This is a genomic window from Streptomyces prunicolor (assembly GCF_045162825.1).
GTDB classification, from domain to species: Bacteria; Actinomycetota; Actinomycetes; order Streptomycetales; family Streptomycetaceae; genus Streptomyces; species Streptomyces prunicolor.
Map to the genome: position 1 here is coordinate 7,922,548 of NZ_CP108676.1, position 57,671 is coordinate 7,980,218.

Annotated in this window: 36 protein-coding genes, 1 tRNA gene and 3 rRNA genes (2 of these 40 only partly in view); 28 read left to right on the plus strand and 12 right to left on the minus strand. The window is 67.7% G+C overall.

The window, feature by feature from the left end; all coding sequences use genetic code 11:
* The 3 genes from OG588_RS36510 to eccE form a co-directional block, all read right to left on the minus strand.
* On the minus strand, window positions 1-3,121 hold the 5' portion of the coding sequence (locus OG588_RS36510) for an SCO5717 family growth-regulating ATPase (RefSeq protein ID WP_405950949.1). The gene continues 32 nt to the left of window position 1, outside the view; only the first 3,121 of its 3,153 coding nucleotides appear in the window; the start codon lies at window positions 3,119-3,121; the stop codon falls past the left edge of the window.
* 380 nt (window positions 3,122-3,501) lie between these two features.
* The gene (locus tag OG588_RS36515; RefSeq protein WP_019064771.1) at window positions 3,502-4,218 is read right to left on the minus strand and encodes a hypothetical protein; all 717 of its coding nucleotides are present in this window, start codon (window positions 4,216-4,218) and stop codon (window positions 3,502-3,504) included.
* Window positions 4,215-5,549 (minus strand): type VII secretion protein EccE, encoded by a 1,335-nt coding sequence (eccE, locus tag OG588_RS36520; RefSeq protein WP_405950950.1) that lies wholly within the window; start codon window positions 5,547-5,549, stop codon window positions 4,215-4,217. The genes OG588_RS36515 and eccE overlap by 4 nt, the downstream gene beginning before the upstream one ends.
* A 198-nt stretch (window positions 5,550-5,747) precedes the next feature.
* On the opposite strand from eccE, the gene eccB reads away from it, so the two are divergent.
* From eccB to OG588_RS36555, 7 genes are all read left to right on the plus strand, one after another.
* Window positions 5,748-7,268 carry a type VII secretion protein EccB gene (eccB, locus tag OG588_RS36525; protein WP_405950951.1) on the plus strand — a complete coding sequence of 507 codons (1,521 nt, stop codon included), beginning with the start codon at window positions 5,748-5,750 and terminating at the stop codon, window positions 7,266-7,268.
* Between the two features lie 12 nt (window positions 7,269-7,280).
* Window positions 7,281-8,555 carry a type VII secretion-associated serine protease mycosin gene (gene mycP, locus OG588_RS36530; protein WP_405950952.1) on the plus strand — a complete coding sequence of 425 codons (1,275 nt, stop codon included), beginning with the start codon at window positions 7,281-7,283 and terminating at the stop codon, window positions 8,553-8,555.
* 403 nt (window positions 8,556-8,958) lie between these two features.
* On the plus strand, window positions 8,959-9,420 hold the full coding sequence (locus tag OG588_RS36535) for a hypothetical protein (protein ID WP_399196045.1): 462 nt from the start codon (window positions 8,959-8,961) through the stop codon (window positions 9,418-9,420).
* Window positions 9,420-11,102 (plus strand): hypothetical protein, encoded by a 1,683-nt coding sequence (locus OG588_RS36540; protein WP_405950953.1) that lies wholly within the window; start codon window positions 9,420-9,422, stop codon window positions 11,100-11,102. Before OG588_RS36535 ends, OG588_RS36540 begins: the two co-directional genes overlap by 1 nt.
* A 97-nt stretch (window positions 11,103-11,199) precedes the next feature.
* Window positions 11,200-12,384 carry a S8 family serine peptidase gene (locus OG588_RS36545; RefSeq protein WP_405950954.1) on the plus strand — a complete coding sequence of 395 codons (1,185 nt, stop codon included), beginning with the start codon at window positions 11,200-11,202 and terminating at the stop codon, window positions 12,382-12,384.
* Window positions 12,385-12,480: 96 nt separating this feature from the next.
* A complete protein-coding gene (locus OG588_RS36550; RefSeq protein WP_019064778.1) occupies window positions 12,481-12,819 on the plus strand; it encodes a WXG100 family type VII secretion target in 339 nt (112 codons plus the stop codon).
* Between the two features lie 64 nt (window positions 12,820-12,883).
* On the plus strand, window positions 12,884-13,189 hold the full coding sequence (locus tag OG588_RS36555; protein ID WP_366098952.1) for a WXG100 family type VII secretion target: 306 nt from the start codon (window positions 12,884-12,886) through the stop codon (window positions 13,187-13,189).
* Window positions 13,190-14,437: 1,248 nt separating this feature from the next.
* Here OG588_RS36555 and OG588_RS36560 read toward each other — a convergent pair.
* The 3 genes from OG588_RS36560 to OG588_RS36570 are packed head-to-tail and all read right to left on the minus strand — an operon-like array spanning window position 14,438 to window position 17,735.
* The gene (locus OG588_RS36560; protein ID WP_405950955.1) at window positions 14,438-15,100 is read right to left on the minus strand and encodes a hypothetical protein; all 663 of its coding nucleotides are present in this window, start codon (window positions 15,098-15,100) and stop codon (window positions 14,438-14,440) included.
* The gene (locus tag OG588_RS36565) at window positions 15,100-17,277 is read right to left on the minus strand and encodes a hypothetical protein (RefSeq protein WP_405950956.1); all 2,178 of its coding nucleotides are present in this window, start codon (window positions 17,275-17,277) and stop codon (window positions 15,100-15,102) included. The genes OG588_RS36560 and OG588_RS36565 overlap by 1 nt, the downstream gene beginning before the upstream one ends.
* Complete coding sequence (locus OG588_RS36570) at window positions 17,277-17,735, minus strand: hypothetical protein (RefSeq protein ID WP_405950957.1); 459 nt, start codon at window positions 17,733-17,735, stop codon at window positions 17,277-17,279. Before OG588_RS36570 ends, OG588_RS36565 begins: the two co-directional genes overlap by 1 nt.
* A gap of 570 nt (window positions 17,736-18,305) precedes the next feature.
* Here OG588_RS36570 and OG588_RS36575 point away from each other — a divergent pair.
* Both OG588_RS36575 and OG588_RS36580 read left to right on the plus strand, forming a co-directional pair.
* Entirely contained in the window at window positions 18,306-18,473 is a 168-nt protein-coding gene (locus tag OG588_RS36575; RefSeq protein ID WP_405950958.1) for a hypothetical protein, read from the plus strand.
* 15 nt (window positions 18,474-18,488) lie between these two features.
* On the plus strand, window positions 18,489-18,953 hold the full coding sequence (locus OG588_RS36580) for a hypothetical protein (protein WP_405950959.1): 465 nt from the start codon (window positions 18,489-18,491) through the stop codon (window positions 18,951-18,953).
* 104 nt (window positions 18,954-19,057) lie between these two features.
* Here the strand turns inward: OG588_RS36580 and OG588_RS36585 are convergent, their stop codons facing one another.
* Complete coding sequence (locus tag OG588_RS36585) at window positions 19,058-19,567, minus strand: hypothetical protein (RefSeq protein WP_405950960.1); 510 nt, start codon at window positions 19,565-19,567, stop codon at window positions 19,058-19,060.
* Window positions 19,568-19,831: 264 nt separating this feature from the next.
* On the minus strand, window positions 19,832-23,797 hold the full coding sequence (gene eccCa / locus OG588_RS36590) for a type VII secretion protein EccCa (RefSeq protein ID WP_405950961.1): 3,966 nt from the start codon (window positions 23,795-23,797) through the stop codon (window positions 19,832-19,834).
* 250 nt (window positions 23,798-24,047) lie between these two features.
* Between eccCa and eccD the strand changes: the two genes are divergently transcribed.
* Together eccD and OG588_RS36600 are read left to right on the plus strand one after the other, a co-directional pair.
* A complete protein-coding gene (gene eccD / locus OG588_RS36595; protein WP_405950962.1) occupies window positions 24,048-25,550 on the plus strand; it encodes a type VII secretion integral membrane protein EccD in 1,503 nt (500 codons plus the stop codon).
* Between the two features lie 116 nt (window positions 25,551-25,666).
* Window positions 25,667-27,190 carry a PQQ-binding-like beta-propeller repeat protein gene (locus OG588_RS36600; RefSeq protein ID WP_405950963.1) on the plus strand — a complete coding sequence of 508 codons (1,524 nt, stop codon included), beginning with the start codon at window positions 25,667-25,669 and terminating at the stop codon, window positions 27,188-27,190.
* Window positions 27,191-27,272: 82 nt separating this feature from the next.
* On the opposite strand, the gene OG588_RS36605 is transcribed toward OG588_RS36600, so the two are convergent.
* A complete protein-coding gene (locus OG588_RS36605; RefSeq protein WP_398854360.1) occupies window positions 27,273-27,569 on the minus strand; it encodes a DUF397 domain-containing protein in 297 nt (98 codons plus the stop codon).
* A gap of 303 nt (window positions 27,570-27,872) precedes the next feature.
* On the opposite strand from OG588_RS36605, the gene rpsO reads away from it, so the two are divergent.
* From rpsO to OG588_RS36630, 5 genes are all read left to right on the plus strand, one after another.
* Window positions 27,873-28,160, plus strand: coding sequence for a 30S ribosomal protein S15 (gene rpsO / locus OG588_RS36610; RefSeq protein WP_019075416.1), 288 nt, complete (start codon window positions 27,873-27,875; stop codon window positions 28,158-28,160).
* A gap of 358 nt (window positions 28,161-28,518) precedes the next feature.
* The gene (locus OG588_RS36615) at window positions 28,519-30,738 is read left to right on the plus strand and encodes a polyribonucleotide nucleotidyltransferase (protein WP_405950964.1); all 2,220 of its coding nucleotides are present in this window, start codon (window positions 28,519-28,521) and stop codon (window positions 30,736-30,738) included.
* The gene (locus OG588_RS36620) at window positions 30,735-32,114 is read left to right on the plus strand and encodes a M16 family metallopeptidase (RefSeq protein ID WP_405950965.1); all 1,380 of its coding nucleotides are present in this window, start codon (window positions 30,735-30,737) and stop codon (window positions 32,112-32,114) included. The genes OG588_RS36615 and OG588_RS36620 overlap by 4 nt, the downstream gene beginning before the upstream one ends.
* 61 nt (window positions 32,115-32,175) lie before the next feature.
* Entirely contained in the window at window positions 32,176-32,928 is a 753-nt protein-coding gene (dapB, locus tag OG588_RS36625) for a 4-hydroxy-tetrahydrodipicolinate reductase (protein WP_405950966.1), read from the plus strand.
* Window positions 32,929-32,938: 10 nt separating this feature from the next.
* Entirely contained in the window at window positions 32,939-33,391 is a 453-nt protein-coding gene (locus tag OG588_RS36630; RefSeq protein ID WP_405950967.1) for a hypothetical protein, read from the plus strand.
* 99 nt (window positions 33,392-33,490) lie between these two features.
* Here the strand turns inward: OG588_RS36630 and OG588_RS36635 are convergent, their stop codons facing one another.
* On the minus strand, window positions 33,491-34,045 hold the full coding sequence (locus OG588_RS36635) for a hypothetical protein (protein ID WP_405950968.1): 555 nt from the start codon (window positions 34,043-34,045) through the stop codon (window positions 33,491-33,493).
* A gap of 122 nt (window positions 34,046-34,167) precedes the next feature.
* The gene (locus OG588_RS36640) at window positions 34,168-34,407 is read right to left on the minus strand and encodes a hypothetical protein (RefSeq protein ID WP_393764770.1); all 240 of its coding nucleotides are present in this window, start codon (window positions 34,405-34,407) and stop codon (window positions 34,168-34,170) included.
* Window positions 34,408-34,620: 213 nt separating this feature from the next.
* On the opposite strand from OG588_RS36640, the gene thyX reads away from it, so the two are divergent.
* The 8 genes from thyX to OG588_RS36680 all read left to right on the plus strand — a co-directional run bounded on the left by thyX (window position 34,621) and on the right by OG588_RS36680 (window position 44,923).
* The gene (gene thyX / locus OG588_RS36645) at window positions 34,621-35,361 is read left to right on the plus strand and encodes an FAD-dependent thymidylate synthase (protein WP_405950969.1); all 741 of its coding nucleotides are present in this window, start codon (window positions 34,621-34,623) and stop codon (window positions 35,359-35,361) included.
* Between the two features lie 211 nt (window positions 35,362-35,572).
* Window positions 35,573-36,472, plus strand: coding sequence for a 4-hydroxy-tetrahydrodipicolinate synthase (gene dapA, locus OG588_RS36650; protein WP_405950970.1), 900 nt, complete (start codon window positions 35,573-35,575; stop codon window positions 36,470-36,472).
* Between the two features lie 128 nt (window positions 36,473-36,600).
* A complete protein-coding gene (locus OG588_RS36655; protein WP_405950971.1) occupies window positions 36,601-38,286 on the plus strand; it encodes a ribonuclease J in 1,686 nt (561 codons plus the stop codon).
* Between the two features lie 515 nt (window positions 38,287-38,801).
* Window positions 38,802-40,329, plus strand: a 16S ribosomal RNA gene (locus OG588_RS36660).
* Between the two features lie 315 nt (window positions 40,330-40,644).
* Window positions 40,645-43,767: ribosomal RNA gene (locus OG588_RS36665) — 23S ribosomal RNA — on the plus strand.
* Between the two features lie 92 nt (window positions 43,768-43,859).
* Window positions 43,860-43,976 (plus strand): 5S ribosomal RNA (gene rrf / locus OG588_RS36670).
* Together the 16S, 23S and 5S rRNA genes form the textbook arrangement of a ribosomal RNA operon.
* Window positions 43,977-44,089: 113 nt before the next feature.
* A complete protein-coding gene (locus tag OG588_RS36675; protein ID WP_019060934.1) occupies window positions 44,090-44,752 on the plus strand; it encodes a DegT/DnrJ/EryC1/StrS family aminotransferase in 663 nt (220 codons plus the stop codon).
* A 95-nt stretch (window positions 44,753-44,847) separates the two neighbouring features.
* A tRNA-Thr gene (locus OG588_RS36680) sits at window positions 44,848-44,923 on the plus strand.
* Between the two features lie 50 nt (window positions 44,924-44,973).
* On the opposite strand, the gene OG588_RS36685 is transcribed toward OG588_RS36680, so the two are convergent.
* A complete protein-coding gene (locus OG588_RS36685; protein WP_405950972.1) occupies window positions 44,974-47,724 on the minus strand; it encodes a SpoIIE family protein phosphatase in 2,751 nt (916 codons plus the stop codon).
* Window positions 47,725-48,102: 378 nt separating this feature from the next.
* Between OG588_RS36685 and OG588_RS36690 the strand changes: the two genes are divergently transcribed.
* The 4 genes from OG588_RS36690 to OG588_RS36705 form a co-directional block, all read left to right on the plus strand.
* On the plus strand, window positions 48,103-53,565 hold the full coding sequence (locus tag OG588_RS36690; RefSeq protein ID WP_405950973.1) for a HAMP domain-containing protein: 5,463 nt from the start codon (window positions 48,103-48,105) through the stop codon (window positions 53,563-53,565).
* A 286-nt stretch (window positions 53,566-53,851) separates the two neighbouring features.
* Window positions 53,852-54,529 (plus strand): response regulator, encoded by a 678-nt coding sequence (locus tag OG588_RS36695; protein ID WP_363101542.1) that lies wholly within the window; start codon window positions 53,852-53,854, stop codon window positions 54,527-54,529.
* A gap of 123 nt (window positions 54,530-54,652) precedes the next feature.
* Window positions 54,653-57,373, plus strand: a complete 2,721-nt coding sequence (locus tag OG588_RS36700) for a DNA translocase FtsK (RefSeq protein ID WP_405950974.1) — start codon at window positions 54,653-54,655, stop codon at window positions 57,371-57,373.
* 265 nt (window positions 57,374-57,638) lie between these two features.
* Window positions 57,639-57,671, plus strand: the 5' portion of a protein-coding gene (locus OG588_RS36705) for a helix-turn-helix domain-containing protein (protein WP_393050428.1). It continues 825 nt past the right edge of the window; the window shows 33 of its 858 coding nt (coding positions 1-33); its start codon is at window positions 57,639-57,641; the stop codon falls past the right edge of the window.

The window sequence follows — 57,671 nt, forward strand, 5'->3', positions numbered from 1 at the left end:
GCGGGGTCTGGCCGGGCTGTGCGTGGCCGGGGTGCTGCGGGTACGGCGGGGCCTGCTGCTGCCCCGGGTGCTGCGGGTAGGGCGGCGCGGGCTGCTGAGCCGGGGGCTGACCCTGCTGGGGGTAGGGCTGCTGGCCGTACGGCTGTCCGGGCTGAGGTTGGGGCTGTTGTGGGTACTGGCCGGGCTGCCCGGGGTACGGCTGTCCGGGCTGTTGGCCCGGGTACGGCGGCTGCTGGCCCGGGTACGGCTGCTGTCCCGCGTAGCCCTGCTGGCCCGGCATCGGCGGGGCCGCCACCGGCGGCGGGTTGCCGTCGCTCGTCCACAGGCCGTGCATCTGCTGGTGGCGGACGAAGTCCTCGGCGACCAGGGCCGCGAGGTTGAAGTACGACTCCCGTACCTTCGGCCGCATCATGTCGAGGTCGACCTCCGCACCGGCGGCGAGATGCTCGTCGAACGGCACGACGACGACACCCCGGCAGCGCGTCTCGAAGTGGCTGACGATGTCCTCCACCTTGATGGTCTTGCCGGTCTCGCGGACACCGGAGATGACCGTGAGCGAGCGCGAGACCAGGTCCGCGTACCCGTGCGCCGACAGCCAGTCCAGCGTCGTACTCGCGCTGCTCGCACCGTCCACGGACGGTGTCGAGATGATGATGAGCTGGTCGGCGAGGTCGAGCACACCGCGCATCGCGCTGTAGAGCAGACCGGTACCGGAGTCGGTGAGGATGATCGGGTACTGCTTGCCCAGCACGTCGAGCGCGCGCCGGTAGTCCTCGTCGTTGAAGGTGGTCGAGACGGCCGGGTCGACGTCGTTGGCGATGATCTCCAGACCGGAGGCCGCCTGGGACGTGAACCGGCGGATGTCCATGTACGAGTTGAGGAACGGGATCGCCTGGACCAGGTCGCGGATGGTCGCGCCGGTCTCACGGCGCACCCGGCGGCCGAGGGTGCCGGCGTCCGGGTTGGCGTCGATCGCGAGGATCTTGTCCTGGCGCTCGGTGGCAAGCGTGGAGCCGAGCGCGGTGGTCGTCGTGGTCTTGCCGACACCGCCCTTGAGGCTGATCACCGCGATCCGGTAGCACGACAGCACCGGCGTCCGGATCAGCTCCAACTTCCGCTGCCGCTCGGCCTCTTCCTTCTTGCCGCCGAGCTTGAACCGCGAGGGCGCGGCACCGGGCCGACCGCTCTTCGCCTTCTGCTTCTTGTTGTTGAGCAGCCGGTCCGACGACAGCTCCACGGCGGCGGTGTAACCCAGCGGCGCGGCACCGGGGTTGGTCGGCTGCCGCTGGTCGTGCTGAATGGGCTGGGGCCAGGCGGCGCCGGTGCGGGGGTCGACCGGGGGTTGGGCGGGCGGCTGCGCCTGCGGCTGGGGTGCCTGCGGAGGTTGCGGCGCGTCGGGCTGGGCCTGCTGTGCGGGCGCGGGGGGTGCAGGGGGGAAGCCGTAGCCGCTCTGGGGGTGGGGCTGGCCCTGTTGTGCGGGCGCAGGGGGGAAGCCGTAACTGCCCTGCTGGTCCGGCGTGTTGGGGGCGGGCTGGGCCTGCTGCGGGGGTGCCGGCGGGAAGCCGTAGCTGCCCTGCTGGTTCGGGGGTGCGGCGGCGGGACCGGCTTGCTGCGCGGGCGGGAGCGGGAAGCCGTAGCCGCCGCCTTGCTGGTCCTGCTGTCCGGGGCCAGGGGGGAAGCCGTAACCGCCTTGCTGGTTCGGTGCGTTGGGGGCGGGCTGGGGCTGGGTCTGCTGTGCCGGTGGCGGCGGGAAGCCGTAGCCGCCCTGGGTGTTCGGCGCCGGCGGTGCGTTCCAGGCGGCCGGCGCGGGTTGCGGTGCCTGCGGCTGGAACGGGGGTTGCTGCTGCTGCGGCGGCAACGGCGGCTGGGCAGGGGGCGCGACGGGCTGCTGCGGTACGGGTGGCACGGGCGGCGGGGGTGCCATGGCGTCCAACGGCACGGGCTGCGGCGGTACTTGGGGGTGAGGCTGGCCCTGCCCCTGGCCTTGCGGCTGAGGTTGTGCCGGCCAGTGGTCGGCCGGGGCCGGGGCGGCGGGCTGGTAGGAGGGCGGCAACGGCGGGACACCGCTCTGCGGGGCCGGCGGGGGAGTCCAGGCGGGAGGGGCTTCCTGCGCGTCGCCGGGGGCACCCGTGGCCGGGGCGTCAGTCTGAGGGGTCTGAGGGGTCTGAGGGGTTTGAGGGGCCTGGGGGGAGTCGGCCTCGGGCGGCGTGGGCGCTGTGGCGTCGGCGTTGCTCGGCTCGTGTTCCGGGGCGCCGGCCAGGTCACCGGCTGCGTCGCCGGTCGTGTCGCTCGCCGTGTCATCCGCCGGGGCGTCGGTCTGGTCGGCGGTGGGGTCCGGGGCGGGGGATGCCGTGGACGCGGAGGTGTCGTCGGTGCTCTCGCCGTCGGCGGGGTTCGCGGCAGCCGGGGAGCCACCGGTGTCCGTGTCGGCGACCGGTGTGTCCTCGTCCTGGGTGGTTACCTCGGCGGCGTCGGTGCCCTCGGTGACGCCGTCATCCGGCACCTCGGCCTCGAACTCCGGTTCCCCGGAGCCTGGTTCAGCGTTACCGGCACCGACACCAGTACTGGCACCGGCATCCGAGCCTTCGGCGCCTTCCACGGAACCTTCGTCGCCCACGGAACCCTCGGCCGGAGCCGGAGCCGCCGGGGTTTCCGCGTTGGCCTGGTCCGCGTCGCCCTGCTCCGGCGTGCTGTCCGGCCCCGCACCCCGTTCCGTGATCTCCCGCTTCAGCGCGGCGGAAGAGATCCGCATGGTCGCGCCGCTCACGAGGTCGCCGTTCTCGGGGTCCTCCTCGGCCGGGACCGCGGGCTGCGGAACCGGGGCCGACGGTGCCCAGCCGGGCTGGAAACCGGAGTTGTCCGGCAGCACAGGCACCGTGAACGACGGTCCGACCGGAGCCGCCGGGGGCGAGGGCGGCATCGCTGTACCGCTCGCCGGAGTCGGCGGCGGCGAGGCCTGCGCGGACGCGCCCGACGCGCCGGACGAGTTCTGCGTGTACCAGGCCGGCGGCGCGTAGTCGATCGTGAACTCGCCCGTCATCTCGATGGCGGACTCGTCGTCGGGCTGGTCATCGCCGGGCGTGGCCCAGCCCCCGCGGATCCCGTCCCGATCGCTGCTCACAATTCCTCCTGATGTGGTCGAGCACCCTCATGTCGTGCTGGGGCGACCGCTCGTGTCGTACGGGCCCGGTCCGCCGAAAGCGTCGGGAACGGTCGGTCGGCGGCCCGAATCGATCGGATCCGCCCGGCCCGTCCCCCGAAGCGCTGCCGGTCCGGCCGCGGGCCCTGACGCGGCGCCCGGTCCCAGCCTAATCACCACAAGCAACCTCACGGCAGGCCCGTCCACCTCTCCGCGTCCGTCCAACGCGCCACATGACGCCCGGAACCGGCGCATGTGGCCACCGTCCCGTCGCGCAAAACGGGAGATAGTGGCGCACGTCCGCTACGGAAGAAGGGATGAAAGGGGCTGAATCGCTCAACTTCGGTCGGTGGTCCGCCGGTTCAGTCCATCCTGCGTGGTGTACCCAACAATCCGATCTCGGCGTCCGTGGGCTGGGTCATCACATACTGCCGGTCGCGGTCGCCGCACCAGAGCGTGACGCCGTCGGGGAGCGTGGGCAGGGAGTCGACGTCGGCCCGGGGGAGCGCCATGGCGCGGCCCAGCTCCGCCGCCTCGTCCGGCGAGATCCGCTGCACCCCGACGAGCCGCGCCTGCCGTATGAGCCGAGGCGCGACAGGACTGAGATACGGCAGCAGGGTCAGCACCGACTGCCAGGGCCCGGACACCACCCGCCCGCGCGGTGGCCGCATTCCGCAGTCCCGCACCACGAGCACGGGTGTGCCCGCCGAGGCACCCTGCGGCTGGACGCGGCCCACGTCGTACACCGCCAGGCCGTTCTGTCCGCCGCCCATGGCGTGGACCATCTGCATCCAGGCCTGCGGGCGGCCGGTCTCCACGGCGACACGCGCACCGGTCGCCGCCGCTCTGAGGGCGATGACCTGCGCGGTCCACAGACCGCCGATGAGGACGACGTCGTACGGAGTGGGCCGGTTCAGGCCCAGCACCGCGGGCTGTCCCTCGGTGTCGACGCCGATCACGACGCCGTCGTCCCCGATGGGCAGCGCCAGCGCGTCCACCTGCTCGGGGGAGAGCACATGCCGTCCGTGCCGCGGACCGATCAGGCCGAGGCCGCTGCGCAGCATCGTCAGCGCGGTCATCGGGCACCTCCGAGGGGCAGGGTGGCGAGCACTCCGGGGAGCTGCTCGCGGTCGAGGCGGGCCAGCGCCAGGCCCGTGTGCCGTGCCGCGCCCTCCAACGCGCGCCGTGCCGCGACCAGTTCGTCGTCGCTGCGGCCCGTCACCCGCAGGTGCCCGCACATCGACACCTCCTGGCGCTCTCCGCGCGCGAGCGTGAGGCTGAACGTAGTGGCGAGCGCCGGGGTGGCCGTGAGCAGGGCGATCAGCTGGGGCAACGACGGGCCGCGACCGCCCAGTTGGGGCCAGCGGCGGATCCAGTACGTCGTGTGTCTGCGGTTGTCGCAGCGCCAGCTCCGGCTGGACTCCTCGGTCCGGCGCTCCCGTGTGTCGGTCCGTCCGGCCTCCGCCGTCACCAGGGGGTTGGCGCAGGCGGAGGTGGCGAGGGCGGCGGTGAGCTCCTCCTCGTTCAGGATCGTCGTGCGGAAGCCGGCACCGGTGAGGCGGCTCGCGAGGTGGTCGGCGACGCGCACGACGCACTTCTGCGCTCCGGTGAGCCCGCCGCCTCGCGCGGCCACGGCCTCCAGGCACTGCTCGGGGTCGAGCTTCAGCGCGATCCAGGTGATGCGCACCGCCGGGGCGCCGGTCTGCTCCTGCAGCGGCGCGTAGTTGGTGACGGCCACCGAGTGCTGGGGCAGGTGCAGCGCGGGCGCGGGCTGGGTGTGCAGCACGAGCTGCGCCGACTCCAGCCGGATACCGTCCACTTCGAGCGCGTCCCGCACCAGCGAGAGCGGCAGCGGCTGCCGGTTCCGGTCGGCGCGCAGCGCGGTGACATCGGCCTCGACCTGTACGACGGCGGTCACGAAGGTGCCGTCCCCGATCAGCCCGATCGGACGTCGGTCCCGGCCACCGTACGAGTAGGTCCGCAGGGTCGGGTCGCACTCGACGGTCGGTGCGAGACCGGGCTCCGTGCCCGGCGGTGTCTCCGTGTTCGCGGCGCTCTTCTGCCGCGCCCGCAACGCCCGCGCGGTACCCATCCATTCGGGCAGGGAACGGCCGCGTCGCCGGACGAAGGCGAGCAGCACGAGCGCCACGGCGACGACACCCGCCGGCACCAGCGCCATCGGGGCGATCGCCCAGCCGACGAGGAGGACGGCCGCCGCGAGCTCCAGCAGAACGAGCCGTTGCAACCGGAATGCCCCGCCCTGTCCGCGGTGCGTCCTGAGATGAAGTCCGCCCGGTCCCTGGGGCGATGCGCCCGCCGCGGACGGCGGCTGCGCGGACCCCGGTCCGGGTGTCCCGGAGCCCCTCGTCCGCGACCGGTCACGAGACCGTGTCCGCGTTCCGGAAGCCATCACTCCATCCCCCCGTTTTACTCACAACTCACTGCTGTTTCAGCACCACATAGGGCCCCTGAAGGTCCAGGTACCCTACCCGCTCCACATGTCCCCGCGGATACCAGGCATAGTAGGTGCCCGGTCTGACATCGATGGGCGGGGGACGTCGAACTCCCGAGCGCTGCCCAGGCTGAACACGGGGAGAGACAGACACAGATGGCATCTCGGCGGGACCAGCTCAACGCCTACACCTTCGCGAAGCGCCGCATGCTGGCGTCCTTCGTGCAGTCATCCCCGGACGGTTCGGAGGAGGGGGCACCGCGACCGCTGCGCGGAGTGGTGCCCGGCGTTATCGTGGGCGTGGTCGTCATGGCGGTCTTCGGCGCCTGGGGAATGTTCAAACCGACGGCGCCCCAGGGCTGGGCCACCCCCAAGTCAAAGGTGATCATCGCCAGCAAGTCGACCACCCGCTACGTCGTCCTGACGACCGACGGCAAGGCCCAGCTGCACCCCGTCCTCAACATGGCGTCCGCGAAGCTGCTCCTCAACGCCGGGCAGGGCGAGGTCGTCACCGTCGACGAGTCGGTCCTCGACGGCGGCAAGATCCCGCACGGCGTCACCGTCGGCATCCCGTACGCCCCCGACCGGCTTCCCTCGGCGAGCGAGGCGGGCGCCGAGAAGCGCTGGGCGGTGTGCGAGCGCCCGAGCGCGGGCGGCGGTTCCATCCAGAAGGCGGCGCTGGTTCTCGCCGAGCGCGACATGAAGAAGACCGAGGGCAAGCAGCGGTTGCGGGGCGGAGAGCTGCTCTACGTGGTGGACCCGGACAAGAACCGCTACGTGGTGGACGCGAGCGGCACGGCGTACCGCGTGGACAAGAGCGACGAGTTGCTGCTGCGCGCCGTCGTCGGCACCGGCCGCGACCCCGAGCGCGTCTCCCAGGAGTGGCTGGCCACCCTGCACCAGGGCGACCCGATCACCTTCCCGTCCATCGGCTCCACACCCGGTACGGCCGCCGGCGCCCCGGGCGAGCTGGGCGCGTCGGCCAACAGGGCGGGCATGGTGCTCAAGGCGTCCGACGCCAGCGGGGAGCACTACTACGTAGTGCTTCCTGGCAAGGTCGCGCAGGTCTCCGCCTTCGTCGCCCAACTTCTGCTGTCCAGCAAGGAGCTGGCCCCGCTCGGCCAGGCCGGTCACGCCACCGGGGTGAGCGCGGGCGAGATCACCCCAGAGGGGACCTTCGGCGCCGAGAACCGCTGGCCCACCAAGGAACCCACGGCCGTCAACGAGGCCTCGGCCGCGTCCGGCAGCCGCAGCACGATCTGCAACGTCCTGCAGAAGGTGGACGGCAAGGGCGTCACCACCCTGACGACCTGGGCGGGCACCGACTTCCCGGCCCCGCTCCCCACCGACTCCACCAGCGCCTACGTCACCCCCGGTTCCGGCCAGCTCTTCCGCCAGTTCCAGGGCGAGGAGACCAAGGCAGGCCCCGTCTTCCTGGTCACCGACACGGGGCTGCGTTACGTCCTGCAGTCCAACGCCGACAGTGCCACGAACGACGCGGGCATCGGTACGACGGCCAAGGAACGCCAGCAGGAGCAGCAGGAGGCCGAGCAGGCCCAGATCCGCCTCGGCTACGCCGACGTCGACCCGGCGCCGATCCCCGCCTCGTGGTCGGAGTTCCTGCCCACGGGTCCCCGCCTCTCGACGGCGGCGGCACGTCAACCGCAGGGTTCGTAGGGGGAGTTGGGCATGCCGTACACGACTTCCCGCCGCTTCCCTCGCCCCCTCCGCGCTACGGCGGCGCTGGCCGCCGTAGCCGCGGCCCTGGCCGTGTCCACCGTCGTGCTCGCGCCCCCCGCGGCGGCGGACGATAGCTTCTCGGACCAGTGCACGTTCCCCAACAAGGTGTACCCGGGCCGCCCTTGGGCCCTGCAACGCGTCCTTCTCGACGAGCTGTGGAGCCAGTCCAAGGGCAAGGGCGTACGGGTGGCGGTCATCGACACCGGCGTGGACGTGAAGAACCCCCAGCTCGCCCACGCGGTGGACGTGAAGAGCGGCCGTAACCTCCTGCCCAAGAACCTCAAGGACAGCAACGGCGACAAGATCGCGCGGGGCAGCGAGAACGGCACGACCGACACCGTGGGACACGGCACCAAGGTCGCCGGCATCATCGCCGCCCGCGCGGTGAGCGGCACCGGTTTCGTGGGCCTGGCCCCCGAGGCGACGATCATCCCGATCGAGCAGAACGACGCGGATGGCCACGGCACGGTGGAGACGCTCACGGCCGCGGTCAACTACGCGATCCAGGCCGGGGCCGACGTCATCAACATCTCCCAGGACACGTCGAACGCGGTGAAGCCCGACCCCTCCCTGGAGTCGGCGATCGACACGGCCCTGTCGAAGAAGATCGTGGTCGTGGCGTCGGCGGGCAACGGCGGCCAGGGCGGCAACGTCAAGAAGACCTACCCGGCGTCCTTCCCGGGCGTCCTCGCCGTAGCGGCCTCCGACCGCAACAACGAACGCGCGTCCTTCTCCCAGTCCGGCGACTTCGTCGGCGTAGCGGCACCCGGCGTCGACATGATCTCCACCGTCCCCAAGGGCGGTCACTGCTCCGACAACGGTACGAGTTTCTCGGCGCCGTACGTCTCCGGTGTCGCCGCGCTGATCAAGGCGAAGCACCCGGACTGGACCGCACGCGAGGTCGTCGCCCAGATCGAGCAGACCGCCGAGCGCACCATCGCCGGCCACGACCGCCTCGTCGGCTGGGGCGTCGTCGACCCGGTCCGCGCGCTCACCGAGGACGACCACCCGATCGAGTCCCCCAACGCCCAGGACGGCCTCACCAAGGCCCAGGCCCCGTCCCCCGCGAAACTCCAACTCGGCGAGACCCCCGACGAACACGACGCCCGCCTCGCGACCTATGTCGCCCTGGGCGCGGCCGTGTTGGTGGCGGGACTCGGCGGCACGGCGGTGGCGACCCGGGACGCGCGCAAGCGGGCGCGGAGGGTCGCGGGGCTGGACTGACGTCCGGCGCCCCTCCGCGCCTCCCGGCCCTCCGCCCGCCTGTCAAGAGGGCGCGACCTGCGAAGAAGCAATCCAGGGGCGGCAGTTGACGGAACCGGACGACACCATTCGCAATGGCCACGCAGCAACGACCACTCACACGTGTACGGCTCCATCAATTGAGTAGCCGTACTCAGGCCGCCGACCTGCGGGTCACATAGCGTCAAGGGGCGGCAGCGGCCCAGGTGAACGCGAGGGCACGCCGTGAAGGAGCGGTGAAGCTTGGTCGAGTGGTAGCACAGCTGTCGCATAAGGCAGTTGGGGCTGTCACAGGAAGCGACTAGAGTAGTTGCGTTGCGGAGAGGAACGCTCAGGAGTGCAGTCGCTCAGGAGCGGGCGACGAAAACGGGGAGGGGAGGGCATCATGCCTCCTGTTGACGGTGGAGGGGGCTTCAGGGCAAGCCTGGAAGCGCTCGGAACGTTCAAGAAGCGTGTGGACGGGGTGCTTTCGACCTTCGAGAGCTCACCGGGCAGCGCGCACAAGGTCGGGGCGCACGAGCTCACCCAGGCTTCCTTCGGCGGTGCCGGCAGTTTCGGCGAGGCCAAGGGCCTGCACGCACAGTACGAGCGGGTCCACGAGCGTCTCACCGCGCTCTCCAAGAACCTGGGCCTCCAGATCGAGGCGCTCCAAATCGCGGTGAGCGCCGCGCACAACAACTTCCACAACGTGGACGAGGACCAGCGGCGCCGCTTCTGGGAGATCCAGACACAGCTCAGTCGTGAGCACGCCGACGGGCTGCGGGAGCAGCAGGCCGCGGAGGCGGCGAAGAACGGCAAGCCCGAGCAGGGGCGTTCCGACGACAAGCAGTCCAAGGCCGGGTACTGATGGGTGACGAGCAGAAGCAGCCGAATCCGCACCAGGCGGAACTGACGCAGGTGGCCCAGCAGGTCGGCGTCATCGATGCCGCCAACACCATCTCGAACATCTTCGGCGGCGGCAACGTCCGGTGCTTCGGCACGACCGACTTCGAGAACCACCGCCTCAACGACATGATCGACATGGTCGAGACCGCGAGCCCGGAGCACCTGGAGAACGCGGGCAACGCGCTCTGGGAAGCCCGCGACGCCATCAGCGACGCGGCCAAGGAACTCAGAGGCCACATCGACAACGTCGACTGGGAGGGCGACTCCGGTCAGGCCTTCCGCGACTGGGGCAGCGACCTCGTCACCTACGCCGTCAACCTCGCGTCCTTCGCGGAAGTCGCCGGCACCCAGATCTCGGCCGCGGCCACGGGCCTCGCCTCCGTCCGTATCGCCATGCCGCCACGCGACACCCGCTTCAACACCAGCCAGACGCCCAGCGACATTCCGCTGCCCGCGCGCGTCTCGGGCAACGGGGAGTACACCGAGGCGGTCAAGGTCGAGAAGGACCGACAGGAGGCGATCAACCAGATGAATCGGTTGTCGTCCTTCTACACGGTGTCGGAGGGGGTGTTGGCGGCACAGGAGCCGCCTACGTTTTTGCAGGCTATGCCGGATGTGGGGGTGCCTAGGCCGGCTGTGCGGGAACACAATCCCGGCGACGGGGGCGGAACGCAGACCAGGAGCGGTCTCGGCACCTCGCGTGAGGCGGTGGTGGTCAGCCATGACAATTCGAGTGTCGTGGGTGGTCGCCCCCATACGGTCGACGTCGCGTCACCGGTCAAGCATCCGGACGACCTACCCGTCCACACGGACCACGATGTCGGCACGAAGATCGACGGAGTGGGCACTCTGCCGTCCCAGACGGTCACGACGCCGACCAACATGCCGCCATCGGTGACGGGTCCCGGCGGGAGCAACACCGGGACGGTTCCGCCCGTTGCGACAGGAAGCGTCCCTCCCGCCTTCGGTGGACCTGTCGGTCGAACATCGGCATTCGGTGGAGTGTCTGGAAGCAAGGGGCCATTGTCGGCCCAGGGGCGCGTTGCCACTCCCAACGGCACTGCCACCGCGCGGGGCGCCACGGGCCCAGCGGGTCGCGCGGCTGCCACTGGGCAGCCAAGCGTCCGGGGCGGTGGGCCGGCGGCGGGTAGGTCACCCGTCGCGCGAGGTGTTACTGGTGGGACGCCGCGTCCTATTGGCGCTGCCGAGGGCCGCCCCGGTGGAGTGGGCTCCACGGGGGCGGCACGTGGGAAAGGTGTTGTCGGCGGTAAACCCGCAGCGAGTGCTACCTCGGGATCAACCGGTGCCAGGGTGCCTCGCGGCACGGTCGTCGGCGCGGAAGGCAACTCCGGAGCCCGTACGCCTACCGGCAAGATCGGGCAACGTGGGGTCATCGGAGTTTCGGGCTCCACATCCGCTGTCGGCCAGAGGCAGCCCGGCCGTCCTGCCACGAGCAACCCTGACGGGGTCGTCGGTACGCCCAACAACCGGACCTCCGGAGGAAGAAGTACCGGACTTACCGGAGGCAGTACTGGGACCGTGAATGGCCGAACGGGAAATCGGCGGCGCACGAGAAGTGAAGACCGCGAGGATGAACGCCAGGCCGAGACGCAGAGCCGCAACGCGCCACCAGCGACCGACTGAACGACGAGCGAGGACTCACAGAGGTATGACAGGGACCAGCCGAAGGGGCAGATTGACTCCAACTTCCGCAGGACGTGCCGGAAGAAGGGTGTCTGTCGTGTGCGCCGCACTCGGTGCCTTCGCCGTCATGTCTTCAGGGCTGGCTCCGAGCGCGGTTGCTGCCGACGTCCACTCGAAGCAGTGGTACTTGGACGCGATGGACGCTACCGGGATGTGGAAGGTAAGCACAGGCAAGGGCGTGAAGGTGGCCGTCATCGACTCGGGGGTCAACCCTGAGACTCCTTCCCTGAAAGGGCAGGTGCTCGTCGACGAGGTACCGAAAACCGTCGCTTACCACGCCACCAAAGATCTCATGGGACACGGAACGAGCATGGCGGAACTTATCGCCGGAACTGGGGCTGGCGGCGGTCTGAAGGGCCTCGCTCCGGGCGCGAAGATTGTGCCGTACCGGGTCCAGGGCGACGAGTTGAAGGGCGAAGAGCTCACAAAGTCGCCGGCGGTAGCGGAAGCGGTGAGGGCTGCGGCTGACACAGACGCCAAAATCATCAACATGTCCGTCGGTAGTCCCTATATCTATCCCGACGAAGAGGCAGCGATGAAGTACGCCTATTCCAAGGGAAAGTTGTTGTTCGCTGCCGTCGGAAATGACGGGGACAAGAAGAACCCCATCAACTACCCGGCTGCCTACCCTTATGTAGTCGGGGTGTCTGCCGCAGACAAGAATGGCAAGGTCGGATCGTTCTCGACGTACGGCAATTATGTCGATCTGGCCGCTCCCGGGCTCGACGTGCCGTATTGGTGTGACGCAACGTTCCGCTCGTACTGCCAAGAACAAGGAACGAGCATGGCCTCCGCCATCGCCTCTGCCTCCGCCGCCCTGATCTGGTCCGCCCACCCCAACTGGACGGCCAATCAGGTCCTCCGCACCCTCATCGACACCGCAGGAAGGGACTGGCCGAAAAGCAAGCCGAGCAACTACCTCGGCTACGGCCTGATCCGCCCCCGCAAGGTGCTGGAGAGCAACAGCATCAATCCGGGCGCGGCCTCCACAGACCCTCTCAGTGTCGAGAACGGAACCGGAGTCACCGGGGCACCCTCTCCCTCGACCGCACCCTCGTCCAAAGCCCCCAACCCCACCTCAGGCGGCCAGACTTCAGCCGCAGCATCGACCTCCGACTCGTCCGGCAACACCACCCTGTGGATCGCTCTCGGCGCCGCAGCGGCCGTAGTCGTGCTCGGCGGTGGAGCCTTCGCGTTGGTTCGCTCGCGGCGAGGTGCATGAGAGCTCGTACACCGGGCTCACCCGACCAACCAGCGCTTCACCACTCGGTGTTGCGTCCCAGAAACACCAATCTCTCTCGCGAAAGGGAGTGCCGAGATGGCTGACGGCCGCAAGCTTGATGATGCACATGTACAAAAGCTCCAGACGAACGTCATCGACAGGTACGACAACGTCAAGAAGCACCTGCAGAAGCTCCAGGGCTGCATCGACATGATCGAGGCGAACTGGACGGGACACGGTGCCAACGCCTTCAAGACCAAGCAGCACGAGATCAACGACCACATGGTCGGGATCGGCCGCATGCTCGACGACTTCCTGAACGGAATTCACCTCACCAAGCAGGACAAGGACAAGTTGGAGGACGAACTCCACTCCACGATCTCCAGCATCGAAGTGGACGCCGGTGCGAAGACCTCGGCGCTCAACCTCTACTGACCGCCCCGAGCGTCGCACCCCGGACCGCGAGGTCCCTCTCACATCGTCAAGGAGATGAGGAAACATGACTGGCACGCCGCACATGCAGGATCTCGCCGTCAAGTACGGCACCCTGGACGCGCTCGCCACTGAACTCGGCAATCTGGCCAAGCAGTTGGAGAGCGACCTCACGGCGCTGAAGAAGGGCGTCCACGACGCGGCCGAGGGCTGGGCCGGTGACGCCTACGAGTCCTTCAACCGGAAGTCGAAGGAGTGGGACGGCCACACCACTGCCATCCACCAGGCGCTGCTGTCCATCACACAGAAGGTGCACCAGGCCGGCGGCGACTACCGCGGCGGCGACAAGAAGGCGGCCAGCTTCTTCGAGTAGGACAGGTTGACAACAACACCGGGGTGGGCACGCACGGGAGGTGCCCACCCCGGTGTTCGTGTTCCGGGCAGTTCTTCCACACGGTGAACCGAAGACGGCGCACGGATGACCTGTCCTCCTGTCAGGGGCCTTGCCGTGGTTGAGGCTCGGGCACATCGCGTGGTGAGCGGCTCGGTGGTGCAGACGGTGACAGGTCGAAGGCACATCGAAGTTCTGGACCAGACCGGGCGATTTGGCGAGGCCGGCTCGTCAACCGGAGCCGCTTCGGGTACGCAGTGCCCTCTTGCCGATTTCGAGGCCACCGTTCTGCCCACGACCGGGGGTCCACTCGCGGCCGAGCAGGCCCGCCCGCAACTCCTCGCCCGAGACTTCTGTGTGAAGAGCGGAGCATCCACGAAGCCGGTTTCGCGGCGGGCGGTCACCATGACGGACGTTGCCGCCCGCCCCGTAGGTGCCACGGACTCGTCGATTATCTCGGGGGGAGGGGGCGCCGTGTCGGGCCAGGAGGCGCGACTCGTCAGTCTTCCGGCACCTCGAACTCGATCGGGATCGGTACTGTCGTCGGCCTTGCCGGGCTTCCTCAACTCCTGCAGCGAGGCCCAGTTCAGGACCACCAAGTGCATGCAGGTCACCACTCTCGCCGAGACATGCGCCCACCATCCCGAACGCGTAGGTCGGCGCCCCCGACCACCCGAGTTACGCCAGACCGTCTGGAGCGGACCGGTCAAACGCCGTGAACCGCACCACAGACCTCATAGCGTCACGACCGCCTCTCAGGACTGGAATCTTCCGAGGATTCCGGTGTGGCGGAAGGCGGTGGTGGAGGCGGCGGCGGGTACAGCGGGCGGGAAGGGATCCGGGGGCCAAGCAGGCCTACAGCAGGCGGGCCTACGGGCGGAGGGGGCTGAGGTTCCAGCGACCGGTGGGGGCGGGGCTCCGGCTGTCGGGGTGTGAGGGACGGTGCCGGTGCCGGAGGTGGAGGCGGGGGTGCAGGCAGTTCCCCGTCCGGCAGGACCGGGCCGCCCGCCCGCATCCGCTCGATGGTCTGCTCAGCTCGGTGGCGTGCCCGCGGGTCGTCGTCGCGCTGGAAAACGAACACATGAACCCATCGGGAGATTCTCCCGCTCGAAAGCAGCTGGTACCCGAGTGCGTGAGCGATGTCCTTGGCGCGAGGCCGTGCTGACGCATCGAGCCGGAGCTCGACGCGGCCCCGGCCGTCGAAGCGGGACCGTATCTCGTCGCCGTCCATCAACGGTCTCCGTAGCGTGGCAGTTCCTGGGGAAAATCGTGGGTGCCTTGGCATTCGGCCAGTTTGTAGGTGTGTTGGGCGAGCTGATACGCGAAATCGGTGAGGGTCTGTCGTAGCGGCACGCTCTTGGTGTTGGCAGGATTGCTGATCCAGGTCTCACCGACCACTGCGTACGGTTGGGTGGAGTTGTACGAAGGGACGCTGGGCGGAGTGCAGGGCACGTACACCGACGAAGTGTTTTCGCTGGAATCGATCTGGGCCAGGGCTTCTATGTTGCCCACGGAGACGCGGATGAGCTGATTCTGCTTCCCGGAACCTCGATAGGATTCGAGCCATTTATCGCGGGATACCGGCTCGACCTGCGCCTTCCCGGACAGAATCGAATCGTTACTGGTGGTCACGTGACACGAGAATGTGAGGTTGTACCCCGCGCCCTGGCTGTTGAAGCCGCTGTCGGCCGATCGGGCCTTTGGTAGGACTTGCTTGACCGTGTCCCGCTCAAGGGTGCCGTCGCACATTTTGTTCGGGAGTAGATAGAGACCTTTGTTTAGGAAAGCCCAACCAGCGCCGCAGAACAGCACAGGAAACAACAGGACTAGGAGGAAGGCTTTTACGCTCGGCCAGGTGCCGAGTTGCGTTCTGCTCGTCTGTGACGTCTCCATCAGGGACGCTCCTTAGTGTTGCTCAGGTACTCACTACTGGCGTCCCATCCTTCGTTGACGGCGTTGCCGACGATACCGTCGGTGCCATCTTTGGGTAGGTCCGCATGATGCCGAGCGAGTGCGTCGTCAGTCGACCACTGCGTTTGCTGGCTGACGGAGTCTCGCATGGCGTACAGGTTCTTGGCGCTCGCGTACAGCCCTTCATCCTTGGCTCCATGCATCTGCTGGCCTTCAAGGAGACGGTCAACGGCCCCACCCGCAACGGCTCCGGCTGCTCCGCCGACCACGGAACCCATGACCTCGCCGCCCAGATACTCGGGGAGCTTGAGGCCTGTGAAAGCGATATTGACCCAACTCTTGGCGGCATCCCCCTTCTGGGCCAAGGCTTTGTTGTATTCCGTCTCCCCGTCGACGGCGGCCTTGACATCACCGTCTGCCACGGAATGCCCGACGATACCCTCGATGACGCCCGCGTTCCTGCCGATATCCGCGAGAACCTGCTCGCGGGGGCCGTCGAACAAGGACGGGTCGGCAAGGTGTGATTCGAGCAGGCTGCCGGTGTAGATACTTTCCCCGTAGATAATCCCGGCCCTGCCTGCAGGGTCTGCGGATGTCGCGGAAAGGAACCTCACCACATCTGGGACGTGCTCCCCCCGGAATGCGTCAGGCCATTCGCTGTTCGTAAGGAAAACGGAATTCGAGTGAGGGCCGGACAGGGCCTGGCTGATCTCCGGCATATAAGCAGCAGCCATGTCTCCGAAGCTCTCGCCCAAACCCCGTGCCACCAGGTCCGAGCCCTCGCCGGGCTGCGCCACCGCCTCCATGATGTTCGCCATGATCTGTACCTGAGCCACGCTGTGTCCCGGTGCCATGGAGTTGGTGTCACCGTCGGTAACTCCCGTGACGGCGGCTTCCAGGGCGCGACCGAGGGACTCGCCTCGGTCCGTGTAGCCGGTGGTGCCGAGCATGTGCTCCAGATCCGGCTTGGACTCGAAGGCGTGCTCCGCCGCCTCGGGATTGTGGGAGAGGCCGTCGAACAGCCCCTCCAGCGGGTCTCTGCCGTTCCCGTCGCCGAAGACGAGGTCCACGGCGTCGTACCCCTTGACCCACAGGTCACGGGTGCCGGCGTCCCCTGCTGCCTTGTCCGCCTTGAACAGCTTCTCCCGGTAGTCGTCGAGGAACTCGGTGTCGTACGTGCCCTGGCGCATGAGGCTGCTGATGACCTGGGAGCCCAGGGCGCCAATCGGGTTGGGCGAGTCGGCGGCACGGAAGTTCGTGTTGCGCTCGGCGATGAGGTCCTTCTTCCAGTCCCGCATGGCGTCTGAGTCAGAGAAGGACGCCGTGGCCAGAGTCAGGCTCATGTTCGCCTGTAGGTCCTCCATCGTCTTGAGTTCCGAGCCCCTGGCGCCGGCGTGCGCGGAGGCCATCTCGGTCCAGAACTGGAGCGTCCCCTTGGCCCCCAGACGGGTCGCGAACTGCTCCGCGAACAGGGAGTCGTCGTGGTATTTAGCCATCGTGTGGTTGAAGTCGGCGATGTCGTCGAGGCTCATGTCGGCCGGGTCCTTGGCCATCTTCGCCAGTTTCTCCGCAGCCGCGACGGCCTCTGCCGCCTCGTCCCGGTCCGCGTAGGAGGCGTCGGCGAAGCCGTACTTGGCCTCGTCGACAAGAAGCCTCAGGACCTTCGCGGCGCTCTGGTCGCTCTGCGTCGCCTTGGTCAGGATGCTTTGGATCTCGTCGCGGAGGGCATCCACCGTTTTCTGATCCGTCGCGCCGGTTTTTCCGCTGGGGTCGGACGCCCAATCGGGCCGGGTGTTCCCCGTGACGGTGAACGTGCCGTCGCCCGTGTCGATCACGCTCAGGTTCTGCTGCGAGGCCCGCGTGATCGCATCGTTCAACTGGGTTCGGAAACCGATGAGTTCGCCCCGGGTATCCGCCAGGATCTTCGTGATGGAGTCAGCCTGGGTGTGCGCGTCGCCGAACTCGGCGGCCGTCTTGTCGACGAACTCGCGGGTGACGGTGGCGTTGACGCCGGACCAGTTGGCTTTGTCCGCCCTGCCCTTGAGGTTGCGCTCCGCGTCCTCCTTGAGGCTCGCGAGCTTTGTCGTCATCTGTTCCCAGTCGGTGATCGCCTCGCCGAGCTTCGAGAAGTTACCGAAGCGGAGAGCGTCGAGGTCCATCAGCGGTCCGTCCTGTGGTCGAAGCCCTTGTCCAGCAGGGAGATGCTGCTGAGAGTGCCCGCGATGTAGCTTTCGTCGGCCGCGTGCTGGTTCTTGGTGAACCGCAGGTGGTTCGAGATGTGCGCGCAGGCGTCCAGCAGGGACTGCACCTGGTCGACCCAGCGCTCCGCGACATGATCGAGCGCTCCACCGAGCGCGAAGCCTTCGTCCTTGAGTCCTCCGGCGGCAGTCACGGAGGCGACACGGGCGTAGTCGCTGTACTGCCCGAAGTCGTCGAACAAGTCCTGTGCCGCCGATCCGACCGCGGCGAGATCCTTCTGGCTGACAGTGAGGTCGCCCCACGCGCTCTTACCCTCGCCCCCACCGCCTTCCGAAGGCGTGAGCTGGTTGAGCTGCATGTGCGCCGACTGCTTCTGAGCCGCCTCGGACTTCAGCTGCTCCCACTCGTCCCATGCCATGCGCGGCCCCTCCCCGTTGGTCTGCTCCGCCCTCGTCCTGACGAAGGCCGGCGAGCTATCTCGCGTGCTTCGACATGGCGGAACCGGCCTCTCAATTTACCAATGGATCAGCTTCACTTGACCGATTCCAAACGGGAACGACCAACCTCCGCATCCCCTCCACAGGCCGTCTGAGTCAGTGCGGGGGCCTTTCGATGAAATCCCCACCAGAGTCGGCTGGGATGCCTCCGTACTCGACTCCCGCCACCCCATCACTGACGCCCGGCGCCGTACCCGCGTATGGGTCCAACAGCACTGGAAACTCGATGAGTTGGGCGATTCCGTGGAGCTGGCCGTCGAGGAGCTGTGCAGGAATGCCGTACGGCACGGGGTGGGCTTGCCGGGTTGGAGCTGATCCTTGGGGCCTCCGGGCGGTTCGTTCCGGCCGTACTGCGTGTCATGGTGATCGGTGATCCACCGGGCACCGGATCAGGTACCCGAACTGGTGGGCGGCGGGAGCGGACGGGTTCGCCGGTGCCGAGGTGGGTGTCAGCGCCAAGGCGGCCAAGGACGAGTTCACCGTCTGAGTCGGTGGAGACGGCACACCGCCGAGAGGTCGGCTCTGCCGACGCGCCCACCCTGACCCAGCGGTTGCCCTTCACCTCCGTGATCGACGGAACGCGCCGCGATCTCGTCCAGTCGCAGGTGTACTTGTCCCTGTCGGACATCGAGGATCCGCACAGTTCGCCCGGATACTGAGACGGAGGCCTAGGGATGGGGCGTCTTTGGGACAGACTGACCGGCACAAAACAGCCCGAGAGCGGGGTCGCCCCACTGCCGAGCACGGAGGTCCGGGCAGCGTTGCTCGCACTCAACGTGCCGGACGTGCCGTACCGCGTGCGCAACGCTCTCCCGGCGGAGAAGGCCGACCTGGTGGCGGAGTGCCAGGTACAGCGGGTAGGTGTGAGACTCAAGACCCGGATGCGCCTGAACCCGGAGAAGAACGAAGTGCGTTTCCTCGACGAGCGGTGGGAGAACCGTTCGTCCGACAACGCCAACGCACAGTACGGACGTGGGAATGCACCCGCGACGTACCGGCAGTGGGAGACGAAACAGGGCCCCGACGGCCGTCGGCAGAAGGTCGAGGTCTTCCGCTTCGACACTCGGGAGATGACCGACCCGCTGCGGGACGCCGTCCTCGCCGCAGGCTGGACCTGGCGAGGAGTGTTCAAGCTATGACCGGCCGGTGAGCTTCAGAGCCGACTGAGGGATGCCGCCAGGCACTGGCGCGAGCGGGGCATCCGGGAACCCATCCGAGCCCCCGCCTCCCTCCTGGCAATGGCTCAACTACCCTGCCTGCACCCCTGCTTGGCCATCGCCCCAGGGAAGTAGGCCCCCAGGAACGAGCGCAACGCATCCCGCCGCCGCGAGGTCTTCCCGGGAACCTTCTCCTGGAGCTGCACCAACGTGACGAACTTGCGCTGCCGGCCCTCGTACGTGCAAGTGCCCACCGCCATCGCTCCGTTGTCCGCCACCCTGGCACTGTCACCGACGTCGACGGAGGCCGGGTTGCCGAGACGTAGCAGGGCCCGGTCCTGGACCTTGATGGGGTCGGTCTCCGCGGGGACGACGTCGCCCGACAGGTAGACGACCAGCTTGCCGTCCACCGACAGACGGCAACGCGGACTCTCCTGACCGGAGTTGTAGGCGCGCTGGGTGAGCTTCTGTCCGTCCGGCAGGAAGGGCGACAGCAGATCCGAGTCGACGGCCACCCCGCAGACCTTGTCCGGAACGGTGTAGGCGCGTGCGTCCGAGTCCGTGCAGCCGGCCGTGACCAGGACAAGCAACGTCACCGCAGCGGCGGTGACAGAGGCCGCCGTGCGCCGCGTCGAAGGTACTGATACACCCTTTCTCACTGATCGCCCACCAGTCCCTGAGCCCGCGCGTTGCCGTCCGCCGGAAGCCGGTTCGGCTCCCTGCGCGCGGACTGCTTCCGCGCCGCCTGGCCCTTCAGCCGTTCCCACGCGTGCCATGCCACGTGTGGACCCCGTCCCCGTGCCCCCGTAGGCCCCGCCCGCTGGACGGGACCAGTCCGTCGACCGCCTCCCCGCCGACCCTCAGTACTCCCCTTCCGGCATCAACCCCGTCTGCACCAACGGCTTCCCCCGCTTCCGCGACACGAACACCCCGCGCCCCGCGGGCATCGGCCGCGGCCGCACCCCGCCCAGCACGTCGCCCTCGCCGGGGTCGCCCGCCAGGACGACGCCCTGGGCGCCCAGTTCCTGCATGCGCTGCATGAACGGCTCGTACGCGGCGCGTCCGGCGCCTGCCGTGGAGCGGGCGATGATGAAGCGGACGCCGACGTCACGGGCGAACGGCAGCATCTCCGTGAGGTTGCCCAGCGGGTTGCCGCTGGACGTGGAGACGAGGTCGTAGTCGTCCACGACGACGTACACCGTCGGGCCCTGCCACCAGCTCCGCTCGCGGAGTTGCCGGGCCGTCACGTCGGCCGTCGGGGTCCGGCGCTGCATCAGGTCCGCCAGGGCGACCATGTGATGGTCCATGGCGTTGGACATGGGGATGTACTCGGCGAGGTGCGAGGCCGGCGTCGCGTCCAGCAGGGAGCGCCGGTTGTCGATGACGAAGAGCTTCGCCTCGTCGCCGGTGTACCGCTCCGACAACTGCTTGATCAGCAGCCGCAGCAGGTTCGACTTGCCCGACTCGCTCTCGCCGAAGACGAGGAAGAACGGGTCCTGCTCGAAGTCGACGAAGACCGGTTCCAGATTGTTCTCGTCGATGGCGAACGTGACACCGCGCTGCGGGAAACGGTCGCCCGGCGGCAGCTGCGCGGCGGTCAACTCGCGTGGCAGCAGCCGTACTTCGGGCGCGCCCGGTGCCTCCCAGTGCCGGGACACCTCGTTCGCCAGCGCCTGGGTCGCGTCGGCCAGGTCGGTGTCCGAGACCAGGCCGTCGATGCGCGGCACCGCCGCCATGAAGTGCAGCCGCTGCGGCGACACACCGCGTCCGGGGACGCCGGTCGGGACGTTCACCGCCACCTTGCGGTCGATCTCGGAGTCCATCGTGTCGCCGAGCCGCAGTTCGAGGCGGTTCATCAGGTGGTCCTTGAGGTTCGCGCGGACCTCCATCGACCGGGACGCGGTGAGCACCAGGTGGATGCCGAAGCCGAGGCCGCGCGCGGCGATGTCCAGGACCGCGGCCTCCAACCCCTCGTAATCCGCGCGGAAGTTGCCCCAGCCGTCGATGACGAGGAAGACATCGCCCCAGGGCTGGTCCGTGACCGAGATCTGGCCGCGCGCACGGCGGGACCGGAACTCAGCGATCGACGGGATGCCCGCCGAGCGGAAGTACTCCTCGCGGCGCGTCATCACGCCGTACACCTCGGAGACCGTGCGCCGGACCTTCTCGGGGTCCAGGCGGGAGCCGACGCCGCCCACGTGCGGCAGGCCGGCCACCGAGGAGAGACCGCCGCCGCCGAAGTCGAGGCCGTAGAACTGGACTTCGTACGGGGTGTGGGTCAGGGCGAAGGCGCAGATCAGGGAGCGCAGGAGGGTGGACTTGCCGGACTGCGGGCCGCCGACGATCTGCATATGGCCGGCCGCGCCCGAGAAGTCGATCCACAGGTGGTCGCGGCGCTGCTCGTACGGCTTGTCGACCAGGCCGACCGGGACCACCAGCCGGCCCGCGCCCTCGTAGCCGGGCTGGGTGAGTCCGCGGCCCTGCACCGCCGTGAGGCCGGGCAGGAGTCCGTCCAGCGAGGGCGGGCTGTCGAGCGGCGGCAGCCACACCTGGTGGGCCGCCGGACCCTGCGCCTCCAGTCGGCGCACGATGACGTCGAGCACCGTGTCGGCGAGCGCGTCGTCGATGTCGGGGGACTCGGTGCGCTGCTGCGGAACCGCCGTGTACTGCACCGGCACTTCGGCCGCCGTGAACAGCACCGGCCGCCGGTCGACCGGCAGTTGGCCGGCGCCGATCGACGCCTGCGCGGAGCTCGAACGGTAAGTGCCGGACACGTAGGCGGCCTTGAACCGCACCATCTCGTCCGTGCCGTACTTCAGGAAGCCGGACCCGGGGACGTTCGGGAGTTCGTAGGCGTCCGGCACGCCCAGTGCGGCCCGCGACTCGGCCGCAGAGAAGGTGCGCAGGCCGACGCGGTACGACAGATAGGTCTCCAGGCCGCGCAGCCGGCCCTCCTCCAGGCGCTGCGAGGCCAGCAGCAGATGCACGCCGAGCGAGCGGCCGATCCGGCCGATCTGCACGAACATCTCGATGAAGTCCGGCTTGGCGGTGAGGAGTTCGCTGAACTCGTCGATCACCAGCACCAGGGAGGGGATCGGCTGGAGCGGGGCGCCCGCGGCGCGTGCCTTCTCGTAGTCGTGGATGTTGGCGTAGTTGCCCGAGTCGCGCAGGAGTTCCTGGCGGCGGTTGAGCTCGCCGCGGATGGAGTCGCCCATGCGGTCGACCAGCGTCAGGTCGTCCGCGAGGTTGGTGATCACGGCCGCGACGTGCGGCATCTGCGCCATGCCGGCGAAGGTGGCGCCACCCTTGAAGTCCGCGAGGACGAAGTTCAGGGTCTCCGAGGAGTGGGTGACCGCGAGGCCGAGGACCAGGGTGCGCAGCAGCTCGGACTTGCCGGAGCCGGTGGCGCCCACGCACAGTCCGTGCGGGCCCATGCCCTCCTGCGCGGCCTCCTTGAGGTCGAGCATCACGGGCCGGCCGTCCTCCCCGAGCCCGATCGGCACCCGCAGCCGCTCGGCCAGCGAACGCGTCCGCCAGGTGCGCTTGGTGTCGACGGAGGCCGCGTCACCGAGGTTCAGCAGATCGGTGAACTCCAGGTTGGCGAGCAGCGGTTGGTCGTCGTCGCCACCGGACGCCATCCGCAGCGGCGCCAACTGCCGCGCGAGCGCCTCGGCGGACTCGTACGAGAGCGCGTCGGGCGTCCCCTCGTAGACGTCTCCGTGCCCGGACTCCAGATGCAGCGACGTCGGCTGTACGACGATGGAGAGCTCGCCGCGGACAGCGGCCGGTTCGCCGGGGACGACGTCGACGAGCGTCACGCCCTGCAGGCCCTCGGGGTTGGCCAGGACCGAGTCGGGGGGCAGGGAGACCCCGTCGAGGACGATGACGATGTGCGGCTCGTCCGGCAGCGCTGTCGCGTCGGGGTGGAAGCGTGGCCGGCCGGTCAGCCGGGCGGAGATCAGGTTCTCCAGCTCGCGGATGTCGCTGTCGATCAGCCGGCGGGTGCCCGCGCCGTCCGTGGCACCGGGCGCCTGCGCGTGCGGCAGCCACTTGGCCCACTCCCAGTGCGGCAGGGACTCCCTGGCCGCCGCGACCACGATCATCAGGTCCTCGGGCGAGTGCAGCGCGGCCAGCGAACCGGCCAGGGCCCGGGCGGAGGACCGTACGGACTGCGCCTCGCCGCTGATGGTGAGGTAGGAGAAGGCACGCAGGGAGACCGCCATCGGCAGGTCGTCCAAGTTGCCGTGGACGGACAGGAAGCGCTGCATCGCGCCCGCCGTCAGCGGCTCCAGCTGGTCGACCCCGCCGGTCTCGGGGGCGATGAGCGGAGTGGCTAGCGACTGCCGGCCGAGGCCGATGCGCACCTGGCCGAAGTCCTCGTCGCCCGGCCGCCGTTCCCACACCCGGCTGCCCTCGGCGACCAGTGCCCAGAGCTGCTCGGGGGAGGGGTGGAGGTAGTACTGCGCGTCGCGCTGTGCCCGCGCGGTGTCCAGGGCGGTCCGCCGGGTCTGCGCCAGGTAGCGCAGATAGTCGGTGCGCAGATCCGCCAGCTGACCCTGGTTGCCGCGGCGGAAGCGGACCACCATCGCGATGGACATGGCCACCGTCGAGACGATCATCACCATGCCCATGATCTTCATGAACGGCTGTCCGTTCGTGAAGAAGAACACCACCGAGCCGCCCATGCCGAGCGTCGGCAGCAACTGCATCAGGACGCTCTCCTGATGCCCCCGCGGCAACTCCGGCGGAGGTTGCAGGACGATCTCGTCCGTGGGCACCTCGGACGGCAGCGCGCGCGGCGGGCGCTTGACGACGATGTGGCTCACTGCTCACCAATTCCCTTGCGCGGCCCCGGGACTACCGTCCGCCACCCCGTGTCAGGCGGACGCAGGCCGCCGCGCGATCCTACTGACTTCGCGCGGGACGGGTGAGCGGTAGGGTGCCGGATGTTCGCGTGAGCACACGCGAACCAGGCTGGAAAAACAGGGCATTTCACGCGATGTGAAGGTGCGCGGGACATGCTGCGCGACACCTTCACGACGCAGACGCAGAATCATCATTGAGGGGGAGCAGCAGGTGAGCATCACGGCCTCCGCGGCGGGCGGGCCCGGTACCGGAGCCCCGGTCGGCACCGGACCGGGGCTCGGTTTCTGCCGGGTCACGATCGTCGCGCCCGACAGTCGCATCGACGTGGCACTGCCCGACGACATCCCGGTCGCCGACATCTATCCGGAGATCCTCAGGCTCTCCCGGCAGAGCCCCACCGAGGGCGCCCCGGTCGGCTATCACCTGGTGCGCCGGGACGGCACCGTCCTCGACAGCTCCCGCACGTTCGCCGCCCAGCGCATTCTCGACGGCGAACTCCTCACCCTGCGCCCCTTCTCCGAGTCCCTCCCGCCCGCCGTGTTCGACGACGTGTCCGAGGCGGTCTCGGCCGCGGTGACCCGCGAACACACGCTGTGGAGCGGCGAGTTGACCCGCGCCGCCGGTCTCGTCGGCGGCGGTGTCCTGCCCGCCCTGCTCGCCTTCGTCGCCTGGACCGCCGACCCGCGCCACGACATGAACAGCCTGCCCGGCATCCTCGCCGCGGTCGTCGGCATCCTGCTGGTCGTCCTGGCCTGCGTCCGCGCCCGGGTCTACGACGACCGGTCCTCGGCCATCGCGCTGGGCCTCGGCGCCCTGCCCAACATCGGGGTGGCCGGCTCGGGCCTGCTGCCGCTCACCGACGGCCAGGGGATCGGCAAACTCCAGTTCCTCCTCGCCTGCGCGGCCGTGCTGGTGGCCGCCGTCGTCCTCACCCTGTGCTCCCCCGGCGGGGACGCGCCGTTCGTCGCCTTCGTGTTCGCGTCCGCGGTCGGCCTGATCGTCGGGTTCATCGCGATCCGGGCCCACTGGACGCCGGCCGACATCGCCGCCCTGTGCGCCCCGGTCGCGGTCGGCGCGCTGGCCTTCCTGCCGGGCCTCTCGATGCGCTTCGCCCGCCTGCCGATCGGCTTCGACCCCCCGAACACCGCCCCGCGCAGCGCGTACGGCACCGAGCCCGCTGCCCAGGAAGCGGTCGACACCGAACGCGTCGCCGCCCAGGCCCGCCGCGGTCACGAACTCCTCGTCGGCCTCGTCGGCGGCTGCGCGGTCACCGCCGTCGGGGCCACGGCCGTCCTCGGCTTCTCGAACGACGTCTGGGCCCAGCTGCTCGCCCTCGCGACCGGTGTCGCCCTGCTGATGCGCGCCCACCTCTTCCGCTACACCGCCCAGGTCGCCCCCGTCCTGGCCGCCGGACTCGGCTCCCTCGTGCTGCTCGGCCTGGGCCTCGCGCTCAACCCGCCGAACTCCCTGATCCACGAGGCGCTCCGCGGCGACCGCGGCGGCCTCGACCTCCGTACGGTCTGGCTCGTCGCGGCGATCGCGGCGGCCACCGCACTGGTGACCGCGCTCGGCCTGATCGTCCCGCGCAGCGGTCTCACCCCGTTCTGGGGGCGCTTCCTGGAGATCGCCGAGGGCTTCGTCCTGCTGACGCTGGTGCCGCTGGCGCTCGCCGTCTTCGACGTGTACGCGACGGTCCGGTCACTGACGAGCTGACCCGGCGTCTGTTTCTCGTAGAGGACAGCTTCTCGTAGGGGACAGCCGACGAGAAGCGGACGTGTGCCCGTGAACAGACGTATGCCCGCGAACAGGCGACGAAAGGATTCGTCCGCGTGAGCTTCGGCCCACCTCCCACCATGTACACCCAGTCCACCCTCGCCGAGGACGACCAGCGCAAGAAGCGCCGCCGGAACAGGCTGCTCGGACTGCTGGCGGTCGTTCTCGTGGCGGCCGTGGGCACGGTCGGTCTGCTGGCGGCCGGAGGTGGCGACAAGACGGAGGCGACGACCGACAACGCCCCGGCGGCGAGCCAGGGCCGCCTCGACGTCCGCGAGACCGTCGAGAAACAGCCGGCGAGTACCACCGGAAAGATGGCCGTCCGTTTCTCGGTGGACGACCTGAGTCCGGGCGAGGAGTACCAGATGCCCGGCATGTGGGCGACGGACAAGATCCTTGCCAAGGGCATCAACAAGACCCTCGTCGGCCTGGGTATCGGCACCGACGCCGTCCCGGGCGACGAGAAGTGGAAGCTCCCCCTCGACGGCCCGATCTGCGGCTACACGCGCCATGTGAACGGTGAGAACCGCACGGCTGTCCTGTTCCGGGCCAACGACCGGGGCGGGGCCTACTGCAACCACGTGGCGTTCTTCGACCTCGACGACGGCAGCGAGGTCTGGGAGACCGACTTCCCCTATTCCAAGCTCGGGGACGACACGGGCCTCGCGACGGGCGGTGACGACGAGGACACTCCGAGCGTGACCCTGACGCAGGGCACGGTCGTGGTGACCTGGGGAGGTGGCACCGACGCGTACAGCATGACCACGGGGAAGCGACTGTGGGAGACGACGTCGACCGGCTCCTGCCAGGACATGGGCGCCGCCGGCGGAGGTGCGCTGCTCATCCGCCAGGAGTGCTACCACGACGACGCCCCTCCGGGCTCGCTGGACGGCATCACCTACAAGGCGCGCAAGGTGGACCCGGAGACGGGCAAGGTCCTGTGGACGTACTCCGCCGCGAAGGGGATCCGGGACCTCGACATCCCGTCCGCCGAGCCGCCTGTCCTGGCCGTCCAGGCCGGCCAGATCGGCATCTCCGAGATGCTCTCCCTCGACGCCAAGGGCAAGATCCGCGCCGTGATCCGCCTCCAGAACGGCACCTACGTCGGCGAGTGCGCGTACGACGACTACCTCACCATCGACGACTGCCCGACCATCGCCGTCGGCGACGGCCAGGTCTTCCTGCGCAGCAAGGAGTCGGGTGAGCTGGTCAACTCCAACTGGCTCATCGGCTTCGACCTGGCGACCGGGAAGACCACCATGAAGTTCGACTCCGGCCCCGGCTCGCTCCTGTATCCGGTACGGATGAGCGGCGACAAGCTCCTCGCCGTGCGCGTGACCGACGAGCACATCATGCCCTCGGGGCTCGTCAGCCTGGATCCGAAGACGGGCAAGGAGACCCCGTACCTCTACTTCGACCTGCCGGAGGAGGCCGACCTGATGACGATGACCGACTACAACGACATCGTCGTCCAGGACGGGCGCATCTTCTTCGGCGTCAAGAAGGCCGAGGGCCCCGCCGCCGGTCAGCCCAAGTGGGTCTATCTCGTCCTGGGCATCGAGAGCATGGCGGTGAAATAGCCGCGGCCCCGCACGCACGCGACGGGGGGTGGGAGCCGGACCGAACCTTCGGCCGACTCCCACCCCCCGTCGCGTGAAGGCGCTACGCCTCCGCCCCCGGCTCCCCGTTGTGCGGCGCCGGCTCCAGGTCGAACTCCCCGTCCCGGGCGCCCAGCACGAAGGCCGTCCACTCCGCCTCCGTGTACCGCAGCACGGTGTCCGGGTCGAGCGACGAGCGCATGGCCACCGCGCCGTCGGGCAGGTCGGCGATCTCGACGCGCTCCTCGTGCTCCTCCGTGCCCGGCGCGCTGCGCCACTCGACACCCGAGATGTCGAGGGCGTACAGCTCGTCCCGCTCCCGCTCCTTGCGTGCCTTGATCTCCTGCTCCGTCTCCGCCATGGCGAAGCGACCCCTTCCGGACGAACCGACGTGATCCACGTTCCATCCGTGGACGGAACGCTCCGTCCACGGATGGAAGTCACCCTAGTGGCCGTATCCGCCCCGGTCAGGGCCCTTCACGGACCTGGACCGAGGCATCCCCCCAGGCTGGTACGCTGTGTAGCGGCCGTTTGTGTACGCACCCCTGGAGCTCACCGCTCCGGAGGCAGCGCCCTACGGATCCCGCCTCCCGAGTTACGGAAGCTCCCCTGAGAAGTGGACCAGGGGCACTCGGTGGCACATCTCAGACTACGAGGAGTACGCGTGTCGCTCGACGCCGCTACGAAGAAGCAGCTCATCACCGAGTTCGGTCAGAAGGAGGGCGACACCGGCTCCCCCGAGGTCCAGGTCGCCATGCTCTCGCGCCGTATCTCGGACCTGACCGAGCACCTCAAGACCCACAAGCACGACCACCACTCCCGTCGTGGTCTGCTGATCCTGGTCGGTCAGCGCCGCCGGCTGCTCCAGTACCTGGCCAAGAAGGACATCCAGCGCTTCCGTGCGCTGGTGGACCGCCTGGGCATCCGCCGCGGTGCTGCGGGCGCCAAGTAAGACGCCGTGAGGGGAGCGGGTCCCGAAACGATCGGGAGCCGCTCCCTTTGCCGTATGTGCGGATTGCCCGTACGTGCGGAAACGTGCGGAGTGTCACTCACGCTTTGTAGTGTGGTAGCACAACGCACGATGTGAACGCAGGACGTACGACCCAGCACGACCACGTGCGACAGAGCACGACCACGAAGAGGAGAAGCGCGCCTCGCAGCCGCCGGTCCTCGGTAGTGGCCCCCGGGCAGGAAAGCCCCGGGTGCTTCGATCGAAGACCGGCCCGCATCAGACAGCGCTTCTCCGCCACCGTCCCCCCGCCACACGGGCGGGGAGGGACGAAAGACGACAAGTAACGGAGAAAACGCTAGTGGAGAACGAGACCCACTACGCCGAGGCCGTCATTGACAACGGCACTTTCGGCACCCGCACCATCCGCTTCGAGACGGGCCGCCTGGCCAAGCAGGCCGCCGGCTCCGCCGTGGCGTACCTGGACGACGACACCATGGTGCTGTCGGCCACCACCGCATCCAAGAAGCCCAAGGAAAATCTCGACTTCTTCCCCCTCACGGTGGACGTCGAGGAGCGGATGTACGCCGCCGGCAAGATCCCCGGCAGCTTCTTCCGCCGTGAGGGCCGCCCCTCCGAGGACGCGATCCTCACCTGCCGGCTGATCGACCGCCCGCTGCGCCCGTCCTTCAAGAAGGGCTTGCGCAACGAGATCCAGGTCGTCGCCACGATCATGGCGCTCAACCCCGACCACCTGTACGACGTCGTGGCGATCAACGCCGCCTCCGCGTCCACGCAGCTGGCCGGTCTGCCCTTCTCCGGCCCGATCGGCGGCGTCCGCGTCGCGCTGATCAACGGCCAGTGGGTCGCGTTCCCGACGCACACCGAGCTCGAGGACGCCGTCTTCGACATGGTCGTCGCCGGTCGTGTCCTGGAGGACGGCGACGTCGCGATCATGATGGTCGAGGCCGAGGCCACCGAGAAGACCATCGCGCTGGTCGCGGGCGGCGCCGAGGCGCCGACCGAGGAGATCGTCGCCTCGGGTCTGGACGCCGCGAAGCCCTTCATCAAGGTGCTCTGCAAGGCCCAGGCCGACCTCGCAGCCAAGGCCGCCAAGCCCACCGGCGAGTTCCCGGTCTTCCTCGACTACCAGGACGACGTCCTGGAGGCCCTGACCGCCGCAGTCAAGAGCGAGCTGTCCCAGGCGCTCACCATCGCCGGCAAGCAGGACCGCGAGGCCGAGCTGGACCGCGTCAAGGAGATCGCCGCCGAGAAGCTGCTCCCGCAGTTCGAGGGCCGCGAGAAGGAGATCTCCGCCGCGTACCGCTCGCTGACCAAGTCCCTGGTCCGTGAGCGCGTCATCAAGGACAAGGTCCGCATCGACGGCCGCGGTGTCACCGACATCCGCACCCTGGCCGCCGAGGTCGAGGCCATCCCGCGCGTGCACGGTTCCGCGCTGTTCGAGCGTGGCGAGACCCAGATCCTGGGCGTCACCACCCTCAACATGCTCCGCATGGAGCAGCAGCTGGACACCCTCTCCCCGGTGACCCGCAAGCGCTACATGCACAACTACAACTTCCCGCCGTACTCGGTCGGCGAGACCGGCCGCGTCGGCTCCCCGAAGCGCCGCGAGATCGGCCACGGAGCGCTCGCCGAGCGCGCCCTGGTCCCGGTCCTGCCGACGCGCGAGGAGTTCCCCTACGCGATCCGTCAGGTCTCCGAGGCCCTCGGGTCGAACGGCTCGACGTCCATGGGCTCGGTCTGCGCCTCCACCATGTCGCTGCTGAACGCCGGTGTGCCGCTGAAGGCCCCCGTCGCCGGTATCGCCATGGGCCTGATCTCCCAGGAGATCAACGGCGAGACGCACTACGTCGCCCTCACCGACATCCTCGGTGCGGAGGACGCCTTCGGCGACATGGACTTCAAGGTCGCCGGCACCAAGGAGTTCGTCACCGCCCTCCAGCTCGACACCAAGCTGGACGGCATCCCCGCCTCCGTCCTGGCCGCCGCTCTCAAGCAGGCCCGTGACGCTCGCCTCCACATCCTCGACGTGATGATGGAAGCGATCGACACGCCGGACGAGATGTCCCCGAACGCCCCGCGGATCATCACCGTCAAGATCCCCGTGGACAAGATCGGCGAGGTCATCGGCCCGAAGGGCAAGATGATCAACCAGATCCAGGAGGACACCGGCGCCGACATCACGATCGAGGACGACGGCACCATCTACATCGGTGCCGCGCAGGGCTCGCAGGCCGAGGCCGCTCGCGCAGTGATCAACGGCATCGCCAACCCGACCATGCCGGAGGTCGGCGAGCGCTACCTGGGTACGGTCGTCAAGACCACCACCTTCGGCGCGTTCGTGTCGCTGCTCCCGGGCAAGGACGGTCTGCTGCACATCTCGCAGATCCGCAAGCTCGCCGGTGGCAAGCGCGTGGAGAACGTCGAGGACGTGGTCGGCGTGGGCCAGAAGGTCCAGGTCGAGATCGCCGAGATCGACTCCCGCGGCAAGCTCTCCCTCATCCCCGTCATCGAGGGTGAAGAGAGCGGCGACGACAAGAAGGACGACGACGACAAGTGACGTCGACCAGCTCCACGACGACGGCCCGTACCTCCTCGGAGGCGCGGGCCGTCGCCCGTACCCAAACCCTCATCCAGGGCACGAACGGCATCGGCACGGTCCGTAAGACCACCCTCCCGGGCGGCCTGCGCATCGTCACCGAGACGCTGCCCTCGGTCCGCTCCGCGACCTTCGGCATCTGGGCACACGTGGGCTCCCGCGACGAGACACCGTCCCTGAACGGCGCCACGCACTACCTGGAGCACCTCCTCTTCAAGGGCACGCACAAGCGCAGCGCGCTGGACATCTCTTCCGCGATCGACGCGGTCGGCGGCGAGATGAACGCGTTCACGGCGAAGGAGTACACGTGCTACTACGCGCGCGTGCTCGACACCGACCTGCCGCTCGCCATCGACGTGGTCTGCGACATGCTGACCGGCTCCCTCATCCGTGAGGACGACGTCAACGTCGAGCGGGGCGCCATCCTCGAAGAGATCGCCATGACGGAGGACGACCCGGGCGACTGCGTGCACGACCTGTTCGCGCGCACGATGTTCGGCGACAACCCCCTCGGCCGCCCCGTCCTCGGCACGGTCGACACCGTCAACGCCCTCACCGCGGACCGCATCCGCCGCTTCTACAAGAAGCACTACGACCCGACCCACCTCGTGGTCGCGGCCGCCGGCAACATCGACCACGACAAGGTCGTACGCCAGGTCCGCGCGGCCTTCGACAAGGCGGGCGCCTTCCGCACCCTCGAGGCGGCACCCATCGCCCCGCGCGACGGCCGCCGCGTGCTGCGCTCCACCGGCAAGGTCGAGCTGATCGGCCGCAAGACCGAGCAGGCGCACGTCGTCCTCGGCATGCCGGGCCTGGCCCGCACCGACGAGCGCCGCTGGGCGCTGGGGGTTCTCAACACGGCCCTCGGCGGCGGCATGTCCTCCCGCCTCTTCCAGGAGGTCCGGGAGAAGCGCGGCCTGGCCTACAGCGTGTACTCGTACACGTCCGGCTTCGCCGACTGCGGACTCTTCGGCGTCTACGCCGGCTGCCGGCCCTCGCAGGTCCACGACGTGCTGAAGATCTGCCGCGACGAACTCGACCAGGTCGCCGAACACGGCCTGTCCGACGACGAGATCGGCCGCGCCGTCGGCCAGCTACAGGGCTCCACCGTCCTGGGCCTCGAGGACACCGGCGCGCTGATGAACCGCATCGGCAAGAGCGAGCTGTGCTGGGGCGAGCAGATGTCCGTCGACGACCTGCTGGCCCGGATCGCGTCGGTCACCCCGGACGAGGTCCGCGAGGTCGCCCGCGAGATCCTGGGACAGCGGCCCTCGCTGGCGGTCATCGGCCCGCTCAAGGACAAGCAGGCGGCCCGACTGCACGACGCCGTCGCCTGACACCCGCCTTCGGAACCCGTATCCGGTTTCGGAACCCGTATCCGGTAAGGAAGCAAGAACGATGAGCAAGCTGCGCGTGGCGGTCCTCGGTGCCAAGGGCCGGATCGGTGCCGAGGCGGTACGAGCCGTCGAGGCCGCCGAGGACATGGAACTGGTCGCCGCCCTGGGCCGCGGCGACACCCTGGAGGCGCTCACGGCTTCGGGCGCCCAGGTCGCGGTCGAACTGACCACCCCCGCCTCGGTGATGGACAACCTCGACTTCTGCGTGGGCCACGGCATCCACGCGGTCGTCGGCACGACGGGCTGGACCGACGAACGCCTCGCGCAGCTGAACGGCTGGCTGGCCAAGTCGCCGGAGACGGGCGTCCTCATCGCGCCCAACTTCTCCATCGGCGCCGTACTCACCATGAAGTTCGCGCAGATCGCCGCGCCCTACTTCGAGTCGGTCGAGGTCATCGAACTGCACCACCCGAACAAGGTGGACGCCCCCAGCGGCACCGCCACGCGCACGGCCCAGCTCATCGCGGAGGCCCGCGCCAAGGCGGGCTCGGCCCCGGCGCCGGACGCCACGGTGACGGCCCTGGACGGCGCGCGCGGTGCGAACGTCGACGGCATTCCGGTGCACGCCGTCCGGCTGCGCGGCCTGCTGGCCCACCAGGAGGTCCTGCTGGGCGGCGAGGGCGAGACGCTGACCGTCCGCCACGACTCGCTCCACCACAGCAGCTTCATGCCGGGCATCCTGCTCGGCGCCCGCCGCGTGGTGACGACCCCGGGCCTCACTTTCGGCCTGGAACACTTCCTGGACCTGGGCTGAGACTCACGACATGCGCGCCAAACTCACCTACGCCGTCACGGCCGCCGTCCTGGTCTTCTACTTCGTCCTGGTCGGCAGCCGCGGCGTCATGCTCATACAGTCCGGCACGCTCATCACGGTCACCTTCGGGCTCGCGGTCCTGATCCTGCCGGTGATCGGCATCTGGTTCCTCTGGAAGAACACCCAGTTCGTCCGCAACGCCAACAAGCTCGCCGCCGAACTCGACGCCGAAGGCGGCCTGCCCGTCGACGAGTTGAGGCGCACCGCCGGCGGCCGCATCGACCGCGACTCCGCCGACGAGGTCTTCGCCAAGCGCAAGGCCGAGACGGAGGACGCCCCCGACGACTGGCGCAGTTGGTTCCGCCTCGCCGTCGCCTACCACGACGCCCGCGACACGCCCCGCGCCCGCAAGGCGATGCAACGCGCGATCGCCCTGCACGACGGCAGACCCGTCCAAGCCTGAACTCCCGAAACGCCTGTACGCCGAAGGGGCCGCCCCGCACCCACTGCGGACCGGCCCCTTCGGCACACGGTTGTGTGCCTCACGGTTGCTGTCGGGCGGTCAGCTCCGCCGGCACTCGTCGGACCACACCTCGACCGAGTCCGCGGCCCGGTCGAAGGAGGAGGCACGCGCCACGAAGTCGATGTCGTGCGTGGTCAGCAGCGCGGTCACGTCCTCCGGAGCACGGTCCTTCCGTACGAGGAGCAGCGCCTGCCCCTGCACCGTGCGCGGCAGCCCCAGCCAGCGCACCGGCTGCTGCACCGTGCGCACGGCGGCGACCCGGTCCCACCGCACCGTGAGGGTGAAGAGGAACCGCACCCGGCGCAGCCCGCGCGCGCTCACCCACACGCCCATGCGCAGCAGCCGCAGGGCGCAGAGAATGACGACCACCGCGATACCGAGGATCACCGCGGCCTCGGACCGCGAGCCGGTCAACGCGATGATGACGGCGGCGAACAACACGTACGACGCGAGCAGCAGCACGAGCGCTGCCGCCGCCACCCGCCACGGTCCGGGCCGGTAGGGGCGCCGCCAGCGGTCGCGGTCGTCGAACGGCAGCGCGAGCTCGTCCGCGGCCTCGAATGCGCGGTCGGCCGTAAGGAAGGGCAGGGGCACGGCTGGTGTCCTCACTGAATCCATGCGTGGGCTGTGCCCGGTGAGGCTATCCGGCCGTGTTCCCGCTCACCACCGTTGGGGGTCCGGATGAGTCATGGTCAGCTGTACGGCTGCGCGCCAGGTCAGCGATTGTCGGCGGCCTGGGACTGCTGGTTCTGGGTCGAGAGGTTGTCCTGGGACAGCGCCGGCATCCCGAGGACCAGGGAGCCCACGATTCCGGCGATGATGGTGAGGCCCAGGAGCCAACGCCCGGCTATCTGCCCGGCGGACGCACGCTCACGCGGCGGCGGGGTGACATTGCTGCGGAAGCGGTCGGTCTCGGCGATGAAGGCGAACGGAACGGGCTCGCGCCGACGGAACATCGGTGGTGCTTCTCCCCTCTGGGGTCGAGTCGGGATCGAACGGGTGGCTCTCACCAAGACAGACGAGCGAACGCCCCAATCGGTGCCCTGTTTCACCGAATTCGCAGAAGTTCGCCAATGAATGTCGCAGCACGGCACCGAACGCCCCGATGTCAGTGCCGGGCCGTAGAGTGGGCGCCGCCCGAGAGACGTGATGGAAGGACCCTCCGAGCCGTGACCGACACCCCCGCCGACGACCTCAAACCCAGTTTCCGCAGCGATGTCACCGTCGAGCTGGTCAAGCACACCGCGTCCGACGCGGACGTGCTCTTCGCCGCCCGCGTCTCGACGATCGGCGAGCAGTCCCTGGACGAGATGGGCAAGGACCCCGAGCGCTCCAAGGGCCTGATCAACTACCTGATGCGCGACCGGCACGGCAGCCCCTTCGAGCACAACTCGATGACGTTCTTCATCAGCGCCCCGATCCTCGTCTTCCGCGAGTTCATGCGGCACCGCGTGGGCTGGTCCTACAACGAGGAATCGGGAAGGTACCGGGAGCTCCAGCCGGTCTTCTACGTCCCCGGCGAGTCCCGCAAGCTGGTCCAGGAGGGCCGCCCGGGCAAGTACGTCTTCGTCGAGGGCACCCAGGCCCAGCAGGAGCTGGTCGGCCGCACCATGGAGGACTCGTACCGCCAGTCGTACGAGGCGTACCAGGAGATGCTCGCCGCCGGCGTGGCCCGCGAGGTCGCCCGTGCTGTTCTCCCCGTAGGCCTCTTCTCCTCGATGTACGCCACGTGCAACGCGCGCTCGCTGATGCACTTCCTCGGTCTGCGCACGCAGCACGAGCTGGCGAAGGTGCCGTCCTTCCCGCAGCGGGAGATCGAGATGGTCGGCGAGAAGATGGAGGAGCAGTGGGCCGAGCTCATGCCGCTCACCTACGCCGCCTTCAATGCCAACGGTCGTGTCGCCCCGTAGCGCACCTCTGTTTGCCGGTCGGGCACACATGTACGGATGGGCCGCACGAAGTGTCCGTATTGCGGCATTTGGAGAAGTTCATCTAGCCTGATCAAACGGACCCGGCACTGCTTGAACCCCCGAGCAGGCAGTGCCGGGCTCCATATTTGTCATGACTTGTCGCCTGCCCCTAGGGCAGACCCCGCATTGAGCAGCGAGTAGCGTGTCACCCATGGCTCCGACCTCCACTCCGCAGACCCCCTTCGGGCGGGTCCTCACCGCCATGGTCACGCCCTTCACGGCGGACGGCGCACTCGACCTCGACGGCGCTCAGCGGCTCGCTACCCACCTGGTGGACGCAGGCAACGACGGCCTGATCATCAACGGCACCACCGGTGAGTCCCCGACCACAAGCGACGCGGAGAAAACGGATCTCGTACGAGCCGTACTGGAAGCGGTCGGAGACCGCGCTCACGTCGTCGCCGGCGTCGGCACGAACGACACCCACCACAGCGTCGAACTCGCCCGCACGGCCGAACGCACCGGCGCACACGGCCTGCTCGTCGTCACGCCGTACTACAACAAGCCCCCGCAGGAGGGCCTCTACCGCCACTTCACGGCCGTCGCCGACGCCGCCGAACTGCCGGTCATGCTCTACGACATCCCCGGCCGCAGCGGCGTCCCGATCGGCACCGAGACCCTGGTCAGGCTCGCCGAGCACCCCAGGATCGTCGCCAACAAGGACGCAAAGGGCGACCTCGGCCGCGCCAGCTGGGCCATCGCCCGGACCGGCTTGGCCTGGTACTCGGGCGACGACATGCTGAACCTTCCGCTGCTCTCCGTGGGCGCGGTCGGCTTCGTCTCGGTCGTCGGCCATGTGGTCACACCCGAGCTGCGCACCCTGGTGGAGGCGTACGTCTCCGGTGACGTCCAGAAGGCCACCGAGATCCACCAGAAGCTGCTCCCCGTCTACACCGGCATGTTCCGCACCCAGGGCGTCATGACCACCAAGGCCGCGCTCACCCTCCAGGGGCTGCCCGCCGGACCGCTGCGCTCACCGATGGTCGAGTGCTCGCCCGAGGAGATCGCTCAGCTCAAGATCGATCTTGCCGCCGGCGGGGTACAGCTCTGACAACGGACTTCACAACTGAATACGCGGGGCTTCGGCGCCCGCACCCCACATCCGATAACTGCTTTTGCACGAACGTCATGCGCGCCACGTGCCCACAGGTACGTGGCGCGCATGGGTAGGAGAGTCTTTTGAGTCATCCGCATCCTGAACTCGCCCCGCCGCCCAAGCTCCCCGAGGGCGGCCTGAGGGTCACCCCACTCGGCGGCCTCGGGGAAATCGGCCGAAACATGACGGTCTTCGAATACGGCGGCCGTCTACTCATCGTCGACTGCGGCGTGCTCTTCCCCGAGGAGGAGCAGCCCGGAATCGACCTGATCCTGCCGGACTTCACGTCCATCAGGGACCGCCTCGACGACATCGACGGCATCGTCCTCACGCACGGCCACGAGGACCACATCGGCGCCGTCCCGTATCTCCTTCGTGAGAAGGCGGACATCCCGCTGATCGGCTCCAAGCTGACCCTCGCCCTCATCGAGGCGAAGCTCCAGGAGCACCGCATCCGGCCGTACACGCTGGAGGTCGCCGAGGGGCACCGCGAGCGCATCGGCCCCTTCGACTGCGAGTTCGTCGCGGTCAACCACTCCATCCCGGACGCGCTCGCGGTCGCCATCCGCACCCCCGCGGGCATGGTCGTCCACACCGGCGACTTCAAGATGGACCAGCTTCCGCTGGACGGTCGTCTGACAGATCTACACGCGTTCGCACGGCTGAGCGAGGAGGGCATCGACCTGCTCCTCGCCGACTCGACGAACGCCGAGGTCCCGGGATTCGTCCCGCCCGAGCGCGACATCTCGAACGTCCTGCGACAGGTCTTCGGCAACGCCCGCAAGCGGATCATCGTGGCGAGCTTCGCCAGCCACGTCCACCGCATCCAGCAGGTCCTGGACACGGCGCACGAGCACGGCCGCCGGGTCGCCTTCGTCGGCCGCTCGATGGTCCGCAATATGGGCATCGCCCGTGACCTCGGCTATCTCAAGGTCCCGCCGGGCCTGGTGGTGGACGTCAAGACGCTCGACGACCTCCCGGACAGCCAGGTCGTTCTGGTCTGCACGGGCTCGCAGGGCGAACCGATGGCCGCCCTGTCCCGCATGGCCAACCGCGACCACCAGATCCGCATCGTCGCGGGCGACACGGTGATCCTGGCCTCGTCGCTCATCCCGGGCAACGAGAACGCGGTCTACCGGGTCATCAACGGCCTCACCCGCTGGGGCGCCAACGTCGTCCACAAGGGCAACGCCAAGGTCCACGTCTCCGGACACGCCTCGGCCGGCGAGCTGCTGTACTTCTACAACATCTGCAAGCCGAAGAACCTGATGCCGGTCCACGGCGAATGGCGCCACCTACGGGCCAACGCCGAACTGGGCGCCATGACAGGCGTCCCGCACGACCGCATCGTCATCGCCGAGGACGGCGTGGTCGTCGATCTCATCGAGGGCAAGGCCAAGATCGCGGGCAAGGTCCAGGCGGGCTATGTCTACGTCGACGGCCTCTCGGTCGGCGATGTCGGTGAACCCGCGCTGAAGGACCGCAGGATCCTGGGGGACGAGGGCATCATCTCGGTCTTCCTCGTCGTGGACTCGTCCACCGGCAAGATCACGGGCGGTCCGCACATCCAGGCCCGCGGCTCCGGCATCGACGACTCGGCCTTCGTGGACGTGGTCCCAAGGATCACGGAGGTCCTGGAGCGCTCGGCCCAGGACGGCGTTGTAGAACCCCACCAGCTGCAGCAACTGATCCGCCGCACGCTGGGCAAGTGGGTCTCCGACAACTACCGGCGCAGGCCGATGATCCTTCCGGTCGTCGTGGAGGTCTGACCGTCGTACGACCCCCTCGTACGCGTGAACCTGGAGCGGGCCGCCTCGATTTGCATCGAGGCGGCCCGCTCCAGTACGTTTACGGCTCCGCCTGAGGGGGAACCCGGACACTTCGCGTGTACGGGAGCCACTCCCGAAGGGCCGGAAAATCCGACTCAGAACTTCTGATAAAGTCGGAACCGCCGGAAAGGGAAACGCGGAAGCGGAAACCTGGAAAGCACCGAGGAAATCGGGGCCGGAAACGGTCTGATAGAGTCGGAAACGCAAGACCGAAGGGAAAAGCCCGGAGGAAAGCCCGTGAGGGTGAGTACAAAGGAAGCGTCCGTTCCTTGAGAACTCAACAGCGTGCCAAAAATCAACGCCAGATATGTTGATACCCCGTCTCCAAACATCATTTGATGGTTGGGGCGAGGTTCCTTTGAAGAAAACATACAGCGAGGACGCTGTGAACGGTCGGGCTTATTCCGCCTGACTGTTCCGCTCTCGTGTGTGTCATTCCCGATTACGGGAAAACATTCACGGAGAGTTTGATCCTGGCTCAGGACGAACGCTGGCGGCGTGCTTAACACATGCAAGTCGAACGATGAACCACTTCGGTGGGGATTAGTGGCGAACGGGTGAGTAACACGTGGGCAATCTGCCCTGCACTCTGGGACAAGCCCTGGAAACGGGGTCTAATACCGGATAATACTCCTGCACTCATGTGTGGGGGTTAAAAGCTCCGGCGGTGCAGGATGAGCCCGCGGCCTATCAGCTTGTTGGTGAGGTAATGGCTCACCAAGGCGACGACGGGTAGCCGGCCTGAGAGGGCGACCGGCCACACTGGGACTGAGACACGGCCCAGACTCCTACGGGAGGCAGCAGTGGGGAATATTGCACAATGGGCGAAAGCCTGATGCAGCGACGCCGCGTGAGGGATGACGGCCTTCGGGTTGTAAACCTCTTTCAGCAGGGAAGAAGCGCAAGTGACGGTACCTGCAGAAGAAGCGCCGGCTAACTACGTGCCAGCAGCCGCGGTAATACGTAGGGCGCAAGCGTTGTCCGGAATTATTGGGCGTAAAGAGCTCGTAGGCGGCTTGTCACGTCGGGTGTGAAAGCCCGGGGCTTAACCCCGGGTCTGCATTCGATACGGGCTAGCTAGAGTGTGGTAGGGGAGATCGGAATTCCTGGTGTAGCGGTGAAATGCGCAGATATCAGGAGGAACACCGGTGGCGAAGGCGGATCTCTGGGCCATTACTGACGCTGAGGAGCGAAAGCGTGGGGAGCGAACAGGATTAGATACCCTGGTAGTCCACGCCGTAAACGGTGGGAACTAGGTGTTGGCGACATTCCACGTCGTCGGTGCCGCAGCTAACGCATTAAGTTCCCCGCCTGGGGAGTACGGCCGCAAGGCTAAAACTCAAAGGAATTGACGGGGGCCCGCACAAGCAGCGGAGCATGTGGCTTAATTCGACGCAACGCGAAGAACCTTACCAAGGCTTGACATACACCGGAAAGCATTAGAGATAGTGCCCCCCTTGTGGTCGGTGTACAGGTGGTGCATGGCTGTCGTCAGCTCGTGTCGTGAGATGTTGGGTTAAGTCCCGCAACGAGCGCAACCCTTGTCCTGTGTTGCCAGCGTGCCCTTCGGGGTGACGGGGACTCACAGGAGACCGCCGGGGTCAACTCGGAGGAAGGTGGGGACGACGTCAAGTCATCATGCCCCTTATGTCTTGGGCTGCACACGTGCTACAATGGCCGGTACAATGAGCTGCGATACCGTGAGGTGGAGCGAATCTCAAAAAGCCGGTCTCAGTTCGGATTGGGGTCTGCAACTCGACCCCATGAAGTCGGAGTTGCTAGTAATCGCAGATCAGCATTGCTGCGGTGAATACGTTCCCGGGCCTTGTACACACCGCCCGTCACGTCACGAAAGTCGGTAACACCCGAAGCCGGTGGCCCAACCCCCTTGTGGGGAGGGAGCTGTCGAAGGTGGGACTGGCGATTGGGACGAAGTCGTAACAAGGTAGCCGTACCGGAAGGTGCGGCTGGATCACCTCCTTTCTAAGGAGCATCTAGGCCGCTGAGCTTGCTCAGTGGTCCAGGGCCATTACGTCGGCACACGTTCGACGGTGGTTGCTCAAGGGTGGAACGTTGATTATTCGGCACTGTCCGTCATCTCGGGCTGCAAGTACTGTTCCTTTGGAGCGTGGAAAGCTGACCTCGAGTGGCGGCAGGGCCGGGCACGCTGTTGGGTGTCTGAGGGCACGGCTGTAACAAGCTGCCTTCAGTGCCGACCCCAGTGAACTCCGGTACAGACCGGGGGTGATGGGTGGTTGGTCGTTGTTTGAGAACTGCACAGTGGACGCGAGCATCTGTGGCCAAGTTTTTAAGGGCGCACGGTGGATGCCTTGGCACCAGGAACCGATGAAGGACGTGGGAGGCCACGATAGTCCCCGGGGAGTCGTCAACCAGGCTTTGATCCGGGGGTTTCCGAATGGGGAAACCCGGCAGTCGTCATGGGCTGTCACCCATACCTGAACACATAGGGTATGTGGAGGGAACGCGGGGAAGTGAAACATCTCAGTACCCGCAGGAAGAGAAAACAACCGTGATTCCGGGAGTAGTGGCGAGCGAAACCGGATGAGGCCAAACCGTATGCGTGTGAGACCCGGCAGGGGTTGCGTATACGGGGTTGTGGGATCTCTCTTTCACAGTCTGCCGGCTGTGAGACGAGTCAGAAACCGTTGATGTAGGCGAAGGACATGCGAAAGGTCCGGCGTAGAGGGTAAGACCCCCGTAGTCGAAACATCAACGGCTCGTTTGAGAGACACCCAAGTAGCACGGGGCCCGAGAAATCCCGTGTGAATCTGGCGGGACCACCCGCTAAGCCTAAATATTCCCTGGTGACCGATAGCGGATAGTACCGTGAGGGAATGGTGAAAAGTACCGCGGGAGCGGAGTGAAATAGTACCTGAAACCGTGTGCCTACAAGCCGTGGGAGCGTCGCGCATTGAGTTTACTCAATGCGTCGTGACTGCGTGCCTTTTGAAGAATGAGCCTGCGAGTTTGCGGTGTGTTGCGAGGTTAACCCGTGTGGGGAAGCCGTAGCGAAAGCGAGTCCGAATAGGGCGATTTAGTAGCGCGCTCAAGACCCGAAGCGGAGTGATCTAGCCATGGGCAGGTTGAAGCGGAGGTAAGACTTCGTGGAGGACCGAACCCACCAGGGTTGAAAACCTGGGGGATGACCTGTGGTTAGGGGTGAAAGGCCAATCAAACTCCGTGATAGCTGGTTCTCCCCGAAATGCATTTAGGTGCAGCGTCGTGTGTTTCTTGCCGGAGGTAGAGCACTGGATAGGCGATGGGCCCTACCGGGTTACTGACCTTAGCCAAACTCCGAATGCCGGTAAGTGAGAGCACGGCAGTGAGACTGTGGGGGATAAGCTCCATGGTCGAGAGGGAAACAGCCCAGAGCATCGACTAAGGCCCCTAAGCGTACGCTAAGTGGGAAAGGATGTGGAGTCGCAGAGACAACCAGGAGGTTGGCTTAGAAGCAGCCACCCTTGAAAGAGTGCGTAATAGCTCACTGGTCTAGTGATTCCGCGCCGACAATGTAGCGGGGCTCAAGCGTACCGCCGAAGTCGTGTCATTTCAGCAATAGGGCCAACGCCTGCTGGGATGGGTAGGGGAGCGTCGTGTGCCGGGTGAAGCCGCAGCGGAAGCTAGTGGTGGACGGTTCACGAGTGAGAATGCAGGCATGAGTAGCGATACACACGTGAGAAACGTGTGCGCCGATTGACTAAGGGTTCCTGGGTCAAGCTGATCTGCCCAGGGTAAGTCGGGACCTAAGGCGAGGCCGACAGGCGTAGTCGATGGATAACCGGTTGATATTCCGGTACCCGCTGTGAAGCGTCAAACATTGAGCCAGGCGATGCTAAGTCCGTGAAGCCGTTCCGGACCCTTCGGGGAATGGAAAGTGGTGGAGCCGACGGACCAGACCTGCAGTAGGTGAGTGATGGGGTGACGCAGGAAGGTAGTCCATCCCGGGCGGTGGTTGTCCCGGGGTAAGGGTGTAGGACGAGTGGTAGGCAAATCCGCCACTCACATAGTCTGAGACCTGATGCCGAGCCGATTGTGGTGAAGTGGATGATCCTATGCTGTCGAGAAAAGCCTCTAGCGAGTTTCATGGCGGCCCGTACCCTAAACCGACTCAGGTGGTCAGGTAGAGAATACCGAGGCGTTCGGGTGAACTATGGTTAAGGAACTCGGCAAAATGCCCCCGTAACTTCGGGAGAAGGGGGGCCATCACCGGTGATCGGATTTACTCCGTGAGCTGGGGGTGGCCGCAGAGACCAGCGAGAAGCGACTGTTTACTAAAAACACAGGTCCGTGCGAAGCCGTAAGGCGATGTATACGGACTGACGCCTGCCCGGTGCTGGAACGTTAAGGGGACCGGTTAGTGCACTTTCGGGTGTGCGAAGCTGAGAACTTAAGCGCCAGTAAACGGCGGTGGTAACTATAACCATCCTAAGGTAGCGAAATTCCTTGTCGGGTAAGTTCCGACCTGCACGAATGGCGTAACGACTTCTCGACTGTCTCAACCATAGGCCCGGTGAAATTGCACTACGAGTAAAGATGCTCGTTTCGCGCAGCAGGACGGAAAGACCCCGGGACCTTTACTACAGTTTGATATTGGTGTTCGGTTCGGCTTGTGTAGGATAGCTGGGAGACTGTGAAGCTTGGACGCCAGTTCAGGTGGAGTCGTCGTTGAAATACCAGTCTGGTCGTGCTGGATGTCTAACCTGGGTCCGTGATCCGGATCAGGGACAGTGTCTGATGGGTAGTTTAACTGGGGCGGTTGCCTCCTAAAGAGTAACGGAGGCGCCCAAAGGTTCCCTCAGCCTGGTTGGCAATCAGGTGTTGAGTGTAAGTGCACAAGGGAGCTTGACTGTGAGACCGACGGGTCGAGCAGGGACGAAAGTCGGGACTAGTGATCCGGCGGTGGCTTGTGGAAGCGCCGTCGCTCAACGGATAAAAGGTACCCCGGGGATAACAGGCTGATCTTCCCCAAGAGTCCATATCGACGGGATGGTTTGGCACCTCGATGTCGGCTCGTCGCATCCTGGGGCTGGAGTCGGTCCCAAGGGTTGGGCTGTTCGCCCATTAAAGCGGTACGCGAGCTGGGTTTAGAACGTCGTGAGACAGTTCGGTCCCTATCCGCTGCGCGCGCAGGAACATTGAGAAGGGCTGTCCCTAGTACGAGAGGACCGGGACGGACGAACCTCTGGTGTGCCAGTTGTTCTGCCAAGGGCATGGCTGGTTGGCTACGTTCGGGAGGGATAACCGCTGAAAGCATCTAAGCGGGAAGCCTGCTTCGAGATGAGTGTTCCCACCCACTAGATGGGTTAAGGCTCCCAGTAGACGACTGGGTTGATAGGCCGGATCTGGAAGGCGGGTAACCGCTGGAGGTGACCGGTACTAATAGGCCGAGGGCTTGTCCTCAGTTGCTCGCGTCCACTGTGTTGGTTCTGAAACCACGAACAACCCCATACCCGGGGCCACCGGGTGTGGTGCGGTTGTCTGTTTCATAGTGTTTCGGTGGTCATAGCGTGAGGGAAACGCCCGGTTACATTCCGAACCCGGAAGCTAAGCCTTACAGCGCCGATGGTACTGCAGGGGGGACCCTGTGGGAGAGTAGGACGCCGCCGAACAAATATTGAAAGGGTTGGATCCTGAACTTCGGTTCGGGGTCCAACCCTTTTTTGTTTGCCGTCACTTGAAGTTCACGTTGCGCAATCACCATCCGAGCATGGGTACTGCTGCAATGCTCAGGGCCGCGGGCGTCGGACTCGGTGACGAGGTCGTCGTGCCGGCGTTCGGGAACGTCGAAGTCGCCGAGGCCGTCACCCTGGCGGGCGGGCTGCCAGTGTTCGCCGACATAGATCCGGTGACGTACTGCCTTGACGCGTCCGCTGTCGAAGCGGCCGTAACTCCGCGTACGGCGGCGATAGTTGTCGTACATCGATTCGGGCGGTTGGCCGACATGGCGCGGATGCTCGGGGTCGGGCAGCGGCATGGGCTGCTGGTGTTGCAGCAGGGGGAGTCCGAGGCGCCGTACGACGAGGTGGCTCAGCGGCGGGAGCGGGCCGGGTATCTCGATGCGAAGTTGCGTGGGGTGCGGACGCCCGATGGTGGGGACGGGCACACCTACCAGCAGTACGTCGTGCGGGTGCCGGGGAACGGGCGGCCCGATCGCGATGCCTTCGCTCGGGCCGTGCGCGGTCGGGGAGTTGAGTGCCGGGTGCCGGTGAAGACGCCTGTGCACCGGCTGCCGGAGTTCCGGCGATGTGTGGCTCTGCCCGAGACCGAGCGGGCCTCGGACGAGACGCTCGCACTGCCGGTCGATGCCTCGTTGACCAGGCGGGAGATGCAGCGGATCGTGTCCGCGTGCAATGCGCTCGGGGGACTGCTCCAGCCTGCTTTCTGACCGAGTCGGGGGCAGGAGGCGGTGGTTGGGCGCACGGGCTTGTTCGGGGTATGATTTCTTTCGTCGCCGCGAGGGAAACCTCGGGAACGCGACAGGCCCTCTTAGCTCAGTCGGTAGAGCGTCTCCATGGTAAGGAGAAGGTCAACGGTTCGATTCCGTTAGAGGGCTCCAGATATGAGAAGGCCCCGCCCAATTGGGCGGGGCCTTCTGCGTGTTCGGGGTCAGTCCTTCTGGAGGCCCGGGACGCGCATCGCCAGGATCGCCATGTCGTCGGACGGGGCGTCCGACGCGAAGCGTTCCACCGCGCGCATGATGCGGGCCGCGACGGCGCCGGCCGTCAGGCCCGTGCAGGTGGTGAGGACGTCCGTGAGGCCGTCGTCACCCAACATGCGGGTGCCCTCGCGGCGTTCCGTGACGCCGTCCGTGACGCACAGGAGGACGTCGCCGGGGTCGAGGGTGACCGTCTGCTCGTAGAGCTCCAGGTCGTCCATGACGCCGAGGAGGGGCTGGGGTTCGGCGGCCGGTTCGACCGTGCCGTCCTGGCGGAGGCGGAGTGGGAGCGGGTGGCCAGCGCAGACCACCTTCAGTTTGGCGCTGCCGTCCTCCTGGGGCCACAACTCGCCGTAGAGAAGCGTCAGGAAGCGGCTGCGGGCTCCCTCGTCGAGGATCGCGGAGTTGAGGCGCTCCAGGACCGCGGGGCCGCCGAAGCCCTCCCTGGCGAGCAGGCGGAGGGCGTGGCGGGCCAGGCCGGTGACTGCGGCCGCCTCGGGTCCGGTGCCGCAGACGTCGCCGATGGCGAAGCCGTAGACGCCGTCGCGGATGGGGAAGAGGTCGTAGAAGTCGCCGCCCACTTCGTTGCCCTCGCCGGCCGCGCGGTAGATGACCTCGACCTCGACGCCCTCGATGTGCGGGAGGTCGGGGGGCAGGAGGCTGCGCTGGAGGGACTGGCTGATGGCCGTGCGCTCCGAGTACAGACGGGCGTTGTCGAGGGCGAGGGCGGCCCGTCGGCTCAAGTCCTCGGCCAGTTCCAGGATTTCCTGGCGGAAGTGTTCGTCGGTGGGTTTGCCGAGGGTCAGCATGCCGATGACGCGGTTGCGGGCGACCAGGGGGAGGACGACTGTCTCGCCGCCAACTGCGGAGGCTGTGGCGAGAGTTGGGCCGATGCCCGAGCTGACGCGGCGAGTGGGCTCGCCGAGGCCGAGGCTGCGCATGGAGGTGCGCAGGGCGGCCTGGTGGGCGGCCTCGGCGGGGGCGGCCCAGACGCGGGCGCCGGGGGTGGGGACCGGGTCCGGAGGGGCGATCTTCGAGAGCAACGATTTGATGCCGTCGATGAGTTCCTCGTCCTCGTGGAGGACGTACGAGAGGTACGGGTCCGAGGACTGGTCGGCGATCGTGTAGACCGCGCACCAGGTGGCGAGGGTCGGGACGGTCATCTGGGCCATCAGGGCCAGGGTTTGGTCGCGGTCCAGGGTGCCCGCGAGGAGGTCGGAGGCCTCGACCAGGAAGCTGAGTGAGCCGCGGCGCAGGCGTTCCAGTTCGCCGAGGCGGGCCGACTCGACCGCCAACGCGATGCGGTCGGCGGCGAATTGGAGGCGTAGCGCTTCTTCGTTCGAGTACTTGTTGGGGCCTTCGGCGGCGACTCCGAGGGAGCCGGTGAGACGGCCCTCCACCTTCAGGGGGACCGTGACGACCGAGCGCATGCCGGTGCCGCTGAGGAGCGGTACGGCACCCGGGACGGCCTGGAGGTCCTCGTGGACGGCCGGCATGCGGGCGGAGCCGTAGCGGCCGGGACCGGCTTCTACGGGCACGCGCGCGAAGCGTTGGCGGGCAGAGGGCAGGCCGGTGGAGGCGCGGACCTCCAACTCTGTTTCGTCGTCGGTCGCGAGGAGGAGGAAGGCGGAGTCTCCGTCGAGCATGTCGCGCGCGCGTTCGACCGTGCGCTGGAGGAGGCCGTCGAGGTCGTCCGGCGCGGGGGAGCCGATGAACACCTCGAAGGGGTCGGTGTTCTGGCCGTCCGGGGTGGACGCCGCGTCGGGGGCGGGGCCGCGCAACGGAGTCTGCAGAACCGCGCGTTCGTGGTCCCTCACCAGGAGGCACACGGTTGACGGCTCGCCGTCCGTGTCGCGGACGCGGAGGTGGGAGGCGTAGACCGGGGTCACGCGGCCGTCGGCGCCGCGGATGCCGTAGGTGCCCTCCCAGCGGGAGAGGCGGAGGGCGTCGGCGATGCCGGTGCTGGTGCCCGGAGTGTGCGGCCAGGCGGCGAGGTCGGTGAGGGGCTTGCCGGTGACCTGCTCGGCGGCGTAGCCGAAGAGTTCCTCGGCGTCCTCGTTCCAGGACGCGATGGAGCCCGTGCGGTCGATCTGGACGACCGCGACGCGCACCCTGCCGTCGGCGAGCGGGAGCAGGGCGGCCGGGAGGGACGGGCCGGCCGCGCGGGTGCCCACCGGGCGGGCGGGGAGGTCGAGTTGGAACCAGACCAGCTTCTTCGTAGGGGTGTAGTCGACGCCCCAGCGGCTGGCCAGAGCGGCGCACAACTGGAGGCCGCGGCCTCCCTCGCGGTCGGGGCTGCTCATGGTGATCGCGGCCCCCTGGAGGGGGATCTCGCGTTCCGGGTAGTGGTCGGCGACCTCGATCCTCGCGCCGTCGTCACTCCGTAGGCACAGAACATCCGCGGCCGTGCCCGCGTGGACGACGGCGTTGGTCACCAGCTCGCTGGTGAGGACCACGGCGTCGTCGACGATGTCGGCGAAACCCCAGCCCTGCAGGGTGTCGCGGACGAAGGACCGCGCGGTGGCGACCGATCGTCCGACGGGCTCGAAGCTGGCGGCCGCGCGCGCGGTGATCACAGAACTCCTCGGCCTGTTGTCGGCGGGCAGGTCACCATGGCCGATCGGCGCCTGCCGGGGCACCGGCTGGTTTCCGGTCGGCGGGGGATCCTGGGGCGTTCCCCCAGGATGCAGTCCGGTGGTCATGGTGCGGTGCCCCTCCGATGCCTGCCCGCTCGTGCTCGTGCCACCGCCCAGGCCGGACGGAACCGGCGTGGCTGGACAGCCGCATGCAAGGTTACTTACCTTCACCGTCCATGCGGATGCCGGTCCGCAGTGTTTCCGTCCTCAGGGTGTGCGGACCGTGTGCGAAGCTGCCGAACTGTTATGGCCTGGTTCAGGCAGGGTGAAACACTGGGCAGGATTCTGGTGAAGGTCCGGGCAGGCCGGGTGTCTTCTGTGTACGGAGGACACCACACCCTGTTGAAGCCCGGTAAACCGGGCAGAGATACCCGGCGGTACGTGATCGCCGAGCAGTAGCACACCGGCACAGCAGTAACGGTCGACCCCTGCGGGAGGGACACAGTGGAGTCTGGCGCAGCGACGCGGGCCACCAAGACGCGCGCGAAAGGCGGACAGTCCCTGAAGAACCAGCGCAAACCGCGCAATGGGACCACGGAAGTGGACGCGGCCTCCTTGGACCGGCTGCTGACGGCTCTCGTCTCCATGCGGGACGGGAACTTCCGCAAGCGGCTCACGGTGTCCGGCGACGGCGTGGTGTCGGAGATCGCCGCCGTGTTCAACGAGGTGGCCGACCGCAATCTGCACCTCACGGGTGAGCTGTCCCGGGTGCGGCGCATGGTGGGCCGTGAGGGAAAGCTCACGGAACGGCTGGAGACGGGCGCCTGCGAGGGTTCCTGGGCCTCGGCCATCGATGCCTCCAACGCGCTCGTGGACGACCTCGTACGGCCCGTCTCCGAGGTCGGACGGGTGCTGTCCGCGGTGGCGGAGGGTGATCTGTCGCCGCGCATGGAGTTGCGGACGCAGGCGCAGGACGACGGGAACGGGCATCCGCTGCGCGGGGAGTTCCTGAAGGTCGGGCGGACCGTCAACAACCTGGTCGACCAGCTCTCGACGTTCACCGACGAGGTCACGCGCGTGGCCAGCGAGGTGGGCACCGAGGGCAAGCTGGGCGGGCAGGCACGCGTGCGTGGCATGTCGGGTTCGTGGAAGGACCTCACGGAGTCGGTCAACACGATGGCGTACCGGCTGACGGCCCAGGTGCGGGACATCGCGCTGGTGACGACGGCGGTCGCCAAGGGCGACCTGTCGCGCAAGGTCACGGTCCACGTCGCCGGCGAGATGCTGGAGCTCAAGAACACCGTCAACACGATGGTGGACCAGCTGTCGTCGTTCTCCTCCGAGGTGACGCGAGTCGCCCGCGAGGTGGGCACCGAGGGCGAGCTGGGCGGCCAGGCACAGGTGCCGGGTGTGGCCGGGGTGTGGAAAGACCTCACCGACTCGGTGAACATCATGGCCGGCAACCTGACGGCCCAGGTGCGCGGGATCGCGCAGGTGACGACGGCTGTCGCCAACGGTGACCTGTCGCAGAAGGTGACCGTCTCCGCGCGGGGCGAGGTCGCCCAGCTCGCCGAGACGATCAACCAGATGACCGAGACGCTGCGTACGTTCGCGGACGAGGTCACGCGCGTGGCGAACGAGGTCGGGGCCGAGGGGCAGCTCGGCGGGCAGGCGAACGTGCCGGGCGCGGCGGGGACGTGGAAGGACCTCACCGATTCGGTGAACACGGTCTTCCGGAACCTGACGATCCAGGTGCGGGACATCGCCGCCGTGACGACCGCCGTGGCGAGCGGTGACCTGTCCCAGAAGGTCACGGTGAACGTGGCCGGCGAGATGCTGGAATTGAAGAACACCGTCAACGGGATGGTCGACCAGCTGTCCTCGTTCGGTGCCGAGGTCACGCGCGTGGCGCGCGAGATCGGTGTCGAGGGTGAACTGGGCGGCCAGGCACAGGTGCCGGGCGCGGCCGGGACGTGGAAGGACCTGACGGACTCCGTCAACACGGCGTTCCGCAACCTCACCGGACAGGTGAGGAACATCGCGCAGGTGACGACGGCCGTGGCCAACGGTGATCTGTCGCAGAAGGTCACCGTCGATGTCTCTGGCGAGATGCTTCAGTTGAAGAACACCGTCAACACGATGGTCGATCAACTGTCGTCGTTCGCCGACCAGGTGACCCGTATGGCCCGTGACGTGGGCACCGAGGGCCGTCTCGGCGGCCAGGCGCGCGTGGACGGCGTCTCGGGCACCTGGAAGGAACTCACCGACTCCGTCAACTCGATGGCCGGGAACCTGACTTCCCAGGTGCGCAACATCGCCCAGGTGACCACGGCGGTGGCCCAGGGTGACCTGTCCCAGAAGATCGACGTGGACGCGCGCGGCGAGATCCTGGAGCTGAAGAACACCATCAACACGATGGTCGACCAGCTCTCGGCCTTCGCGGACCAGGTGACCCGGGTGGCCCGCGAGGTGGGCACGGAGGGCCGTCTGGGTGGGCAGGCTCAGGTGCCCGGCGTCGCCGGTGTGTGGCGCGACCTGACCGACTCGGTGAACGGCATGGCCGGCAACCTCACCGCCCAGGTCCGCAACATCGCCCAGGTCGCGACCGCGGTGGCCCGGGGTGACCTGTCCCAGAAGATCACCGTGGACGCGCGCGGGGAGATCCTGGAGCTGAAGAACACCCTGAACACGATGGTCGACCAGCTGTCCTCGTTCGCCGAGGAGGTCACGAGGGTGGCCCGCGAGGTGGGCACGGAGGGCATGCTCGGCGGGCAGGCCGAGGTGCAGGGTGTCTCCGGCACCTGGAAGGACCTCACGCAGTCCGTGAACTTCATGGCGAACAACCTGACCATCCAGGTCCGCAACATCGCCGAGGTCACGACCGCCGTCGCCAAGGGCGACCTGTCGAAGAAGATCACTGTTGACGCCAAGGGCGAGATTCTTGAGCTCGTCACGACGGTCAACACGATGGTCGATCAACTGTCGTCGTTCGCCGAGCAGGTGACCCGGGTGGCCCGCGAGGTGGGCACCGAGGGCATCCTGGGCGGCCAGGCGTACGCGTCGGGTGTCACGGGCATCTGGAAGGACCTCACCGACAACGTCAACCTGATGGCCAACAACCTGACCATCCAGGTGCGGAACATCTCCCAGGTCGCGGCGGCCGTCGCCAACGGCGACCTGACGCGGACGGTGACGATCGAGGCGCGCGGCGAGGTCGCGCAGCTCGCGGACACCTTCAACACCATGGTGAAGACGCTGAGTTCGTTCGCCGACCAGGTCACCAAGGTGGCCCGCGAGGTGGGCACGGACGGCATCCTCGGCGGGCAGGCGCGCGTGCCCGGTGTGGCCGGCACGTGGAAGGACCTCACCGAGTCGGTGAACGGGATGGCGTCCAACCTGACCGGTCAGGTGCGCAACATCGCGATGGTCACGACGGCCATCGCGAAGGGTGACTTGACCAAGAAGATCGACATCGACGCCCGCGGCGAGATCCTCGAACTCAAGACGACGATCAACACGATGGTCGATCAGCTCTCCTCGTTCGCCGAGGAGGTCACCCGGGTCGCCCGCGAGGTGGGCACCGAGGGCCAGTTGGGCGGTCAGGCACGCGTGCGTGATGTCGACGGCACCTGGCGCGACCTCACCGAGTCGGTGAACGAGATGGCCGGGAACCTGACCCGGCAGGTGCGTGCCATCGCGCGCGTGGCGACCGCGGTGACCCGCGGCGACCTGAACCTGAAGATCGACGTCGACGCGGCGGGCGAGATCCAGGAACTGCAGGACTACATCAACAAGATGATCGCCAACCTGCGCGACACCACGATCGCCAACAAGGAACAGGACTGGCTCAAGGGCAACCTCGCCCGCATCTCCGCGCTGATGCAGGGCCGCCGCGACCTGGACGACGTCGCCTCGCTGATCATGAGCGAGCTGACGCCGGTGGTCTCCGCCCAGCACGGCGCGTTCTTCCTCGCGCTGCCCCTGGCGGACGCCGAGGGCGAGGAGGCGTACGAACTGCGCATGCTGGGGTCGTACGGCTACTCCATGGGGTCCATGCCGACCTCGTTCAGGCCCGGTGAGGCGCTGATCGGGACGGCTGCCCAGGAGCGGCGCACGATCCTCGTGGAGAACGCGCCCAGCGGCTATCTGAAGATCTCCTCGGGGCTCGGGGAGGCGCCGCCCGCGCAGGTGATCGTGCTGCCGGTGCTGTTCGAGGGGAAGGTGCTCGGCATCATCGAGCTGGCCTCGTTCACGCCCTTCACGCACATCCAGAAGGACTTCCTCAACCAGATCGCCGAGATGATCGCGACCAGCGTCAACACCATCTCCGTCAACACCAAGACAGAGGTGTTGCTGAAGCAGTCGCAGGAGCTCACGGAGCAACTCCGGGAGCGGTCGGCCGAGTTGGAGAACCGGCAGAAGGCACTCCAGTCGTCCAACGCCGAACTGGAGGAGAAGGCCGAGCTGTTGGCCCAGCAGAACCGGGACATCGAGGTCAAGAACACCGAGATCGAGGAGGCGCGGCAGGTCCTGGAGGAGCGTGCCGAGCAGCTCGCGGTGTCGATGCGCTACAAGAGCGAGTTCCTCGCGAACATGTCCCACGAGCTGCGCACACCGCTCAACTCGCTGCTGATCCTGGCCAAGCTGCTCGCCGACAACGCGGAGGGGAACCTCTCGCCGAAGCAGGTCGAATTCGCCGAGACGATCCATGGCGCGGGTTCCGACCTGCTCCAGCTGATCAACGACATCCTGGACCTGTCGAAGGTCGAGGCGGGCAAGATGGACGTCTCCCCGACGCGTATCGCGCTCGTCCAACTCGTCGACTACGTAGAGGCCACTTTCCGCCCGCTGACCGCGGAGAAGGGCCTCGACCTGTCCGTACGGGTGTCGCCGGAACTGCCCGCCACGCTGCACACCGACGAGCAGCGCCTTCTCCAAGTGCTGCGCAACCTGCTGTCCAACGCGGTGAAGTTCACCGACTCCGGGGCGGTCGAGCTGGTCATCCGGCCGGCCGGCGCGGATGTGCCGGTGGCGATCCGGGAGCAGCTTCTGGAGGCCGGTTCGCTGCGGGACGCGGACGCCGGCCTGATCGCGTTCTCGGTGACCGACACCGGGATCGGGATCGCCGGCAGCAAGATGCGGGTGATCTTCGAGGCGTTCAAGCAGGCGGACGGTACGACCAGTCGCAAGTACGGCGGTACGGGCCTCGGGTTGTCGATCTCCCGGGAGATCGCGCAGTTGCTCGGCGGTGAGATCTACGCACAGAGCGAACCGGGACGCGGTTCGACGTTCACGCTGTATTTGCCGCTGCACCCCAGCGAACTGCCCCCGCAGGGCTACCAGCAGCTGCCCGCGCTGGAGGCGGGCGACCTGGTGGCGTCGGCGGCGGAACTCGCCGAGCTCTCGGAGCGCAGCGAGGTGGGCATCGAGACGCCGGCCGAGGTGAAGTCGTACCACGAGACGCAGAACGGTGCCGCGGCGCTCTTCAGGCGCCGTCGCCGGGCCGTCGAGTCCGCCCAACTGGGGCAGACCGTACGGGACCAGTGGGCGGCCCCGGAGGTGACGCCGCCGTCGCGCCGGGGCATCCGGTTCGGCGGGGAGAAGGTGCTGATCGTCGACGACGACATCCGCAACGTCTTCGCGCTGACCAGTGTCCTGGAGCAGCACGGGCTGTCCGTGCTGTACGCGGAGAACGGCCGTGAGGGCATCGAAGTCCTGGAGCAGCACGACGATGTGACGGTCGTTCTGATGGACATCATGATGCCCGAGATGGACGGATACGCGACGACGACGGCGATCCGCAGGATGCCGCAGTTCGCCGGGCTGCCGATCATCGCGCTGACCGCGAAGGCGATGAAGGGCGACCGGGAGAAGGCGATCGAGTCCGGTGCCTCGGACTATGTCACCAAGCCGGTCGATCCCGATCACCTGTTGTCGGTGATGGAGCAGTGGATGCGTGCGGAGTGAAGGAAACGACCGGACGTGACGGGAAATCGGTAGGAACGGTGCGGGGAACGTTCGGTGGCCACGCGGAGTTGCTGACTCAGTGTGCCCGGAGCCGTGTAGAAGCACGGGATTCGGGGAACCTTCTGGTCTCCCGCTACGTTTCTGCTACGTGCACAGTGACATCACGGTGACAGGGTGTGGCGACGGGCCGGGTGCGGCTACCATGACCGGCACAAGGACGGACGGCGCAAGAGAGTCGTCCCCTGGGGCGGCGCCCGGTGCACATCCGGGGCGAGGAGGGCGGGCCATGGTGCAGAAGGCCAAGATCCTCCTGGTCGATGACCGGCCGGAGAATCTGCTGGCGCTGGAGGCCATCCTCTCTGCGCTCGATCAGACACTGGTTCGGGCATCGTCCGGGGAGGAAGCGCTCAAAGCACTGCTGACGGACGACTTCGCGGTCATTCTGCTGGACGTCCAGATGCCGGGCATGGACGGTTTCGAAACCGCCGCGCACATCAAGCGACGGGAGCGGACCCGGGACATCCCGATCATCTTCCTCACCGCGATCAACCACGGCCCGCACCACACCTTCCGGGGTTACGCGGCGGGCGCGGTCGACTACATCTCCAAGCCGTTCGACCCATGGGTGCTGCGCGCGAAGGTCTCGGTCTTCGTCGAGCTCTACATGAAGAACTGCCAACTGCGGGAGCAGGCGGCCCTGCTGCGGCTCCAGTTGGACGGCAAGCCCGCGGTCGGGGCGGCCAAGGAACCGGCCGGACTGCTCGCCGAGCTGTCGGCGCGGCTCGCGGCCGTCGAGGAGCAGGCGGAGGCGCTGTCCAAGCAGCTCGACGACGAGTCGGCTGACGCGGCGGCCGTAGCGACCGCAGCTCATCTCGAACGCAAACTCACCGGGCTGCGCAGGGCACTCGACGCCCTGGAGCCAGGTACGGGCAGCGGAGCGCCTTCGGTCCCGTCGCAGAACTGACGTCCGCCGCGGGCGCAGTTGTGCGTGAGCGGGCGTCAGTTCCCCGTTCCGCACGGGCGACACGAACGGGTGAAGCAGCGGACGCACGTGTCCCCTGCCGTCTCCACAGGTAACCTCACACCTATGGCCTCACGTCCCTCCGCAGCCAAGAAGCAGCCCGCCAAGAGGGCTGCTCCGGCGAAGGCTCCGGCGAAGAAGGCCGCTGCGAAAAGGGCCCCGGCGAAGAAGGCGGTCGCCAAGAAGGCCGCACGCCCGGCGCCCAAGCCGGCTCCCAGCCCCACCGGGGGCATCGTCAAGCTCGTGCGCGCCGTCTGGCTCGGCACCGCGCACGCCGTCGGCGCCGTGTTCCGCGGCATAGGGCAGGGCGCGAAGAACTTGGACCCGGCCCACCGCAAGGACGGCGTCGCGCTGCTGCTGTTCGGCCTCGCGCTGATCGTCGCCGCCGGCACCTGGGCGGACCTGCGCGGCCCGGTCGGCGACCTCGTCGAGATCCTGGTGACCGGCGCCTTCGGCCGCCTCGACCTGCTCGTGCCGATACTGCTCGCGGTGATCGCCGTGCGCTTCATCCGGCACCCCGAGAAGCCCGAGGCCAACGGCCGCATCGTGATCGGTCTCTCCGCGCTCGTCATCGGCGTGCTCGGCCAGGTCCACATCGCCTGCGGCGCGCCCGCGCGCAGCGACGGAATGCAGGCCATAAGGGACGCCGGCGGCCTCATCGGCTGGGGCGTGGCGACCCCGCTGACGTACACCATGGGCGAGGTCCTCGCCGTACCCCTCCTCGTGCTGCTCACGGTCTTCGGGCTGCTGGTCGTCACGGCCACGCCCGTCAACGCGATCCCCCAGCGCCTGCGGCTGCTCGGGGTCAAGCTCGGCATCGTCCACGACTTCGACGACGAGGACGAGTTCGGCGAGGACGACGAGCGCTACGACGAGCAGTGGCGCGAGGCGCTGCCCGCGCGCGTCCGTAAGCGCGGGAGCGCCCCGGAGGCGTACGACCCCGACAGCGCGGAGCAGGACGCCCTCTCCAAGCGCCGGAGCCGCCCCAGGCGCTCCGCGGTGCCCCAGCCCGACATGCACCGCCCCATGGACGCCGTGGACGTCGCGGCGGCCGCCGCAGCGGCCCTCGACGGGGCCGTCCTGCACGGCATGCCGCCCTCGCCGATCGTCGCCGACCTCACTCAGGGCGTACGGGTCGGGGGAGACCGCGAGGACACGACCCCGACGCCCGTCCCGGCCCCTGCCGCGCGCCCCAAGCAGGAGAAGCTCAGGGCCGAGCCGGTCGGGCGCGTCGTGGCGGACCTGACCAAGGCGCCCCCGGAGGAGATGCGCGACTTGCCGCCGCGGGCCGAGCAGCTCCAGCTGTCCGGCGACATCACGTACTCCCTCCCGTCGCTCGACCTCCTGGAGCGCGGCGGCCCCGGCAAGACACGCAGCGCCGCCAACGACATCGTCGTCGCCTCCCTCCAGAACGTCTTCATGGAGTTCAAGGTCGATGCCTCGGTCACCGGCTTCACGCGCGGGCCGACGGTCACGCGCTACGAGGTCGAGCTGGGCCCCGCCGTCAAGGTCGAGCGGATCACCGCGCTCACCAAGAACATCGCCTACGCCGTCGCCAGCCCCGATGTGCGGATCATCAGCCCGATCCCCGGCAAGTCGGCGGTCGGTATCGAGATCCCGAACACCGACCGCGAGATGGTCAACCTGGGCGACGTACTGCGCCTCGCGGACGCGGCCGAGGACGACCACCCGATGCTGGTGGCGCTCGGCAAGGACGTCGAGGGCGGCTACGTGATGGCCAACCTGGCGAAGATGCCGCACGTCCTGGTCGCCGGAGCCACCGGTTCCGGTAAGTCGTCATGCATCAACTGCCTGATCACGTCCGTGATGGTGCGCGCGACCCCCGAGGACGTGCGCATGGTCCTCGTCGACCCCAAGCGCGTCGAACTGACCGCCTACGAAGGCATTCCGCACCTGATCACGCCCATCATCACCAACCCGAAGAGGGCCGCCGAGGCGCTCCAGTGGGTCGTACGTGAGATGGACCTCAGGTATGACGACCTCGCGGCCTTCGGGTACCGGCACATCGACGACTTCAACCAGGCCATCCGCGACGGCAAACTGAAGACTCCGGAGGGCAGCGAGCGGGAGCTCAAGACCTATCCGTATCTCCTGGTGATCGTCGACGAGCTCGCCGACCTGATGATGGTCGCGCCCCGGGACGTCGAGGACTCCATCGTGCGCATCACGCAGCTCGCGCGCGCGGCCGGCATCCACCTGGTGCTCGCGACGCAGCGGCCGTCCGTAGACGTCGTCACCGGTCTGATCAAGGCGAACGTGCCCTCCAGGCTCGCGTTCGCCACCTCCTCGCTCGCCGACTCCCGGGTCATCCTCGACCAGCCGGGCGCCGAGAAACTGATCGGTAAGGGAGACGGGCTGTTCCTGCCGATGGGGGCGAACAAGCCGACCCGTATGCAGGGCGCCTTCGTCACCGAGGGCGAGGTCGCGGCGATCGTCCAGCACTGCAAGGACCAGATGGCGCCGGTCTTCCGGGACGACGTCACCGTGGGCAGCAAGCAGAAGAAGGAGATCGACGAGGAGATCGGCGACGACCTCGACCTGCTGTGCCAGGCGGCCGAGCTGGTCGTGTCCACGCAGTTCGGGTCCACCTCGATGCTCCAACGCAAGCTGCGCGTCGGCTTCGCCAAGGCCGGGCGGCTCATGGACCTCATGGAGTCCCGGGGCATCGTCGGACCTAGCGAGGGATCCAAGGCGCGTGACGTTCTTGTGAAGGCTGACGAGCTGGACGGCGTGCTCGCGGTGATCCGCGGGGAGTCTGAAGGGTAGGCGTCCGCCGGAAGGGTCCGCCGAAAGGATGGGACCGTGATCCACCCGTTAGAGATCGTCGGGCAACCGTTTCCCTTTGCCGTACGTCAAGTTGAGCGAGAAGACAGATGGGGCTCCCACCATGGGGTCCGTGTCTGGCCCGCCATCAGGCCGTCCGGCCATACCGATGGCGTACAAAGTCCTACCGCCCGGTTGCCCCACCCTTCGGTACCCCCCCTAGACTGAATTTCCAGCACAGGCGGCTACACGCTCGAAAGGCGCCCCCGTGTCCATCGGCAACTCCCCTGAAGACGAGCGT

Bases quoted from the DNA above. Each gene is read 5' to 3' on its own strand.
- OG588_RS36515 (WP_019064771.1), bottom strand. From the start codon at position 4,218: ATGACCGCGCTGACGATGCTGCGCAGCGGCCTCGGCCTGATCGGTCCG.
- eccE (WP_405950950.1), bottom strand. From the start codon at position 5,549: ATGGCTTCCGGAACGCGGACACGGTCTCGTGACCGGTCGCGGACGAGG.
- eccB (WP_405950951.1), top strand. From the start codon at position 5,748: ATGGCATCTCGGCGGGACCAGCTCAACGCCTACACCTTCGCGAAGCGC.
- mycP (WP_405950952.1), top strand. From the start codon at position 7,281: ATGCCGTACACGACTTCCCGCCGCTTCCCTCGCCCCCTCCGCGCTACG.
- OG588_RS36535 (WP_399196045.1), top strand. From the start codon at position 8,959: ATGCCTCCTGTTGACGGTGGAGGGGGCTTCAGGGCAAGCCTGGAAGCG.
- OG588_RS36540 (WP_405950953.1), top strand. From the start codon at position 9,420: ATGGGTGACGAGCAGAAGCAGCCGAATCCGCACCAGGCGGAACTGACG.
- OG588_RS36550 (WP_019064778.1), top strand. From the start codon at position 12,481: ATGGCTGACGGCCGCAAGCTTGATGATGCACATGTACAAAAGCTCCAG.
- OG588_RS36555 (WP_366098952.1), top strand. From the start codon at position 12,884: ATGACTGGCACGCCGCACATGCAGGATCTCGCCGTCAAGTACGGCACC.
- OG588_RS36560 (WP_405950955.1), bottom strand. From the start codon at position 15,100: ATGGAGACGTCACAGACGAGCAGAACGCAACTCGGCACCTGGCCGAGC.
- OG588_RS36565 (WP_405950956.1), bottom strand. From the start codon at position 17,277: ATGGACCTCGACGCTCTCCGCTTCGGTAACTTCTCGAAGCTCGGCGAG.
- OG588_RS36570 (WP_405950957.1), bottom strand. From the start codon at position 17,735: ATGGCATGGGACGAGTGGGAGCAGCTGAAGTCCGAGGCGGCTCAGAAG.
- OG588_RS36580 (WP_405950959.1), top strand. From the start codon at position 18,489: ATGGGGCGTCTTTGGGACAGACTGACCGGCACAAAACAGCCCGAGAGC.
- OG588_RS36605 (WP_398854360.1), bottom strand. From the start codon at position 27,569: ATGGCGGAGACGGAGCAGGAGATCAAGGCACGCAAGGAGCGGGAGCGG.
- dapB (WP_405950966.1), top strand. From the start codon at position 32,176: ATGAGCAAGCTGCGCGTGGCGGTCCTCGGTGCCAAGGGCCGGATCGGT.
- OG588_RS36630 (WP_405950967.1), top strand. From the start codon at position 32,939: ATGCGCGCCAAACTCACCTACGCCGTCACGGCCGCCGTCCTGGTCTTC.
- OG588_RS36640 (WP_393764770.1), bottom strand. From the start codon at position 34,407: ATGTTCCGTCGGCGCGAGCCCGTTCCGTTCGCCTTCATCGCCGAGACC.
- dapA (WP_405950970.1), top strand. From the start codon at position 35,573: ATGGCTCCGACCTCCACTCCGCAGACCCCCTTCGGGCGGGTCCTCACC.
- OG588_RS36675 (WP_019060934.1), top strand. From the start codon at position 44,090: ATGCTCAGGGCCGCGGGCGTCGGACTCGGTGACGAGGTCGTCGTGCCG.
- OG588_RS36685 (WP_405950972.1), bottom strand. From the start codon at position 47,724: ATGACCACCGGACTGCATCCTGGGGGAACGCCCCAGGATCCCCCGCCG.
- OG588_RS36695 (WP_363101542.1), top strand. From the start codon at position 53,852: ATGGTGCAGAAGGCCAAGATCCTCCTGGTCGATGACCGGCCGGAGAAT.
- OG588_RS36700 (WP_405950974.1), top strand. From the start codon at position 54,653: ATGGCCTCACGTCCCTCCGCAGCCAAGAAGCAGCCCGCCAAGAGGGCT.